We start from the raw sequence: 56,632 nt of genomic DNA on the forward strand, positions 1-56,632 counted from the left end.
GTGCCCACACAGATTGTCTGATAAATTGTTAAAGAGCAGTTGCAACGCGGCTTTCGCTCACCGTTGCGAGGTGGCGTATATTACGCTTTCCTCTTTCAGAGTCAACCCGTTATTTCAGGATTTTTTCTCTTCAACCGACCGGGTTGTTTGTGAAGTGATTCACATCTGCCGTGTCGATGGAGGCGCATTATAGGGAGTTCCCGAACGACCGCAACCGAAAAGTTGCAAAAAAATGACTGACTGCTGCATTCCCCAGCAAAACCCCGCCTTATACCCTTTTATACACAAAGTTATCCACAATCATGAGCGGATCGCGATGCGATCCTACGAATTGCGCGGGAAGATCAACTATACTAGCGGCAAATACTCTCCTCTGTGCAGGCCCATCCTCATGACCACACAACGCCTCGCCCGTGACTGGCGTCTCCCTACAGCAGGAGTGATGCTGCTGGCAATCCTCTTTGCCGGTTTTACCCTGCATGCGCACTGGAACGCTTTTATCCAGTGGTGTCTCGCCACACAAATTACGCTGCACCGTTATCTGGTGATGTATCTGCTGCAGCTTAATAACCACCAGTACAGCGGCGGATTATGGCTGTTAACGGGAGCTTTCCTTTATGGTGTCCTTCACGCCATCGGACCCGGGCATGGAAAATTCATTGTGACGACCTATCTGACCACCAATAAGGAAAGCGAGCTGGCCGCCCGGGTCGTCCCCTTCCTGGGTAGCCTGATGCAGGGCGTCAGCGCCATTCTTTTTGTCTTTATTCTGGCTATAGGGTTTAACCTCGCCTCAGGGGATATCAGTACCAGCCGCTGGTACGTGGAAAAGATAAGTGCAGTGCTTATTGGCACATTTGGCGCGTTTGTTATTTACCAGGCGCTGAAGAGCCTGCGTCCACACAGGTTAACGATCTCAGCCATCAAACCGCTTCATCAGCACGATGAGCACTGTGGCTGCGGTCATCATGGCGTGGGGGCAAACCTGACACAAAGCGACTGGAAAACACGCCTGGGTGTCATTCTGGCAATTGGCGCACGCCCGTGCAGCGGGGCGATCATGATTCTGATGTTTTCGAACGCGCTGGGCATTGTCACCTGGGGGGTGGCCGCAGTCATGACCATGTCTTTGGGAACCGCGCTTTCTATCGTGGGGCTTTCACTGGCAGTACGCTACGCCCGCGAGCGCACGGTGAGCTGGTTCGGAGAAAGCACCTCATTAAGATGGCTCGTACCGGCAGTCAAAATAGCCGGAGGGATAGTCCTGATCCTGTTCGCGACGGTGCTGTTCCTGACGGTGATCCCCATCAGTGCCAATGGCGACTACATCGCCGCCGGATGCTAATAAAAGAAAACCCGCCGTTGGCGGGTTTTTTTATTACTCGTTGATGCGTGGATGCTGGTCCACCAGTCGGGAGCGTTTTTTCTGCAGCTCTTCAATCTCTGCGTCAATATCCTCAATCTTCTGCTCTACGTTATCGTAGTGCTCCCGCAGGATCTCTTTCGCTTCCTGAATATCCGATGCCGCAGGCGTGGCGCCTTTCAGAGGACGATTCGCCGTCTCCTTCATGGTAATACCGGTAATCAAACCAATCACCGCGATCACCATCAGGTAATAAGCCGGCATCATCAGGTTCTGCGTGCTCTCCACCAGCGAGGCGGCAAGCGTTGGGGTCAGACCGGCAATCAGCACCGAGATGTTAAAGGCCGCGGCCAGCGCGCTGTAGCGAATGTGGGTCGGGAACATCGCGGGCAGCGTTGAGGCCATCACCCCGATAAAGCAGTTAAGGATCACCGCCAGCATCAGCAGACCGGCAAAAATTAGCCCCAGCACATCGCTGTTAATCAGAATAAATGCCGGGATTGCCAGCGCAAACAGCGCAACGCTTCCCAGAATAATGAACGGTCGACGGCCAAAACGGTCACTCAACAGGCCCATAATCGGCTGCACAAACAGCATACCGACCATGATGGCGATAATAATCAAGACACCGTGATCTTCCGAGTAGTGCAGGTTATGCGACAGATAGCTCGGCATGTAGGTCAGCAGCATGTAGTAGGTCACGTTGGTCGAAATCACCAGACCAATACAGGTCAGCAGGCTGCGCCAGTGCTTAGTGGCAATCTCTTTGAACGACACCTTCGGACCATCCTGCAGCCCTTCGCGGTCACCCTGTTCCAGCTTATCGACGTGCTGCTGGAACGCGGGCGTTTCTTCAAGCGCATGACGCAGGTAGAGACCAATGATCCCCAGCGGCAATGCCAGGAAGAACGGGATACGCCAGCCCCAGTCGAGGAAGTTCGCTTCCCCCACTACGGTTGAAATCAGCACCACCACGCCCGCGCCCAGAACAAACCCGGCAATCGAGCCGAAGTCCAGCCAGCTTCCCATAAACCCGCGCTTACGGTCCGGAGAGTACTCGGCAACAAAGATCGAGGCGCCGGTGTATTCCCCCCCCACGGAGAAGCCCTGTGCCATCTTACAGATCAGCAGCAGAATCGGTGCCCAAATGCCGATGGTGGCGTAAGACGGGATAAGGCCGATACAGAATGTACTGATCGACATAATGACGATGGTGATGGCAAGAATTTTCTGACGGCCATATTTATCGCCGAGCATACCGAAGAACAGTCCACCCAGCGGGCGAATCAGGAAGGGAACGGAGAACGTACCCAGTGCGGCAATCATCTGAAGGCTGGGATCGGCCCCGGGGAAAAACACTTTACCTAACGCATAGGCCACAAAGCCGTAGACACCAAAATCGAACCATTCCATCGCATTACCGAGCGAGGCTGCGGTAATGGCTTTACGCAGCTTTGCGTCATCAATAATGGTGACGTCGCGAAGTGTGATGGGTTTAATCTTTTTCCTTCTTAGCATAGCTATCCTCGTTGACTCGGCCCTGTCTGTTTCACAGTCCAGTTTACGTTCTGTGAACCATGGGATCCGCTCCATGCGAATCGCCTTATTCAAGCGTAGCAGGTTTACTTACATTGACGTTTTACGCCGATACAACCGAACCTGTTGACGCCTGCCTGGGCAGTTAATGACCTTTTTACCCTACCAGCGTTTATATTTGTGATCAACTTCACACATATTTTCGCGTCCGGTCAACCTAGTCAAATTTTTGTCAAGGAGTGCCAATAAGCACTTCCTTAACCTACCTAAAGAGCATCCTCACGCACGTCATTATTTCTTTCGTAACAGAAAAACAAACCTCGTTAATTCACATCAAATTTACATAAATTTCCATCCACAGGAACCGGACTCAGGTTTTACATTGAATATGTGACAAAGATAACTAAAACGATGTTTTATTTTCATTGAATCGATATTCCAATGATCGCATGATAAATCCGAATTCAGCGTTTTATGTTTTACAGAATGAGGTTAATCGAGAGCACACATTTAATTATGCGTGCAGGATTATCGAAAAAACACCGCAAACGACAAGAGCAATTAATTGAATTTATTGACTAATTTTTAACACCTGTCACCCGTCCTGCGGGATCCGATGTGAGGTTTGTCCATGAAGATTAAAGCCACGATAGAACGCATACCCGGCGGTATGATGCTGGTTCCGCTGGTACTGGGCGCCATCCTGAATACCCTTGCCCCTGATACCGGGGCTTATTTTGGCGGTTTCACAAAAGGCATGATAACGGGCACGGTTCCGATTCTTGCCGTCTGGTTTTTTTGTATCGGCGCATCCATTAATTTGCGGGCAACAGGTACTGTAATACGGAAATCCGGCACGCTGGTGATAACCAAAATAGCCGTAGCCTGGGCGGTAGCAATGATATGCGCGATGTTCATCCCGGAGACTGGAATTCAGACCGGGTTCTTCGCGGGATTATCGGTCCTGGCGATTGTCTCGGCGATGGATATGACTAACGGCGGATTGTACGCCAGCCTGATGAACCAGTATGGGACGAAAGAAGAGTCCGGCGCATTTGTGTTGATGTCTCTGGAATCTGGTCCGCTGATGACGATGCTGATCCTGGGGTCTGCTGGCCTGGCCTCTTTTGAACCCCACCACTTTGTCGGCGCGATCCTGCCCTTCCTGATCGGCTTTGCCCTTGGCAATCTCGATCACGATCTGCGTGATTTCTTCAGCAAAGCCACGCCGGTGCTGATCCCGTTCTTCGGCTTCGCACTGGGGAACACCATTAATCTGAAGGTTATCCTCGATACCGGCCTGCTGGGTATTGTGCTGGGGGTCGCCGTGATCGTCATTACCGGTATTCCGCTGATCATTGCCGACCGCGTGATCGGAGGAGGAAACGGCACGGCCGGCGTCGCCGCCTCTTCAGCCGCAGGGGCTGCCGTCGCAAACCCGGTGATTATTGCCCAGATTAACCCGGCCTTCGAACCGGTGGCCGCTTCAGCGACAGCGCTGGTTGCCGCCAGCGTCATTGTCACCGCGATTCTGGTGCCGATCATCACGGCGCTGTACGCGAAACGCTACGGGAATATGCAAGAGGCCCAGCCTGAACCGAAACCAATAGAAATGAATCATTAACACACCGCACCAAACCATCCCCTCTCCCCTGCGGGGAGAGGGTTAGGGTGAGGGGGAAGAGATCACCCAAAAATCTCTTCCACCATCCCGTCAACCAGCCGTTTTGCCGAACAGAGCCTCGGCATACCCAGCGCGACGGTCTGCCAGTTTTGCGTGACTGACCAGCTCACCGGATGTTGATCCGCCTGACACCAGTCCCCCAGCCACCCCAGCATGTCTTTATGATCGATTAAACCCGGAGAGGCCGGCGTTGTCAGCCACTGGTGATAGAAATGGCGGGTCGTGGGTGACGCATTAATGCCCTGCGCCAGATAGTTAGCCGCCATGCTGCGCAGGTTATCCTTAAGCATTGCCGCTACATCTTCATTCGCGAGGCGGCATGCATCACCAAATGCCCCCCAGCGCAGCTCTTCCAGGACAATAAAACAGCGCCCGGCCAGGGACCAGCCATCATAGTGCCCGGCCCGCCAGCGGGTGAAAATCTGCTCGCTGTGCTCGCCCGCCTGCACCGTGAGCCCGCGCTGGGTCAGCGCCTTCTCTTTATAGGCTGCGCGTTGGGTAAAATGAGAAGCGAGTTCACCGTATTGCTGCATCAGCCCAGGGGATTGCGGGGCGCGCGGGTGAGTCTGCTGGCGCAAAGCAATCAGCTTCTCAGCCATCAGCGTCAGCGCGAGATGACCCGGATCAAGCATGCCGGCCAGTTTTTCCGCCAGCCCCAGGCGCAGCCCCGCATTTTCATTGAGCATCCCCGCCATCGCCCAGGGGCGGAGCCGGGTATGCGTCATGATTTCCTGCGTCAAACGCTCACGAAACTGAAGCTGCTGTGGTCCCAGGTGAGGATGACGCGCCGCGTCTCCCCCCTGCACCAGATCGACCATAAATTTTGGATTAATACACTCCAGCGTTCGCCCGGGACCGTCCAGTAGTGGTGTTGTCATGGTTGCTCTGCCGCGAATAGAGTTTGAATATCATCGCGTAACAGTCGGGTATCTTCCTGTATCCACGTCGCAGTAGTGATACTTTGCTTCAACAACTGGCAGAGCGCTCGGGTTGAATGCTCATTCTGTTGACGCACTGCGAGGCTATCACGCAAGCTTTCCTGTAACCCGGTCAGGCACAACGAAAATTCTGCAAAGAACGTTGCCATTCCTGCCGTAACAGAGACATCGACCTGCGCGGACAAAGCTTTACGTATTTGTTCACAAAACTGCTCAATATGTTGCTTAAATTTGTCATGTAGCTGCGCAATGTCGATAACATAGCGCGTGCGCGTTTCCACATACTCATCCCAGCCCCAGCCCGGATTATTGAGCCAGCGAGAGACCGTTTCCCGCATGCTGCTCCCGCCTGATGGCGGGTCTGCCTGACTGTCATCCTGCGCAATCGCATCGTTAAACAGCGCCCGCGTATTGAAGTTAAGCTGGCTCGCCTGAAACGCTGGGAAACTGATTCGCGCCCGAAAACCCGCATGGCTCAGATGCTCTTTAATACGTGCTTCGATAGGGCGCATGGCTTCGTTCAGGGAGCGTGCCAGCGTAGACTCAAGCTGGTCGAAGCGTAACGCCAGCTCCCGGCAAATCTTCGTCTGCGCATCCAGCATCACCAGCTCGCAGGAGGAGCGGATTTTACTCAGCGCGATCTGCGCCTGCCCTTCATCGTCCAGAACCAGCTGCTTCAGCTCGTGCGGCTCGCCACCGTGAGGGTTCTGCCGAGCGATGCCTGCCAAATCAAGAATATGCCGAGCGCTGAACACCTCGCCAATCGCCTGGTTAAGCGCGGTTTTTTGGGCCCCCATAAAGTCCGCAGTGGCGTTCAGCGCCTCCTCAACTTCATGTTTCACCTCATCGCTCACGACGCACTGGCGCGTCTGAAGAAGCGCCGTGTCCTCTTCCAGACGTGCAATATTCAATTCCAGCGCCTCAAAGGCAACCGTCAGACCCTGATAGCGGAAGTCGAGGTACTCCCGGGCATTTTGTGCGTAATTAAGGAGCTTATGCGAAGCCGAACGCAGCGCGTATAGCGAGGCATTGGCATAGGCGGCGTAAATCAATTTGCGTATGGGTTGTTCAAACAGCGAATCTTCCCAGAGCAAATCGGCAGAATGACGAATATGATCGATATCGTCCAGGTCCGCCGTGCGCCAGCGACGTCCAAGCGCAGCCTCGGCAAAATCCTGCACCCAGGGCTGCTCCTGATGATCCGGCAGCTGTCCGTGGGTACTCATCTCGTAGCGCGCGCGGTTCGCCAGATATGCCCACATGGATGAAACGGGGTAGATCTGACCAGGCGAAATATTGCCCTTCATTAAGGTACCGGAGATCATCGCCCGGACCTGCTCTTCATCGTCGCTATTGCGATCTTTCTGATCGAATTTATTGACCAGCGCATACAACGGCACTGATTTTCCCGCCGCGGAAATGGCCTGGCGAACTTCTTCATCAGAGATGGATTTAAGCTGGGTATAATCCATCACGGCCAGCACCGCCGACGCACGGGACAATTGCTCGTTGAGCATTTTTTGCAGATGTGGCTGTCCGGCCTCATTCGGCCCGGGCGTATCGAGCAGCGTCAGCTGTCCGAGATGAGCATCCAGACCCGCAAGATGCACGAACTCCACTTCAATGACCGGAATATGTTCGATAGCCGCATATTCAGAGAACGGAAACGCCACACCTAACGCCTGGGAAAGTCTCACCAGGTCGTTGAGGCTTTTCAGACAATGAAATATCGGCTGCGCGCCAAGGTGATGCTTCTCAAAAGCTTCTCCTTTTTCAATGCGCTCCAGCAGCGTATTCATGTCTTTATCAATTTCAAGATGCTGGGCCAGCTTCCCCCGATCGTAATCGCATAGCTTTTTCTGGAGCAGTTGAATCAATTCATCAATCGGCGAGGCATGTGAAAAATGCAGCACCGGGTCCTTCTGACCCGGCGTGTGCCGAATCAGGGTGGGAAGCGCCGTCATCGGACGATTGCGGTTCGGCAACACTTCGGTCCCTACAATCGCATTAATGGTGGTCGATTTCCCCGCTTTCATGGTGCCAACAATAGCCAGGACCATTTCCAGCCGGGTTATTTTCCGTAATTCATTATTCAGCATCGCCTGCTGTGCATCGACGCCGCGCGCGCTAAAATGCAAAGGTAAAACGTTGTTCTTTTCACCCGTAATGGCAGCCGCTGTGCTCTCCAGCATCGCAGCCGGCATTGATTTCAACGTATCAAGATTTTGCAGGGCGAGCTGTAACAAACGCTCGGCTTCCTGGCTTAATTCAAAAATGGTCTGTGTGTGCATGATAAAAGACTTTCCTTAACGCAAATTTATTACTTTTATTAAGCCACTGGTATTAATTATGTTGTTCAGGCTTATATGATCACGTGTGGAAAACATGTTCGCCGAAATATAACTGATTGATGATAATCAGAAATAATTCGCTATCCTTGCATGGCGTGTGAAGCTCTGCTCCTGGCCTGACAGCCAAAAGAAAAAAGCGTAGCCCAATTTTAAGAAACTTCAGGATATATCATCATTATTTACCCATCTAAAAAGAGAGGTAATACGCCCCTGCCAAAAGATATGTATGGCAGCGAGGTCAGGAGATAAATAACGATGTGTTGCTTCACCTTATCCGAAATGGAGGGGCGTAGCAATTTGCTGCAATAAAATATTCGATATATTTAGCATCAATTTTTTCCCACCGTGCTAATGACGTAAGCATCGCTTAACTGACTGACAGGAAGTGTCACTCCCGATACGCTTTTTGCATCTTTTTTAATTCACAATATCACCGACAACCATGTGGATTTGCGCTATACTTGCCGCCTTTTTCGGCACACTGCCGTCATTTAGCTGGCACTTCCAGCGCGTTTACACTTTTTGAGGATACCGATATGTCACTCCCACACTGCCCGAAATGCAATTCTGAATACACCTATGAAGATAATGGCATGTTCATCTGCCCGGAATGCGCTCACGAATGGAATGATGCCGAACCATCACACGATGCTGATGCACTTGTCGTAAAAGATGCGAACGGCAATCTGCTGGCGGACGGCGACAGCGTAACCGTGATTAAAGACCTGAAAGTGAAAGGCAGTTCTTCCATGCTGAAGATTGGCACCAAAGTGAAGAATATCCGTCTGGTGGAAGGCGATCATAATATCGACTGCAAAATTGACGGCTTCGGTCCGATGAAACTGAAATCAGAGTTCGTGAAAAAGAACTGATTTACCCGCCCGGTGGCGCTTCGCTTACCGGGCTTTCGGGAACTACACTTAATGGGCTTTTCTTACGTGAGGTAAAGATTATGCCGTTAAGTCCCTACATCTCTTTCGCCGGCAACTGCGCAGAGGCCACCGCCTTCTACCAGCAAGCCGTCGGCGCAGAGCCTCTCTATAAAATCACCTTCGGCGAAATGCCAAAAAGCGATAACAGCGAGGAAGGCTGTCCGTCCGGTATGAAATTTCCGGATTCCGCTATCGCTCACTCCAACGTCCGCATTGCAGGCAGCGATATCATGATGAGCGATGGGATGCCGCCGGGCAGCAACGCACAGTACGCGGGCTTTACGCTGGTGCTCGACACCCAGGATGTCGATGAAGGCAAACGCTGGTTCGACAACCTTGCCGATGGCGGGAATATCGAAATGGCCTGGCAGGAAACCTTCTGGGCGCACGGTTTCGGTAAAGTCACCGACAAATACGGCGTGCCGTGGATGATTAACGTCGTCAAGCAACAAACGTCGTAGGCAGGACACGCGCAGCGCATCCGCCCACAGCGCCGGTGGCGCTGCGCTGACCGGGCCTACGATGATTGTCATCAAACTCCGCTCAACTCTTCAAACTCCCGCAACCTGCACTTAACCCAAATGTCACATTGATGCGCCAGCATGAGGCCACATTTATCGTGAGGCCCAGCACATGCAAACTGTCATCCGCGTCGAGAAACTGAGCAAGACCTTCAATCACAACAAGGCTCTGCATGCCGTTGATCTGACCGTCCGGCAGGGCGATATGGTGGCGCTTCTCGGGCCTTCCGGCTCGGGTAAATCCACCCTTCTGCGCCATTTGAGCGGGCTTATCACCGGCGATAAAACGCCGGAAAGCCACGTAGAGCTGCTGGGTAATACCGTGCAGCGCGCGGGGCGTCTGGCGAGCGATATCCGCAAGAGCCGTGCCCAGACGGGCTACATCTTCCAGCAGTTCAACCTGGTAAACCGCCTGACGGTGCTGGAGAACGTGCTGATTGGCGCGCTCGGCAGCACCCCGTTCTGGCGTACCTGCCTGCGCTGGTTCTCCCCTTCCCAAAAGCAGGAAGCCTTACAGGCGCTGACCCGCGTCGGCATGGCGCATTTCGCCCACCAGCGCGTTTCCACCCTGTCCGGTGGACAGCAGCAGCGCGTCGCCATTGCCCGCGCCCTGATGCAGAAAGCGCAAATCATTCTTGCTGACGAACCCATTGCCTCGCTGGACCCGGAGTCCGCCCGCATCGTGATGGAGACCCTGCGCGACATTAACCAGAACGACGGCATTACCGTGGTGGTCACGCTGCATCAGGTGGATTACGCCCTACGCTACTGCGAACGCATTGTCGCCCTGCGTCAGGGGCACGTGTTCTTTGATGGCGCGAGCCATCAGTTTGATAACGAACGTTTTGACCATCTCTACCGCAGCATTAACCGCGTCGAAGAGAACGCGCAGGCTGCTTAATTAAACCCGATCCGAGGAAAGTACATGAGCTACAAAGCCGTTGCCGCGCTGGCCTTTACCAGCATGTTCAGCCTCAGCACCCTCCTAAGCCCGGCGTATGCACAAGAGCAGGAAAAAGCGCTGAACTTCGGCATTATTTCGACGGAATCACAGCAGAACCTGAAACCCCAGTGGGAACCGTTCCTGAAAGATATGGAAACCAAGCTGGGGATCAAAGTGAACGCCTTCTTCGCCCCGGACTACGCGGGCATCATCCAGGGGATGCGCTTTAACAAAGTGGACATCGCCTGGTACGGCAACCTCTCCGCCATGGAAGCGGTGGACCGCGCGAACGGCCAGGTCTTTGCCCAGACCGTCGCGGCAGATGGCTCCCCGGGGTACTGGAGCGTGCTGATCGTCAACAAAGACAGCCCGATCAACAACCTCAACGACATGCTCGCCAAACGCAAAGAGCTGACCTTCGGCAACGGCGATCCGAACTCCATCTCGGGTTACCTTGTCCCTGGCTACTACGTCTTCGCCAAAAACAACGCCTCCGCCAGCGACTTCAAGCGCACCGTCAACGCCAGCCACGAAACCAACGCTCTGGCCGTCGCCAACAAGCAGGTGGACGTTGCCACCAACAACACCGAAAACCTCGACAAGCTGAAGACCTCCGCACCGGACAAGCTGAAAGAGATCAAGGTTATCTGGAAATCCCCGCTGATCCCCGGCGACCCGATTGTGTGGCGTAAAAACCTGTCCGAAAGCACCAAGGACAAGGTGTACGACTTCTTTATGACCTATGGCAAAACGCCGGAAGAGAAAGCGGTCCTGGAACGTCTGGGCTGGGCACCGTTCCGCCCGTCAAGCGACCTGCAGCTGGTCCCGATTCGCCAGCTGGCGCTGTTTAAAGAGATGCAGGGCGTGAAAGACAACAAAGGGCTGAAGGACGAGGAGAAGACCAGCAAAGTGGCCGCGATTCAGGCCCAGCTTGAAGACCTCGACCGCCTGACCGCCGCGCTCGGCGCGATGACCAGCGTGAATAAAGCGGTGCAGTAACTCAAGTCCCCTCTCCCACAGGGAGAGGGAGAACGGATTAAGGAGTCAAACATGCAAACCATCACCCTCCCACCGCCAAAGCGCAGCTGGTTCTCGCTCATTAGCTGGGCCATCCTGCTGGCGGTGCTGGTTATCTCCTGGAAGGGCGCGGAAATGGATCCGCTGCTGCTCTTCAAAGACGCGGGCAACATGGCGACCTTCGCCGCCGACTTCTTCCCGCCGGACTTCAGCCAGTGGCAGGACTATCTCAGCGAAATGGCGGTCACTCTGCAAATCGCCGTCTGGGGCACCGCCCTTGCCGTCGTTCTCTCTATTCCATTTGGCCTGATGAGCGCCGAAAACATCGTGCCGTGGTGGGTATACCAGCCCATGCGCCGCCTGATGGACGCCTGCCGCGCCATCAACGAAATGGTCTTTGCGATGCTGTTCGTGGTCGCTGTCGGCCTGGGTCCGTTCGCCGGCGTAATGGCGCTGTTCATCCACACGACCGGCGTGCTTTCCAAGCTGCTCTCCGAGGCGGTCGAAGCCATCGAGCCCGGCCCGGTGGAAGGCATCCGCGCAACGGGTGCCAACAAAATCGAAGAGATCCTCTACGGCGTTCTGCCGCAGGTGATGCCGCTGCTGATCTCCTACTCCCTGTACCGCTTTGAATCCAACGTCCGCTCCGCCACCGTGGTCGGCATGGTGGGCGCAGGCGGGATTGGCGTCACCCTGTGGGAAGCGATTCGCGGTTTCCAGTTCCAGCAAACCTGCGCCCTGATGGTACTCATCATCGTCACCGTCAGCCTGCTGGATTTCCTCTCTCAACGTTTGCGTAAGCACTTCATCTGAGAAGCGAGGCTTTGTTTTCTATGCACTTATCCAGACATCCGACCAGTTACCCCACCCGCTGGCAAGAGATTGCGGCAAAGCTCGAAGTGGAGTTGCGCACGCACTACCGCTGTGGAGACTACCTCCCCGCCGAGCAGCAGCTTGCCGACCGCTATGAGGTGAACCGACACACCCTGCGCCGCGCCATTGACCAGCTGGTCGAGCGCGGCTGGGTCCAGCGCCGTCAGGGCGTGGGCGTGCTGGTGCTGATGCGCCCGTTCGACTACCCGCTTAACGCCCAGGCGCGCTTTAGCCAGAACCTGCTTGATCAGGGCAGCCACCCGACCAGCGAAAAGCTGCTCTCGGTATTGCGTCCGGCCTCCAGCCACGTGGCGGACGCGCTGGGGATTCAGGAGGGCGATAACGTCATCCACCTGCGCACCCTGCGTCGCGTTAACGGCGTGGCGGTATGCCAGATAGACCACTACTTCGCGGACCTCGCCCTCTGGCCCGTGCTGCAGAATTTCTCCAGCGGGTCGCTGCATGATTTTCTTCAGGATGCGACAGGCATTGCACTCAAGCGCACCCAGACGCGCATCAGCGCCCGTCGCGCGCAGGCGAAAGAGAGCAAGGTGCTCGAAATTCCCAATATGGCCCCGCTGCTCTGCGTACGCACCCTCAACCACCGTGACGGCGAGATCGACGCGACGGAATACTCCGTCAGCCTGACCCGCGCCGACATGATCGAATTCACCATGGAGCACTGAATGCACTTCGACACCGCCACCCGACAGCGCTGGATGCGCGTGCTGGCCCACAGCCAGCCTGCCGCGCTCTCTGCCCGCATGAGCGCCCTTAGTCTGGCACCCGATTACGACACCCTCCGCGCCCCGGAGATCGGCCTCGTTCAGATCCAGGCGCGCATGGGCGGCACCGGCGAGCGCTTCTTCGCCGGAGACGCCACCCTCACCCGCGCGGCGATCCGTCTGAACAGCGGCACGCTGGGCTACAGCTACGTGCTCGGGCGCGACAAAGCGCACGCCGAGCGCTGCGCGGTGATCGACGCGCTTTTACAGGAACAGTCCTATTTCCAGACGTTAATGGAAACCCTTATTGCCCCACTGGAAGCCGACCGCGCCGCGCGCATTGCCGCACGTCAGGCCGAAGTAAACACCAGCCGGGTCGACTTCTTTACGCTCGTTCGCGGAGACAACGCATGACGCTTCAACCTGCTTTTACCCTGGCCGTCCAGGATGCCCAACACAGTTTTCGTCGCCTGCTGAAAGCGATGAGCGAGCCGGGCGTGATTGTTTCGCTGCACCAGCTCTCCCAGGGCTGGCTGCCGCTGAATCTGGCCACCACCAGCGTGCTGCTGACGCTTGCCGATAACGACACCCCGGTATGGCTTTCGGGCGCGCTGTCGAACGACATCGCCAGCCAGAACCTGCGCTTTCACACCGGCGCCCCGCTGGTCGATCAGCCCCGGCAGGCGGTCTTTGCCGTGGCCGACGAGCACATCAGCCACGAGCAGCTCAACGACCTGAGCGAAGGCAGCGCCGTCGCCCCGGAGACCAGCGCCACGCTGATTTTGCAGGTCTCCAGCCTCAGCGGCGGCCGCATGCTGCGCCTCACGGGGGCAGGCATCGCCGACGAGCGCATGGTCGCGCCACAGCTGCCGGAGTGCATCATTCACGAGCTGACCGAGCGCCCGCACCCGTTCCCGCTGGGCATTGACCTGATCCTGACCTGCGGCGAGCGCCTGCTGGCGATCCCGCGGACCACCCACGTGGAGGTGTGCTGATGTACGTTGCCGTCAAAGGGGGCGAGAAGGCCATCGCCGCCGCCCATGCGCTGCAGGCGCACAGACGACGGGGCGATGAACGGCTGCCCGAGCTGCGCGTCGCCCAGATTGAACAGCAGCTTAACCTCGCCGTCGACCGGGTGATGACCGAAGGTGGCATCGCCGACCGCGAGCTGGCGGCGCTGGCCCTGAAGCAGGCCAGCGGCGATAACGTGGAAGCTATATTCCTGCTGCGCGCCTACCGCACCACGCTTGCCAAACTGGCGGTCAGCGAGCCGGTGAACACGGCGGAGATGCGCCTGGAGCGCCGCATTTCTGCCGTTTATAAAGACATTCCCGGCGGCCAGCTGCTTGGCCCTACCTGTGACTACACCCACCGCCTGCTGGATTTTACCCTGCTGGCGAACGGCGAAACCCCGCCGCTCAGTACCTCTGACGCCGAACAAGAACCGTCTCCGCACGTTTTCAGCCTGCTGGCGAAACAGGGTCTGGCGAAGGCGGAAGAGGATTCAGACGCGCAGCCGGATGACATCACCCGCACGCCGCCGGTTTACCCGTGCTCGCGCTCGTCCCGCCTGCAGCAGCTGATGCGCGGCGACGAAGGCTATCTGCTGGCGCTGGCCTACTCCACCCAGCGCGGCTACGGGCGCAACCACCCGTTTGCGGCCGAGATCCGCAGCGGCTATATCGACGTCGAAATCGTGCCGGAAGAGCTGGGATTTGCCGTCAACGTCGGCGAACTGCTGATGACCGAATGCGAAATGGTGAACGGTTTTGTCGCGCCCGAAAATGAAGACCCGCACTTTACCCGCGGCTACGGGCTGGTGTTTGGCCTCGGCGAGCGCAAGGCCATGGCGATGGCGCTGGTTGACCGTGCGCTGCAGGCACCGGACTACGGCGAGCACGTTGCAGGCCCGGCGCAGGACGAAGAGTTCGTGCTGGCCCACGCGGATAACGTTGAGGCCGCGGGCTTTGTCTCGCACCTCAAGCTGCCGCACTACGTCGATTTCCAGGCCGAACTGGAACTGCTGAAACGCCTGCAACGGGAGCGCAAACATGGCTAACTTAAGCGGCTACAACTTTGCCTATCTGGATGAGCAAACCAAACGCATGATCCGCCGCGCCATCTTAAAAGCGGTGGCCATTCCGGGCTATCAGGTGCCGTTCGGCGGCCGCGAAATGCCGATGCCCTACGGCTGGGGCACGGGCGGTATTCAGATCACCGCCAGCGTGATCGGCGAGGCGGACGTGCTGAAGGTCATCGACCAGGGCGCGGACGACACCACCAACGCCGTGTCGATCCGCAGCTTCTTTCAGCGGGTAACGGGCGTCGCGACCACGGAAAAAACCGAAGACGCGACGCTGATCCAGACCCGCCACCGCATTCCGGAAACCCCGCTCGCTGAAGATCAGATTTTGATTTTCCAGGTGCCAATTCCGGAGCCGCTGCGCTTTATCGAGCCGCGCGAAACCGAAACCCGCACCATGCACGCCCTGGAAGAGTACGGCGTCATGCAGGTGAAGCTGTATGAGGATATCGCCCGCTTCGGCCATATCGCCACCACCTACGCCTACCCGGTGAAGGTGAATGGGCGCTACGTCATGGATCCGTCGCCGATCCCGAAATTCGATAACCCGAAGATGGACATGATGCCCGCCCTGCAGCTGTTCGGCGCCGGGCGCGAAAAGCGCATCTACGCCGTCCCGCCTTACACGCGTGTCGAAAGCCTGGATTTCGACGATCACCCGTTTACGGTGCAGGAGTGGGATGAGCCGTGCGCCATCTGCGGATCCAAACACAGCTATCTGGATGAAGTGGTGCTGGATGACACGGGCAAACGGATGTTTGTCTGCTCCGACACCGATTTCTGCCGCCAACAGAGCGAGGCGAACGGCCAATGAAACCGCTGCTTTCGGTTAACAACCTGACCCACCTGTACGCGCCGGGCAAAGGCTTCAGCGACGTGTCGTTCGAGCTGTGGCCGGGCGAAGTGCTGGGGATCGTCGGCGAGTCCGGCTCCGGCAAAACCACCCTGCTGAAGTCCATCTCCGCGCGCCTCGCGCCGCAACACGGCGAGATACTCTATCAGGGACACTCCCTCTACGGCATGAGCGAGGGCGAGCGCCGCCGCCTGCTGCGCACCGAGTGGGGCGTGGTGCATCAACACCCGATGGACGGCCTGCGCCGTCAGGTCTCTGCCGGGGGCAACATCGGCGAACGCCTGATGGCCACCGGCGCGCGCCACTACGGCAATATCCGCGCTACGGCGCAGCACTGGCTGGAAGAAGTTGAAATCCCCGCCTCGCGCATCGACGACCTGCCCACCACCTTCTCCGGCGGTATGCAGCAGCGCCTGCAGATTGCCCGCAACCTGGTGACCCATCCGAAGCTGGTGTTTATGGATGAACCCACCGGCGGGCTGGACGTCTCCGTGCAGGCGCGCCTGCTCGACCTGCTGCGCGGCCTGGTGGTAGATCTGAACCTTGCGGTGGTCATTGTCACCCACGATCTGGGCGTTGCGCGCCTGCTGGCGGACCGTCTGCTGGTGATGAAGCAGGGTCAGGTGGTGGAAAGTGGGTTAACCGACCGTGTGCTCGACGATCCGCACCATCCGTACACCCAGCTGCTGGTGTCGTCCGTGTTGCAGAACTGAGGTTACTGCCGCCACCCGGCAAAACGAATCGCGAGGCCAACATGATCCACGTACAAAACGTAAGTAAGACCTTTGTGCTCCACCAGCAAAACGGCGTGCGTCTGCCGGTGCTGCAAAACGCCTCTCTGGAGGTGAATCGCGGCGAATGCGTGGTGCTGCACGGCCACTCCGGCAGCGGAAAATCGACCCTGCTGCGCTCCCTGTATGCCAACTATCTGCCCGACGAAGGTCATATTCACATTCGCCACGGCGATGAATGGATCGACCTGGTAAAGGCCCCCGCGCGTAAAGTGCTGGACGTGCGCCGCACGACGATCGGCTGGGTCAGCCAGTTTCTGCGGGTGATCCCGCGGATCTCCGCCCTCGACGTGGTGATGCAGCCCCTGCTGGATCTCGGCGTGCCGCGCGAAACCTGCGCCGCCAAAGCCGCCAGCCTGCTGACGCGCCTCAACGTGCCCGAGCGCCTGTGGCACCTTGCCCCGTCGACCTTTTCCGGCGGCGAGCAGCAGCGCGTCAATATCGCCCGCGGCTTTATCGTCGACTACCCGATTCTGCTGCTGGATGAACCCACCGCCTCGCTCGACGATAAAAACAGCGCGGCCGTAGTGGCGCTGATCGAACAGGCCAAAGCGCGCGGGGCGGCGATCGTCGGGATCTTCCACGACGAGACCGTTCGCACCCGCGTCGCAGACAGACTGCACCCAATGGGGACTCCCGCATGATTATCAATAACGTCAAGATGGTGCTGGAAAATGAAGTCGTTGATGGCTCGGTTGAAGTTCATGAAGGCGTTATTCGCGCCTTTGCCGAAACCCAAAGCCGTACCCCTGAAGCGATGGACGGCGACGGCGGCTGGCTGCTGCCGGGGCTGATTGAACTGCATACCGACAATCTGGACAAATTCTTCACCCCGCGCCCAAAGGTGGACTGGCCCGCGCATTCAGCGATGAGCAGCCACGACGCGCTGATGGTCGCCAGCGGCATCACTACCGTACTGGACGCGGTGGCCATTGGCGACGTGCGCGACGGCGGCGATCGCCTGGAGAACCTGGAGAAGATGATCAACGCCGTGGAGGAGACGCAAAAACGCGGCCTCAACCGCGCCGAGCACCGTCTGCACCTGCGCTGCGAGCTGCCGCACCACACCACCCTGCCGTTGTTTGAAAAACTGGTCGGGCGCGAGCCGGTCTCGCTGGTCTCTCTGATGGATCACTCGCCGGGACAGCGTCAGTTCGCCAACATTGAAAAGTATCGCGAATACTATCAGGGCAAATACTCGCTCAGCGATGCGGAGATGGCCCGTTACGAAGAAGAGCAGCTGGCGCTTGCGGCACAATGGTCGCAGCCGAACCGCCTCAAAATTGCCGCGATGTGTCGTGACCGCAATATCGCGCTGGCCAGCCATGACGACGCCACGCACGATCACGTGCTTGAATCCCACCAGCTTGGCAGCGTGATCGCCGAATTTCCCACCACGTTTGAAGCGGCTGAAGCCTCCCGAAAGCACGGCATGAACGTGCTGATGGGCGCGCCAAATATCGTGCGCGGCGGCTCGCACTCCGGCAACGTTGCGGCAAGCAAGCTCGCTTCCCTCGGCCTGCTGGATATCCTCTCGTCCGACTACTACCCCGCCAGCCTGCTGGATGCGGCGTTCCTAGTGGCCGACGACGAGGGCAACCGCTTTACGCTGCCGCAGGCGATTCGCCTGGTGACGAAAAACCCAGCCTCGGCGCTTAACCTTCACGATCGCGGAGAAATTGCCGAAGGGAAACGTGCGGACCTGGTACTCGCCCACCGTAAGGGCGAGCACGTTCATATCGACCACGTCTGGCGTCAGGGAAAAAGGGTGTTCTGATGGGGAGATTAATCTGGCTAATGGGGCCTTCAGGTTCCGGTAAGGACAGCCTGCTGTCCGCCTTACGGCAGCGGGAACATCCGCAGCTGCTGGTGGCGCACCGCTATATTACCCGCGCGGCTAATGCAGGGAGTGAAAACCATATCGCCCTGAGCGAGCAGGAGTTTTTCATCCGTGCCGGGCAAAACCTGCTGGCGCTGAGCTGGCATGCCAACGGCTATTACTACGGGATCGGCATTGAGACCGATCTGTGGCTGCATGCGGGGTTCGATGTGCTGGTTAACGGCTCGCGGGCGCATCTTCCGCAGGCGCGCGCCCGCTATGGAGCAGCCCTGCTACCGGTCTGTCTGCAGGTTTCGCCGGACGTTCTGCGTAGCCGGTTGCAGAGCCGGGGGCGTGAATCAGCCCGTGAGATCGATCAGCGGCTAGAGCGTGCGGCCCGCTATGCCCCGTCCGACTGCCACATCCTCAATAACGACGGAAGTTTGCTACAGTCAGTCGATACCTTTTTATCGCTTATCCGTCAGAAGGAGAAACAGCATGCCTGACTGCCAGCTTCGCCCCGCTACTGCCGACGATGCGCAGATTGTCTATGCCCTGATCTGCGAACTGAAACAGGCAGAGTTCGACCATCAGGCGTTCCACGCCGGATTTCTTGCCAACCTCAAGGATCACAATATGCGCTACCAGCTTGCCGAGCTGGGCGGACATGTTGTCGGCATGATCGGCCTCCACATGCAGTTTCACCTGCACCATGCGCGCTGGATCGGCGAGATCCAGGAGCTGGTGGTGATGCCGCAGGCGCGTGGGTTAAAGGTGGGCAGCCAGCTGCTGGCTTGGGCGGAAGAGGTGGCACGGCAGGCCGGCGCGGAGCTGACCGAACTTTCCACCAGCGTGAAGCGCACAGACGCGCACCGCTTTTACGTTCGTGAAGGATACACGCAGAGCCATTTCCGATTCACCAAACCGCTGTAGAGGTGCGTTATGAGTCTGACAATCACGTTGACGGGAACGGGCGGCGCCCAGCTGGTGCCGGTCTTTGGCTGCGACTGCGCGGCGTGTCGCCGGGCGCGCCTGCAGGAGACCTATCGCCGTCGCCCCTGTAGCGCGGTGGTAAAATTCAACGATACGGTGACGCTGCTGGACGCGGGCATTCCGCACCTGATGGACGACTGGCCCGCAGGCAGCTTTCAGCAGTTTTTGCTCACCCATTACCATATGGATCACGTTCAGGGTCTCTTCCCCCTGCGCTGGGGCGTTGGCGCGACGATTCCGGTTTACGGTCCGCCGGACGAAGCGGGCTGCGACGACCTGTTTAAACACCCGGGGATTCTGGATTTCAGCCACACGGTCGAACCGTTTGTGATGTTTGAACTTCAGGGGATGCGGGTTACGCCGCTGCCGCTCAACCATTCAAAACTGACCTTCGGGTATTTACTTGAATCGGCCCACAGCCGCGTGGCCTGGCTTTCCGACACCGCCGGGCTGCCGGAAAAAACAGTGAAGTTCCTGCTCAACAATCAGCCGCAGGCGATGATTATCGACTGCAGCCATGCACCGCGCGACGAGACGCCGCGAAACCATTGCGACTTAAATACCGTGATTGCGCTAAACGAGGCGATTGGCTGCCCGCAGGTGATCCTGACCCACATCAGCCATCAGTTTGACGTGTGGATGATGGATAATCCGCTGCCCGACGGCATTGAAGCGGGGTATGACGGGATGGTGCTGGTGCTGGATTAGGTTTTCTCCCTCTCCCGTGGGAGAGGGTTGGGGTGAGGGCAACAGGCCGCACTTAGCCTCGATCGTAATCGTCCTCTAACCTGCGCTCATCCTCTTCTAACCGACGCCTGTCGTCATCCAGCTGTCGCTGGCGCTCGTCTAAACGGCGTCGTCTGTCCTCAAGCTGTCGACGACGATCGTCGTACTGTCTGCTGTCGATTTGACGGCTGCGGTCATAACGATCGTCATCGCTGCTGCTGCGACTGCTGCTGGGATTATAGGCATCGTTGATAGCCTGCTGAATGTTGCCAATAGCATCATCAACAATATCGGCATGAGCCAGTTGGCTGGTGAGTGACAGCAGACCGAATAACAGAGCGGTTGAGTAACGTTTCATAAGGCCAGACTCGCAGGTGAACTGACCTTACGATAATGAACGGCAGGGAACGGGGGTAGCGGAGGAATCTCAAATTCAGTTGTGCCCAGGGTCTTCCATCAGCTGATTCGCACGCTGTTTATTTTCTGCGACCAGGACGATGCCATAGCATTTTTGATCCGGCGAATGGCTCCAGATACGATCTTCGGGGATACACCCTCCGTCATAGATAACCTTGCTACCATCATACGGCCAAAATGCTCCCTGCTCGGTATCGAGAACAAATACGGCGATTTGGTCAGACTCGCGGGCAATTTTCTGCCAGAGCATCTTCCCACCCTCATATTGTTCAAAGTCGCTGACAAGCGTCACGCCACACTGTAATACCAGGGCTTCATACAGACGAGTTGCCAGTCCCTTGTCACGCTCGGCGGGATCAACGCAGATACCTTCTACCTGAATAACGCTGGCATCTTCCCAACAGCGCTCGACAGCAATGATATCTTCACCTAAATGCGTTTTACGTTGTAAATCCAGGGCAGCAACAACCCGATGCCGGGGCACCCCATCGAAGGTTTCGATATCCGCTTCAATAATCGCAGCTCTTGGCGTCTGGCTATCAAAAATAACATGTAGCACTCGCCCGGAAAGCTCAAACTCATCAACGAGCTTGAATGACCTTGCTACGGTTTTTGGGCTGTAAGTTGTAGGCATCACAATCATTTGTGAGTCCCCTTTTGTAAGTACCGGCATAGTTCCCTTTATATCCCAATCTGCCAAATTTTGCGCAGGTTAGCATCACCCGGTTTACTCACGCTCTTGATGAATTCCTAAATATCACTTCTTATAAACAGACCTTCCGCAGCGCCTGCGCCAGCTGCACCCGCGTAAACGGCTTACGCAGTAACGGAACGTCCGGCAGCTGAGGGTTATGCGTGGGTCGTAAATCCTGGCCGCTGATCAGCAGTACCGGAAGCTGCGGATAATGACTACGCACATGGTTTATCACCTCGGCTCCGCTGAGGCTGCCGGGCAACATCAGGTCGCTGATAAACATGCCAATATCCGGTGACGCCGCCAGCATGTTCAGCGCCTGCTCGCCGTTGTCCGCTTCAAGCGTCAGGTAGCCAAGCTGATGCAGCTGCTCGCACAGGGTCTGACGGACATCCGCTTCATCCTCCAGCACCAGAACCAGGCGCTCGCTCTCGACGGAGGCGGTGGCTGACAGCGCTTCATCATCTGCAGCGGCGGGCAGCACAGATCGCGGGAGATGAAGCCGGACAGTCGTCCCCTGTCCCGGCGCGCTTTCAATCTCCACGCGCCCACCGGACTGGCGCACAAAGCCATAGACCATCGACAGGCCTAACCCGCTCCCGCTTCCGGTCTGCTTGGTGGTGAAGAACGGTTCAAAGACCCGGGATTTCACCTCCTGCGACATGCCGCTGCCGCGGTCAATGACCTCCAGCGCCACCATATCCTGCCTGCGACCGTCGCTGCGGGTGACGCGCTGATTCCAGGTGCGAATTTTAATCACCCCGCTTTGCCCTTCCATCGCATCGCGGGCGTTCATCACCAGGTTGATGATGGCGTTTTCCAACTGGCTGACGTCTATCCACGCGGGCCAGGCCGGCGATTGCGCTTCAATCTCCAGGGTCAGGGTGGCGGGCAAGGAGTGGCGCATCAGTTCCCGAAGGTTCTCCAGCAGCGGCAGCATCTCTACCGCATGTGGCGTCAGGGATTGCTTGCGGGAAAACGCCAGCAGGCGCTGGGTCAGTAAGGCGCCACGCTCGGCCGCCTTCAGCGCCCGGGTAATGCGCGGCGCATCTTTTGATTCGGGGTCGGTGAGCTCAAGGCTGCCGATGATCACCGCCAGCAGGTTATTAAAATCATGCGCCAGCCCGCCGGTCAGCTGTCCGACCGCCTTCATCTTCTGGCTATGCAGCAGCGCCTCTTCCAGCCCCTGACGCTCGACGCGGTCGATCTCCATCTGCGTGGTTTTTTCTTTCAGCAGACGCGTGGTGTGCTCAAGCGAGGCGGTATTGCGGGCAAAAACGTTAAACGCGCGCGCCAGTTCACCCAGCTCATCGCGCCGCTGGAGGGCGGGAACGGAAACATCCTGTTCGCCGTGAGCAAGGCGCGACATCGCCCGGGAAATGGCCGTCAGGTTAGAGGCCAGATTGCGGTAGATATACCAGCAGGCGCACCCGGTGATGATCAGCGCCAGCACGGCGAAGATACTGATAAACACGCTGATGGATTGCAGCTCGTGATGACTCTGGTCAGTACGAAGCCGGGAGGCCTGCGCCACCTGCCCGACGTACTGATTGATGTCGCTATTGAGGATCGCCACCAGCGCCTTGATGTGGAACATATACCAGCTTATCGCCAGATCGCTCTCCTCCAGCTGCTTCGACAGCGGGGCGAGCTTGCCTAGCTCGGCATTAAAATCAGGCAGAACCTCCTTCACGACCGGCTGTACGGCATTTCGGGGCAGCGTTGCGGCCACTGCGTCCAGTTGATGAACAGTCGCGCGCGGCGAAGGGGTGTCGATGGCAGCAGCGATCAGCCGATCCATCTCCATCAGCTTCTGCGCATCCGGTACGTTGCTGTCGTAACGGCGGTTGATGTCCTGCAGATGACGCAGGTAGCTCTGGCTTTGATATAGCGAGCTGAGCAGCGCGTTACGCTCCAGATGGCGTCGCTGCCCGCGCTCAAGCATCTCCGTCACGCTCTGCTGCAACTCATTGCTTCGCTGAATAATGCGCGCCACCAGCGCCGGCTCCTGCTGCGCCAGCGGCGCATCGGCAAGCTGTTCCAGCGAGCGGCGCAGCGCCATTTGCATCTGCTTCAGGCGCTCGGCTTCGCCTTTGTACTCCAGCGCCCCGACGACCTGCGAGAGCCGCACCGCCGCCGTCGCCACGTTGGCGGTATCACGGGCCAGGTTCATGCTGCCGGTCATGTCATCCAGCGTTTGCTGCTGAACCTGCTCCTGGATTTGACTGGCGTGACGAAAGCCTAGCACCGCCACGCCGCTCACCATCAGCGTCACGGCGACCACCAGCAGATTAAATATCAGCAGGCGACCGCGGGCGCTGGCGAAAAACGGGGGGCGTGAAGACATGTTGACTCCGTAACTGTGATCCACATTAGCTATTCATAACTATGACAAATATGAACAGCTTCTGACATTTTGCATTTACGCACCTGTGATGAAGTGCAGAAATCGGCATTCACAGGAGATCCGCCATGAGCAGAACCCCGGTATTAGAGATGCGCAGCATTGCCAAAACGTTTGGCAGTTTCCACGCGCTCAAGGGTGTGGATTTGACGGTTTTCCCCGGTGAGATCCACGCGCTGATGGGGGAAAACGGCGCGGGAAAAAGTACGCTGATGAAAATCCTCGCCGGAGCCTATACCGCCACCAGCGGCGAGATCCTGATCGACGGTCAGCCGTTTCACATTAAAGGGCCGAAAGATGCGCTGGCCGCAGGCATCACCCTGATTTATCAGGAGATGCAGCTCGCGCCCAATCTGACCGTTGCCGAAAATATCTTCCTCGGCAGCGAGCTGTCGCGCGGCGGGATGGTGCAGCGCAAAGAGATGGCCGCCCAGGCGCAGGCGGTGATTGACCGTCTCGGCGCGCAGTTCAGCGCCACCGACCTGGTGATGAAGCTGACCATCGCCGAGCAGCAGCAGGTGGAGATCGCCCGCGCGCTGCACCGCAACAGCCGCATTCTGGTGATGGATGAACCCACCGCCGCCCTCTCCTCGCGGGAAACGCATCGTCTGTTCGAACTGATTTTGCGCCTGCGCGATGAAGGGATGGCGATCATCTATATCAGCCACCGCATGGCCGAAGTGTATGAACTCTCTGACCGCGTCAGCGTTCTGCGCGACGGGCAATACGTCGGCAGCCTGACGCGCGACAAGCTGAATGCCTCTGAGCTGGTGCGCATGATGGTGGGCCGCCCGCTAAGCGACCTGTTCAACAAGGAGCGTGACATTCCCCTCGGCAGCCCGCGCCTCAACGTGCACCACCTCACCGACGGTAAAAAAGTACAGCCCTGCAGCCTGCAGGTGCGTTCCGGCGAAATCGTCGGGCTGGCGGGGTTGGTCGGGGCCGGACGCTCCGAGCTGGCGCAGCTTATCTTCGGCGTACGTAAAGCCACCGGCGGCATGATTGAGGTCGACGGAGAGCCGGTGGTGATCCACTCCCCGCGCGCGGCCATCGAAAACGGCATCGGTTTTCTCACCGAAAACCGCAAGGAGCAGGGGTTGTTTCTGGAGCTGGCGGCGCAGGAGAACATCACCATGGCGACGCTGGAACGCGACGCCACCTTCGGCATGCTAAACCGTAAAAAAGCCCAGTCGATTTCCGATGATGCCATTGCCCTGCTCAACATCCGCGTGCCGCATTCGCAGGTGCGCGCGGGCGGGCTCTCGGGCGGCAACCAGCAAAAGCTGCTGATCTCCCGCTGGGTGGCCATCGGTCCGCGCATTCTGATTCTGGACGAACCCACCCGCGGCGTGGACGTCGGCGCGAAAAGCGAGATCTACCGCATCATGAACCAGATGGCGCGCAAAGGGGTGGCGATTTTGATGATCTCCAGCGAGCTGCCGGAAGTGGTGGGGATGAGCGACAGGGTGTACGTGATGCGTGAAGGCAGCATTGCGGGCGAGCTCCACGGGCGCGACATCTCTCAGGAAAACATCATGACGCTGGCAACCGGCGTGAACGACACTCATCATCAGGCGGTGTAACCATGACACATTCAACCAGTCCGCAGCAGGTGGCGAAATCCGCCTCCGCAAAAAAAATGCTGATGAGCGATCTGATGCAAACGGTCGGTATTTTGCCGATTCTGATCCTGATTGTGGCGGTATTTGGCTTTATTGCCCCGAACTTCTTTACCGAGAGCAACCTGCTCAACATTACCCGTCAGGCGTCGATCAACATCGTGCTGGCGGCGGGAATGACCTTCATCATTTTAACCGGCGGGATTGACCTCTCCGTGGGCTCGATTCTGGGCACTACGGCGGTAGCGGCGATGGTGGTCTCGCTTATCCCTGAATTTGCCATGCTCTCCATTCCGGCCGCGCTGATGCTCGGCATGGTGCTGGGCCTGTTCAACGGCGCGCTGGTGGCCTTCGCCGGACTGCCGCCCTTCATCGTGACGCTCGGCACCTATACGGCACTGCGCGGTGCGGCGTATCTGCTGGCCGACGGCACGACGGTCATTAACTCCAACATCAGCTTTGAGTGGATCGGCAATAACTATCTCGGCCCGATTCCGTGGCTGGTGGTGATCGCCCTCGCGGTCATCGCTATCTGCTGGTTCATCCTGCGCCGCACCACGCTCGGCGTACACATCTACGCGGTGGGCGGCAACATGCAGGCGGCGCGACTGACCGGCATTAAGGTCTGGCTGGTGCTGCTGTTTGTCTACGGCATGAGCGGCCTGCTCTCCGGCCTCGGCGGCGTCATGAGCGCCTCACGCCTGTACAGCGCTAACGGCAACCTCGGCACGGGTTACGAGCTGGATGCGATTGCGGCGGTGATCCTTGGCGGCACCAGCTTCGTCGGCGGGATCGGCACGATCACCGGCACGCTGGTCGGCGCGCTGATCATCGCCACCCTTAACAACGGCATGACGCTGATGGGCGTCTCCTACTTCTGGCAGCTGGTGATCAAAGGGGCGGTGATCATCATAGCGGTGCTGATCGACAAATACCGTACCCGACACCATCAAAGTGCATAACAACAACACCCTACAGCTTCGAGGAAAACCATATGCGTTTGAAACCGTTAGTGACCGCGCTCTGTGCTGGCGCGCTGCTTGCCGCAACGCCGTTTGCGCAGGCAAAAGATCTGAAGTCCATTGGCGTGACGGTGGGCGACCTGGCCAACCCGTTCTTCGTGCAGATCACCAAAGGTGCCGAGCTGGAAGCGCGCAAGCTGGCGGGGGATAACGTCAAGGTGACGCTGGTCTCCAGCGGGTACGATCTGGGCCAGCAGGTGGCGCAGATCGACAACTTTATTGCCGCGAAGGTAGACATGATCATCCTCAACGCCGCGGACTCCAAAGGAATCGGCCCAGCGGTGAAGCGTGCGAAGGACGCCGGGATCGTGGTCGTGGCGGTTGACGTGGCGGCGGAAGGGGCTGATGCCACCATCACCTCCGATAACACCCAGGCGGGCGAAATGGCCTGTAAGTACATTACCGACCGCCTGAAAGGCAAAGGCAACGTGGTGATCATCAACGGACCACCGGTCTCTGCGGTGCAAAACCGCGTGGAAGGTTGTCAGACGGAGTTCAAAAAACACCCGGATATCAAGGTGCTCTCGGATAACCAGAACGCCAAAGGCAGTCGTGAAGGCGGTCTGGAAGTCATGACCTCCCTGCTGGCGGCCAATCCGAAGATCGACGGCGTGTTTGCGATTAACGATCCGACGGCGATCGGCGCCGATCTGGCCGCGAAGCAGGCGCAGCGCAATGAGTTCTTTATCGTCGGCGTGGATGGTTCCCCGGACGGTGAGGAAGCGCTGAAGCGTGAAAACTCGCTGTTTGTGGCAACCCCGGCGCAGGATCCGCAGGTGATGGCGGCAAAAGCGGTGGAGATCGGCTATGACATTCTCCAGGGCAAACCTGCGCCGAAAGCGCCCGTGCTGATCCCGGTGACGATGATCGATAAAAAGAACGTCGGCACGTATAAGGGGTGGACGGTTAAATGATCCTTTTTCCCTCTCCCGCAGGGAGAGGGAACCGTTTTCAAGGAGTCCCCATGAAACGCTCCGACATCAATGAAATTCTCGGCCACACGCGGCAGTTCTTTTCCATGCACGACGTCCATCTCCCGCCGTTTGCCAGCTTTCCGCCAACAAAATGGCAGCAGCTTGACCAGGCCGCGTGGCGGGAAGTGTTCGACCTCAAGCTCGGCTGGGACGTGACGGCGTTCGGCGGCAATAACTTTGCCGCACAGGGCCTGACGCTGTTCACCCTGCGCAACGGCTCGCCCAACGGGGTGCCATATGAAAAAGGCTATGCCGAAAAAATCATGCACGTGCGCGACGGCCAGGTGACGCCGATGCATTTTCACTGGCGTAAGCGAGAAGACATCATCAACCGGGGTGGCGGGAACCTGATTGTAGAATTGTGGAATGCCGGTGCACATGAAGAGACGGAAAACACCGACGTGACGGTCACCGTCGACGGCTGCCGTCAGACCCACGCCCCCGGCAGCCAGCTGCGCCTCACGCCAGGGGAAAGCATCTGCCTGACGCCCGGTCTTTATCACAGCTTCTGGGGCGAACGCGGCTTCGGCGACGTGCTGGTCGGGGAAGTGTCCTCGGTCAATGACGACGATCACGACAACCACTTTTTGCAGCCCGTTGCCCGCTATAACAACATCGAAGAAGACGAGCCGGCGCTGCTGGTGCTGTGCAACGAGTACAACCTGTTTCGGATATAAGGGGTGAATGATGCCATTGATTTCTCTTGCCGACGGTCTGGAGCATGCCCGGAAACATCGCTACGCGCTGGGCGCGTTTAACGTGCTCGACTCCCACTTCCTGCGTGCGCTGTTCGCCGCCGCAAAGCAGGAGCGCTCGCCGTTTATCATCAATATCGCCGAAGTGCACTTTAAGTACGTGTCGCTGGATTCGCTTGTCGAAGCGGTGAAGTTCGAGGCCGCCCGTCACGACATTCCCGTGGTGCTCAATCTCGACCACGGCCTGCATTTCGAGGCGGTGGTGCGCGCCCTGCGCTTAGGGTTCAGCTCGGTGATGTTCGACGGCTCTACGCTGAGCTACGAGGAAAACATTCGCCAGACGCGGGAAGTGGTGAAGATGTGCCACGCGGTGGGCGTCTCGGTGGAGGCGGAGCTGGGCGCGGTCGGGGGCGATGAAGGCGGCGCGCTGTACGGGCATGCGGATGAAGCTTTCTTTACCGACCCGCAGCTGGCGCGCGAATTTGTCGATTCAACCGGCATTGACGCGCTGGCGGTTGCTATCGGCAACGCGCACGGCAAATACAAGGGCGAGCCGAAGCTCGATTTCCCCCGTCTGGACGCCATTCGCCAGCAGACGGGGCTGCCGCTGGTTTTACACGGCGGCTCCGGGATTAGCGATGCCGACTTCCGCCGCGCCATCGAGCTGGGCATTCATAAAATCAATTTCTATACCGGGATGTCGCAGGCCGCGCTCGCCGCCGTGGAGCAGCGTATGGCAAAACGCCAGCCGCTCTACGACGAGTTTGCCGAGCTGCTGCTGGGCATAGAAGAGGCAATTACGGATACGGTCGCCGAACAGATGCGCATCTTTGGCAGCGCGGGGCAGGCATAATGGAACGCAAAGGCATCATCGCCGCAGGCAATATGCTGGTGGACCACGTTCACCAGATCGTGCAGTGGCCGGAGCGCGGCTGGCTGGCGGAAATCACCCACAGCGAACGCTCAACCGGCGGCGCGCCGCTCAACGTCCTGCTGACGCTGGCGAAAATGCACGTTGGCCTGCCGCTGCAGGCGGTGGGGCTGATTGGCGAAGACAGCGACGGAGACTACATTCTGGCGATGCTCGACCAGTACCACGTCAACCGCCAGCGCGTACAGCGCACCACCTTTGCGCCAACCTCCATGTCGCAGGTAATGACCGATCCCAGCGGACAACGCACCTTTTTCCACTCGCCGGGCGCCAACCGCCTGCTGGATCTTCCCGCCTTCGATCGCTTAGACGGATCGATGAAGATCTTCCATCTCGGCTACCTGCTGCTGCTCGACAGCCTGGATATGCCCGATGACGAATTTGGCACCCGCAGCGCGCGGCTGCTGGCGCAGATGCACGACCAGGGGTATGAAACCTCGCTCGATCTGGTGTCCCGCAAGGGCGACCCGCGCTACCAGCCGCTGGTGCTCCCTGCCCTGCGCCATCTGGATTATCTGGTGATTAACGAGCTGGAAGCCGGGGAGTTTAGCGGGCTGGAGATGCGAGACGGCAGCGATGCGCTGAACACAGCCCATATTGCTGAAGCCGCCGCACAGCTGCTGGCAGCAGGCGTTCGTCAGCGGGTTGTGATCCACTGTCCGGAAGGGGCATGGGGGGAAGCGCCGGGTGAGCAAGGTCGCTGGATCCCGTCATGGTTACTGGAGCAGAAAGAGATTATCGGTAGCGTCGGCGCGGGCGATGCGTTTTGCGCGGGGTTTTTATACGGTTGCCATGAATCGCTGCCGCTGACAGAGAGTATTTATCTGGCGCACGCCTGCGCGCGGGCAAGCCTGCTGGCAGCCAATGCGATTGACGGTGCAAAAACGCTTGCCGAGCTGCAGGCGTTTATTCGCGAGAGCGTTTAATTTAACAATAATTGCGATATTTCATTACAGTTCTATGAATTTTACATCCCCGAACTACACTCTCTCCATCTGGCATATTCGGCGTGGGCAGTACACTGTCCGCACGCTTTTCCGAAATGAGATAGAAAGAGGACAAGGGAAAAATGTTCGCAGTCATCATCATCGGTATTTTCATTATCAGCGTTATTTATGCGCATTCACGCGGCAAAGAAAAACAGACGCTTTCTCGTCAGCTCTTCGACCATTCGACGTTCATGGCGCCCATCAATATGTTTATGACGGCGTTTTCTTCCCTGCCCGCCAGGCAGCCTTTCTTTGAAACTGAACGCTTCCCGGAATTAAATAAGCTGACGGAAAACTGGCTGATTATTCGCGAAGAGGCGCTGCGTTTGCAGCATCATATTAAGGCGGCGGAAAATAATAACGACGCTGGCTTTAACACCTTTTTTAAACGCGGCTGGAAACGTTTTTATCTGAAGTGGTATGCCGATGCCCATCCCTCCGCACAGTCTTTATGCCCGGTGACGACCCGGCTGGTAAGTGAAATCCCCTCGGTGAAGGCGGCCATGTTTGCCGAGCTGCCGGCGGGGGCGAAGCTTGGCAAGCACCGGGACCCGTACGCGGGCTCGGTTCGTTACCATCTGGGCTTATTCACACCGAATGACGATCGCTGCTTTATTGAAATCGACAGGCAGCGCCACAGCTGGCGGGACGGTGAAGCCGTTATTTTTGATGAGACCTACGTCCACTGGGCAGAGAATAAAACGGATCAAACGCGCATTATTCTCTTCTGCGATATTGAGCGTCCGATGAAATGGCGCTGGGCGCAGGCGGTTAACCATTGGGTGGGAACCACGCTAATGTCTGCAGCCAGCTCACCGAATGACGAGAATGACAGCACTGGCGGCATTAACCGCATCTTTAAATACGTTCATGCGGGTCGCGAGCGGGGGCAGCGTCTGAAAAAAAGAAACCGTAAGGCCTATTACGCCCTCAAGTATCTGTGCATCATTGCGATTTTTGCCGCCATCATTGTTCCGGCGATAACGTAAGCCTTATGCCGCCTGTTCGGGCCGGCTCACATCGGTGGCAAACACGTAACCCAGCCCGCGTATCGTTTTGATGAGCGCAGGCTGATGCGGGTTAGCCTCGATTTTCCGTCGCAGGCGCATGATCAACACGTCAATCGTGCGGTCGAACACGTCGGCGCTTTCGCTGTGGGTCAGCTCAAGCAACCGGTCACGGCTCAGCACCCGACGGGCATTTTGCGTGAGCGCCAGCAGCAGGCCGTACTCGCCCTGGGTTAACGGGACGGGATTACGCTGCGGATCGCTCAGCTCACAGCGGGTGGTATCGAGCGTCCATCCGTTAAACGCAATGCCCGCGACGGGCGCTGCGGGGGATTCCGCAGCAAGCACGCCGGTACGGCGCAATACCGCTTTCACGCGGGCGACCACTACGCGCGGGTTGAACGGTTTGCCAATATAATCATCGGCCCCCATCTCCAGCCCCACCACCACGTCTGACTCACTGCCCAGCCCGGTTAACATCACAACCGGTAGCGCCGGTCGCTGCTTTTGCAGCTGCAGCAGAACCTGCAGGCCGTTGATATCCGGCAGCATCATGTCCAGCAGCACAAGCGCGATATTCGGCTCCTGCTGCACCTGCCGCAGTGCATCCTGGCCGTTATGGCAGACAAGCACGCTGAAGACGTGCTCGCTCAGCACGTCCTGAAGCAGTTCGCAGACTGCCGTATCGTCATCAACCACCAGAATCGCCGGTTTCATCGTATGCTTCCGTCAGGGGATTATGTTAAGTCTGAACCATTCTGCCGTCGGCTCCAGTCAAATGGTTTTTTCAGTGACGGAAATTCAACCCATGTCACATCCGCTGCCTTGTCGACACGTCAATTTTGACGATTGGCTGTTTTTTGTCAGGGTTTTCACCGCGAAGGGGCCGTAAAGTCAGGGTATACCCATACGAAAAACATGGCATAGAAGCTGCATAGTGGGTGCGAATGATTCGATTAACTGGAGCTGACTGATGAAAAAAGTCGTCACGGTTTGCCCTTATTGTGCCTCAGGTTGCAAGATCCACCTGGTGGTCGATAACGGCAAAATCGTCCGGGCAGAGGCCGCACAGGGGAAAACCAACCAGGGCACGCTATGCCTGAAAGGTTACTACGGCTGGGATTTTATAAACGATACCCAAATCCTCACCCCGCGCCTGAAAAACCCTATGATCCGCCGCGAGCGCGGCGGCAAGCTGGAAGCCGTCTCCTGGAACGAGGCGCTGGATTACGTCGCCACGCGCCTGAGCGCCATCAAGGCCAAATATGGCCCGGATGCGATTCAGACCACCGGCTCTTCCCGCGGGACGGGAAATGAAACCAACTATGTGATGCAAAAATTCGCGCGCGCCGTTATTGGAACCAATAACGTCGACTGCTGCGCTCGCGTCTGACACGGCCCATCGGTTGCAGGTCTGCACCAGTCGGTCGGTAACGGCGCAATGAGCAATGCCATCAACGAGATAGATAATACCGATCTCGTCTTCATCTTTGGTTATAACCCGGCGGATTCTCACCCTATCGTCGCGAACCACGTTATTCGCGCTAAGCAGAATGGGGCGAAAATCATCGTCTGCGATCCGCGCAAAATTGAAACCGCGCGCATTGCGGATATGCACATCGCGTTGAAAAACGGCTCGAACATCGCGCTGCTGAACGCAATGGGGCACGTCATCATTGAGGAGAGCCTGTACGACCAGGCGTTTGTCGCGACCCGTACGGAAGGCTTTGAAGAGTACAAGAAAATAGTCGAAGGCTATACGCCGGAGTCGGTTGAAGCGATCACCGGCGTCAGAGCGCAGGCGATCCGCCAGGCGGCACGGATGTATGCCGGGGCGAAAACCGCCGCCATCCTCTGGGGTATGGGCGTGACCCAGTTCTACCAGGGCGTGGAGACCGTGCGCTCGCTGACCAGCCTCGCGATGCTGACCGGTAATCTGGGTAAAGCCCACGTTGGCGTGAACCCGGTCCGTGGTCAGAATAACGTGCAGGGCGCCTGCGATATGGGCGCGCTGCCGGATACTTATCCTGGCTACCAGTACGTGAAGTTCCCGGAGAATCGCGCCAAATTCGCGAAGGCCTGGGGCGTGGAAAGCCTGCCGGAACACACCGGGTACCGCATCAGCGAGCTGCCGCACCGCGCGGCGCATGGCGAAGTGCGTGCGGCCTACATCATGGGTGAAGATCCTCTCCAGACCGACGCCGAGCTCTCGGCGGTGCGCAAAGGGTTTGAGGATCTGGAGCTGGTGATTGTCCAGGATATCTTCATGACCAAAACCGCGGCGGCGGCGGATGTGATTTTACCGTCGACCTCCTGGGGCGAGCATGAAGGCGTCTACACTGCGGCAGACCGCGGCTTCCAGCGCTTCTTTAAGGCGGTCGAGCCGAAGTGGGACCTGAAAACCGACTGGCAGATCATCAGCGAAATCGCCACCCGCATGGGCTACCCGATGCACTACAACAACACTCAGGAGATCTGGGACGAGTTGCGCAGTCTTTGTCCGGACTTCTACGGGGCAACCTATGAAAAAATGGGTGAGCTGGGGTATATCCAGTGGCCGTGCCGCGATGAGTCCGAAACCGACCAGGGGACGTCGTACCTCTTTAAAGAGAAGTTCGACACCCCGAACGGGCTGGCGCAATTCTTCACCTGCGACTGGGTCGCGCCGATCGATAAGCTCACCGATGAGTATCCGATGGTGCTCTCCACCGTACGTGAGGTGGGGCACTACTCCTGTCGTTCGATGACCGGCAACTGCGCCGCGCTGGCGGCGCTGGCGGACGAACCGGGCTACGCGCAAATCAATACTGCCGACGCGAAGCGCCTCGGCATTGAGGATGAAGCGCTGGTGTGGGTGAACTCGCGCAAAGGGCGGATCATCACCCGAGCGCAGGTCAGCGACCGTCCAAACAAAGGGGCGGTCTATATGACCTATCAGTGGTGGATTGGTGCCTGTAACGAGCTGGTAACGGAGAACTTAAGCCCGATAACCAAAACGCCGGAGTATAAATACTGCGCCGTCAACGTTGAGCCGATTGCAGATCAGCACGCCGCGGAACAGTATGTGATCGACGAATATAACAAGCTGAAAGCCCGGCTGCGCGAAAGCGCAATGGGTTGAAGCCGTTAATTCATCGATGAATAAAGGGAGTGAAATATTCACTCCCTTTTTATTTCCGGTTGGCTTATCAATAATATCAATTATTATTCTGGAAAGCGGCTCGCAGAAATAATGTAATTCTCGCGAAAAAGAATTACATCTTTGCATTTTAATTCAGAGGGATAAGATGTGCGACGGGTGCTTAAGACTTTCTGTCTTGAGCATTGTTGAGGGACAGAAAGTAGAAAGCCCCGGGAAATTTTCATTTACCCGAGGCTACTCCCTCAACTCCCAACAGGTTGAGAGTAGCCTCTTATTCTTTTTTTGACAAGGAGTAAAAGGCATGACGCCATTAAAAACTGCGTTAGGCATCGTCTTTATTATCTGCCTGACGATAGTGATATTTACCTTTATTACTCGCGGGAAGCTCTGCGAGCTCACAATAAAGAGTGAACATCAGGAGGTGGCGGCGAAATTAGCCTGCGTCGCAGGCTAACCTCTGCGGGCGGAACAACGGTTCCGCCCGGCTTGTAGGATGCTGGGGTCTTAATGCACCCATTTTTTTCTTTTGCGCCCGCGATTATACTGCGCGGCGTGTACCCAGATGATAAGAATCCATGAAATCCATTTTTCTGTTGTTAGTGTTTTTAACGTCCTTCGCCCGCGCGGATGAGATAGGCAGCCAGTATCAGAAGCAGGCGGAAGCCGGCGATGCACGTGCCCAGTATTATCTTGCTGATACGTACTTCAGCTCCGGCGACAGCAAGCAGGCCGCGCTGTGGGCCGAGAAAGCCGCAAAAGGCGGCGATGTTGACGCCATGGCTCTGTTGTCGCAAATCCTTTTTACGCAGGGCGATTACGCACAGGCCAAAGCCCTGGCGCAACAGGCAAACATTGCTGGCAGCAAACGCGGCGCGATCATGCTGGCGCGCATTCTGGTGAATACTCAGGCGGGGAAAACTGACTACCCCCAGGCCATCAGACTGCTGCAAACGGCAACCGAAGATATCGACAGCGACTCTGCGGTCGATGCGCAACTGCTGCTGGGGCTGATTTATGCCAACGGCGTCGAGGTAGCGCAGGATGACGTGCAGGCCGCCTCGTGGTTCAAACGGAGTTCAGCCCTTTCGCGTACCGGCTACGCCGAGTACTGGGCGGGGATGTTGTTCAGGCAGGGTGAGAAAGGCTTTATCACGCCAAATAAGCAGAAAGCACTGTACTGGTTGAATCTGAGCTGCACTGAAGGGTTTGATACGGGATGCGAAGAGTTTGATGCGTTGAGCGGAGAATAAAGTGCCGGGTGGCGGCTTCGCCTTACCCGGCCTACAAAACCCGTAGGCCCGGTAAGCGCAGCGCCACCGGGCTTAGGATGTTACTGGTCAGCCGTCTTATCAAAACGACCCAGCACCTCGCGTTCATATGCCAGCGCTTTTTTGCGGTCGAATTTGTGCTCCCACTTGGCGATAACCAGCACCGCCAGGGCATTGCCCACCACGTTCAGCGCCGTACGCGCCATGTCGAGGATACGGTCCACACCCGCGATAAAGGCCAGACCTTCCAGCGGAATACCGACGCTGCCAAGCGTTGCCAGCAGCACCACGAACGAAACGCCCGGAACGCCAGCAATACCTTTGGACGTCACCATCAGCGTCAGTACCAGTACGATCTCCTGCCACAGCGACAGGTCAATGCCGTACAGCTGCGCAATAAAGATAGCGGCGATACTCTGGTACAGCGTCGAACCATCCAGGTTAAAGGAGTAACCGGTCGGCACCACGAAGCTGGTGATCGACGCTGGCGCGCCGTAGGCTTCCATCTTCTCAATAATACGCGGCAGCACGCTCTCAGAGCTTGCCGTGGAGTAGGCCAGAATCAGCTCATCTTTCAGGATACGAATCAGGATCCAGATGCTCAGCCCGCACAGACGTGCCACGATCCCCAGCACCACCAGCGCGAAGAACAGGATGGCGAAGTGCACCAGGATCACCAGCTTCGCCAGCGGCCACAGGGAGGCAAAACCGAAGTTCGCCACGGTGACGGCGATAAGCGCAAACACCCCTACCGGCGCGTAGCGCATCACCATATGGGTCACTTTAAACATGGTTTCGGAGATAGAGCGGAACACGGTGACCAGCGGCTCACGGTGCGTCGCCGGCAGAGAAGAGAGCCCCAGACCAAACAGCACCGAGAAGAAGATAATCGGCAGCATCTCGCCCTTCGCCATCGACGCCACGATGTTGGTCGGCACCAGCGACAGGATAGTGCCCATCAGGCCGTGCGCGTGGCTCTGCACGTCGGCGGTCGTACTTTGGTATTTCGAAATATCCACCGTAGCCAGCTGCGACATATCAATCCCGGAACCCGGCTGGAACACGTTCGCCAGGGTGATACCGAGAATGATCGCCACCGTAGTGATCACTTCGAAATAGATAATGGTTTTCGCACCAATACGACCTAACTGCTTCGCATCGCCGACGCCCGCAATACCGACCACCAGCGTCGAGATCACAATCGGTACCACAATCATCTTGATCAGATGAATAAAGATATCCCCTGCCGGAGAGAGCAGGTTCGCAATCAGCCATTCGCGGCTGTCGCTGTGATAGTGAAGGTAACTGCCCAACAAGATGCCCAGCACAAGGGCGATTAAGATCTGCCAGGCAAGGCTGACTTTAACGTTTTTCATAGAAACTGACTTCCTCAATGAGCGCCTTATTCACGCAAACTGCATGAATATGGAGACATACTGAAAGGGTATGAATTGTGTTGCGTTGGTTTATGGGATTTTTTAACGCGGCGTATGAGTATCATTTGCGCGACCTGTTGCGCAAGCCTTAAAGAACGACGCGTTTCACTCACAAAAGCGACGATGACGGGAGTTTGTTCTACTTCTTATAAATAACCTTTTGTTATAAAAACGCTTTCTTAAACATAAATGTGAATAATCGTCAGCATAAATTATTTTCCTTCAAAGTTTCATTCGCTCATTTTTCATACTCTTCAAACAATGCGTGATCTGTAGCCCAAATACTAAACAAAGCTTGTAAAGCCCCTACAATTAACGTTTTTGCGACATATTATTAACATCTTACAAGGAGAAAAAAAGCCATGAGCCAAATCCACAAACATGACATTCCCGCAAATATTGCGGACCGTTGCCTGATCACCCCGGAGCAGTACCACGAGAAATATCAGCAATCTATCACCGCCCCGGACACCTTCTGGGGTGAGCAGGGCCATATCCTTGACTGGATCAAACCTTATCAGAAGGTGAAGAACACCTCCTTTGCGCCCGGCAATGTCTCCATTAAATGGTATGAAGATGGCACCCTGAACCTGGCGGCGAACTGCCTTGATCGTCACCTTGCCGAGCGCGGGAATGAGACGGCGATTATCTGGGAAGGCGATGATGCCTCGCAGAGCAAAAATATTACCTATAAAGAGCTGCACCGTGACGTGTGCCGCTTCGCCAACGTCCTGCTGGAAAAAGGCATTAAAAAAGGCGACGTGGTCGCTATCTATATGCCGATGGTGCCGGAAGCGGCGGTGGCCATGCTGGCCTGCGCGCGTATCGGCGCGATTCACTCGGTGATTTTTGGCGGGTTCTCGCCAGAGGCGGTTGCGGGTCGTATTGTCGATTCAAGTTCAAAACTGGTGATCACCGCCGATGAAGGCGTGCGCGCCGGACGCGGTATCCCTCTGAAGAAAAACGTCGACGAAGCGTTGAAAAACCCGAACGTCAAAACGGTCAGCAACGTCATCGTCCTTAAGCGTACCGGCGGTAAGATCGACTGGAACGAAGGTCGCGACCTGTGGTGGAGCGACCTGATTGAAAAAGCGAGCGACCAGCATCAGCCGGAAGAGATGAACGCAGAAGATCCGCTGTTCATTCTTTATACCTCCGGCTCCACCGGTAAGCCAAAAGGCGTACTGCACACCACCGGCGGCTATCTGGTCTATGCGGCCACCACCTTCAAATACGTCTTCGACTACCATCCGGGCGACATCTACTGGTGTACCGCCGACGTTGGCTGGGTCACCGGGCACAGCTATCTGCTGTACGGCCCGCTGGCCTGTGGCGCAACAACGCTGATGTTTGAAGGCGTACCGAACTGGCCGACCCCGGCGCGTATGTGCCAGGTGGTCGATAAGCACCAGGTCAATATTCTCTACACCGCGCCAACGGCGATCCGCGCATTAATGGCGGAAGGCGACAAAGCCATCGAAGGCACCGACCGCTCTTCATTGCGCATCCTCGGTTCCGTGGGCGAGCCCATTAACCCGGAAGCCTGGGAGTGGTACTGGAAGAAAATCGGCAACGAGAAATGCCCGGTGATGGACACCTGGTGGCAGACCGAAACCGGCGGCTTTATGATCACCCCGATGCCGGGCGCCACGCAACTGAAGGCCGGTTCCGCGACCCGTCCGTTCTTCGGCGTGCAGCCTGCGCTGGTGGATAATGAAGGCAACCCGCTGGAAGGCGCCACCGAAGGCAACCTGGTGATCGCAGACTCCTGGCCGGGTCAGGCGCGTACCCTGTTCGGCGATCACGATCGCTTCGAGCAGACTTACTTCTCGACCTTTAAAAACATGTACTTCAGCGGCGACGGCGCGCGTCGTGACGAAGATGGCTATTACTGGATAACCGGGCGCGTGGACGACGTGCTTAACGTCTCTGGCCACCGTCTGGGCACCGCGGAGATTGAATCAGCGCTGGTGTCGCATCCGAAGATTGCCGAAGCCGCCGTTGTCGGTATTCCGCACAACATCAAAGGCCAGGCAATTTACGCCTATGTCACCCTGAACCACGGGGAAGAGCCGTCGCCAGAGCTCTACGCTGAGGTGCGCAACTGGGTGCGTAAAGAGATTGGCCCGCTGGCGACGCCGGACGTGCTGCACTGGACCGACTCGCTGCCGAAAACCCGCTCCGGCAAAATTATGCGTCGTATCTTGCGCAAAATCGCGGCAGGGGACACCAGCAACCTCGGTGATACCTCAACGCTCGCGGATCCTGGCGTGGTGGAAAAACTGCTCGAAGAGAAGCAGGCCATCGCAATGCCCTCGTAATCTTTTCTCCCTCTCCCCGTGGGAGAGGGCCGGGGTGAGGGCATCAGACCGCACCTTCCTACCCTAACCCTCTCCCCATAGGGGAGAGGGGATAAAACAAACCTTACTTCTGGAGAACTCTGTGATGAATAACGATATTTGTCAGCAGATAGAGAATAGTGCGCACTACAGGGAGCTCGTCGATAAGCGGCAACGGTTTGCCTTCATCCTTTCCATCATCATGCTGATTATCTATGTCGGCTTTATTTTGCTGATCGCCTTTGCCCCACACTGGCTGGGCACCCCGTTGCACGAGGGGACCAGCGTGACGCGCGGTATTCCGATTGGCATTGGCGTGATTGTGATTTCATTCTTGCTGACCGGCGTCTACGTCTGGCGCGCGAACGGTGAATTCGATCGTCTTAATAAAGCGGTACTGCAAGAGGTAAAAGCATCATGAAGCGAGTTCTGACGGCGCTCGCCGCCACACTTCCCTTTGCCGCCCACGCGGCGGATGCCATTACCGGCGAGGTACAGCGCCAGCCGACCAACTGGCAGGCGATTGTGATGTTCCTGATTTTCGTGGTGCTGACGCTTTATATCACTTACTGGGCGTCGAAACGCGTGCGCTCCCGTAACGATTACTACACCGCAGGCGGCAACATTACCGGCTTCCAGAACGGGCTGGCGATTGCGGGTGACTTTATGTCCGCCGCCTCCTTCCTTGGCATCTCCGCGCTGGTCTACACCTCCGGCTATGACGGCCTGATTTACTCCCTCGGCTTCCTCGTCGGCTGGCCGATCATTCTGTTCCTGATTGCCGAGCGCCTGCGCAACCTGGGCCGCTATACCTTCGCCGACGTGGCCTCGTATCGCCTGAAACAGGGGCCGATTCGCACCCTCTCCGCCTGCGGCTCGCTGGTGGTAGTGGCGCTGTACCTGATTGCGCAGATGGTGGGCGCGGGTAAATTGATCCAACTGCTGTTCGGCCTGAACTACCATATCGCGGTGGTGCTGGTTGGCGTACTGATGGTGATGTACGTGCTGTTCGGCGGCATGCTGGCGACGACCTGGGTGCAGATCATCAAAGCCGTGCTGCTGCTGTTCGGCGCCAGCTTTATGGCCTTTATGGTGATGAAGCACGTCGGGTTCAGCTTCAATAACCTGTTTACCGAAGCCATGGCGGTCCACCCGAAAGGGGAAGCAATCATGAGCCCGGGCGGGCTGGTGAAAGACCCGATATCGGCGCTTTCACTGGGTCTCGGACTGATGTTCGGTACCGCGGGTCTGCCGCATATTCTGATGCGCTTCTTCACCGTGAGCGACGCGCGTGAAGCGCGCAAGAGCGTCTTCTACGCCACCGGCTTCATGGGTTACTTCTACATTCTGACCTTTATCATCGGCTTTGGCGCGATCATGCTGGTGGGGGCGAACCCGTCATTTAAAGATGCCGCAGGCGCGCTGATTGGCGGTAACAACATGGCGGCGGTGCACCTGGCGGACGCGGTGGGCGGTAACCTGTTCCTCGGCTTTATCTCTGCCGTGGCTTTCGCCACCATTCTTGCGGTGGTTGCGGGTCTGACGCTGGCCGGGGCGTCGGCGGTCTCGCATGACCTCTACGCCAACGTCTTCCGCAAAGGCGCGAGCGAGCGCGATGAGCTGAAGGTCTCCAAAATCACCGTGCTGGTGCTGGGCGTGGTGGCGATTCTGTTAGGCATTCTGTTCGAGAAGCAAAACATCGCCTTTATGGTGGGGCTGGCCTTCTCCATTGCGGCAAGCTGTAACTTCCCGATCATCCTGCTCTCCATGTACTGGTCGAAACTGACTACCCGTGGCGCGATGATTGGCGGCTGGCTGGGGCTGCTGACGGCGGTGATCCTGATGATTCTGGGCCCGACGATCTGGGTGCAGATCCTCGGTCACGCAAGCGCCATCTTCCCGTATGAATACCCGGCGCTGTTCTCCATTGCCGTGGCGTTTATCGGCATCTGGTTCTTCTCGGCCACCGACAATTCGCCGGAGGGTAACCTGGAGCGCGAAAAATTCCGCGCCCAGTTTATTCGTTCACAAACCGGTCTCGGCGTCGAGCAGGGCCGCGCGCACTAAGCCTTTCTCCCCGGCCATTCTGGCCGGGGAGCTTAAAACATCACCCACGCCACCAGCGGTGCAACCAGCACCATCACCACGCCCGACAGCATCATCACCAGGCTCGCGACAACGCCCTCCTGCTGCCCCAGCTCATAGGACCGTGCCGTGCCCGCGCCGTGCGACGCCGCGCCGAACCCTGCCCCTTTCGCCATGCCTTCGCGAATGGAAAGCCGCAGGAACAGCATATCGCCCACCGCCATCCCAAAGACGCCCGTCACCACCACAAACAGCGCCACCAGGTCCGGCTGCCCGCTGAGCGGTTTTGCCGCCGCCAGCGCAAACGGCGTGGTCACCGAGCGCACGGCCAGGCTGCGCTGAATTTCATCGGGCAGCGTAAACAGTCTCGCCAGCCAGACGGAGCTACAGACCGCGACCACCGTGGCGGTGACAACGCCCGCGCTGAGCGACATCCAGTGGCGTTTGATAATCGCCAGGTTGTCGTAAACGGGCACGGCAAAGGCGATGGTCGCCGGGCCGAGCAGCCACAGCAGCCAGTGGGATTCGCCAATGTAGTTCTGCCAGGAAATGTGGCCAAAGACCAGCATCAGCACCAGCAGGATCGGCGTGAAGACCAGCGGCATCAGCGGCAGGGCGTGAAAACGGCGATACAGCCGCTTATTGGCAAAGTAGATACCGAGCGTCGCAATCAGGCACAAGACGCTGATCTGAAAGTTAGTCATGTTTGTGCCTGCTGATTTCAAAGCGATACACTTTATCCACCACCCAGGCGGTCGCCCCCAGCACCATCAGCGTACTCAGCGCGATCACCGCAAAGATTCGCCAGCCGTCCACCATCAGCAGCTGCGCATAGTTCACCACCGCCACCACGGCGGGGACAAAGAAAAGCAGCATCTCCGCAAGCAGCCAGCGCGCCCCGGCGCGCACCCAGTTAAGGGGGATCACGCGACACAGAATAAGCGTCAGCATCAGCAGCATCCCCACCAGGTTGGCAGGCAGCGGCAGGTGGAGCCAACCGACAAGATATTCGGCAAAAACAAACAGCCCCGCGTAGAGCAGTACCTGAACCGGGACCTGGAGTCGTTGAACAACGGCAGGCGTAACACGGCTTAACGCCACGGCCATGGGGGTTTTCCTCAAAAATGAGACGAGGCGCCAGTATAGTGAGCGCACGGTGTGGACTGAAATGAATTAAAATCATCAAAGGTATAGTTTCGAGGAATAATCATGGACATAAGAACGCTGCGCTATTTTGTCGAAGTGGTTCGTCAGCAAAGTTTTACCCGCGCAGCGGAGAAGTTGTTTGTCACCCAACCCACCATCAGCAAGATGCTGAAAAACCTCGAAGATGAACTGAACTGTACCCTGCTGATCCGCGACGGGCGCAAGCTGCTGCTGACCGACACCGGACGCGTGGTGTTCGAACGCGGGCTGGCGATTCTGGCGGAGTTCCGCCAGTTGGAAGCGGAGCTGGACGATATAAACCATTTGACGAAAGGGGTGCTTCGCCTCGGCATTCCCCCGATGGTCGGCATGATGATGGCCGGGCCGATTAGCCTGTTTCGCCAGCGTTATCCCGGCGTAGAGCTGAAGATTTCGGAGTTTGGTGGGTTAACCGTCCAGCAGGCCGTCACCAACGGCGAGCTCGACGTAGCAATGACCGCCCTCCCCGTTGAGGAAGAGAGCGGCCTGGCGACGCTTCCGCTCTTTAGCCACCCGCTGTGCGTGCTGGTGCCCCGCTCCGGCGACTGGCTGAAGAGGGAGTCGGTGAAGCCTGAACTGCTCGGCGAGCACCCTCTGCTGATTTACAACGAAGACTTCGCCCTCAGCCGCCAGCTGATGACGCTGTTTAACCAGCATAACGTGAAGCCACGCATTGCGGTACGCAGCGGGCAGTGGGATTTCCTGGCGGCGATGGTGCAGGCCGGCGTGGGGATTGCCATTCTGCCGCAGCCGATTTGCGAGCGTCTGGATAAAAACACGCTGCGCTGGATCCCGCTGGAGAGCGATCTACACTGGCAGTTGGGGATGATCTGGCGTGAAGGAGTGTATTTGTCGCAGAGCGCGCAGGCGTGGCTGCAGTGTTGTGAGGGGTTTTGGGTGCGGTCTGAATAGTGCCCGGTGGCGCTGCGCTTACCGGGCCTACGTTCGAACCGTAGGCCCGGTAAGGCGAAGCCGCCACCCGGCAAAACAGCGCTACTGATTCTCTATCAACAGCGCTTCCAGCAGATCCAGATCGTGCAGCAGCTTTTGCAGCGTCTCGTTGCTGATCTGGCGCGTGGCGCGCAGGTGATACAGCTCGGCACGCTCGGAGCGCAGCGCCGCCAGACGGAACCGACGCTCAAGGTTCTCCTCCTGCAGCGAGCTTTCCACGTCGTTACGCCCGTCCGCGCGACGGCGCAAGTTACCAATCACGCGGGAACTCACTTCCGTCAGCAGCTGATTGTCGATGTTCTCTTCCGCATCCGCGGCCAGACGTTCTTCCATTTTCTGGATAGCGACAATCGCCACTTCGGCGGTAGCCGCCCGCGCAATACGCTCCTCTTTATGCTGCTGGGTCGAATCACCGGCATCAATATGCTGGAGTAAAATCGGCAGCATAATCACGCCGACAAACAGTGAGAACAGAATCACGCCCGCTGCCAGGAAGACCAGCTCGTAGCGCGCCGGGAAGACGTCGCCCGTCGGCAGCAGCAGCGGAATGGAGAGGACACCGGCAAGGGTGATCGCCCCGCGTACGCCCGCAAAAGAGGCAATCAGCAGTTCACGCGTTGTCCACGAGCCGAACTCCATCGGCTTTTTCTTCAGGAAACGGACGCTGAAGTTTTTCATCGTCCACAGCCAGCCGAAACGCACCAGCATCAGCGCCAGGTAGATCAGCACGATGTCGGTAAACAGCATCCAGACCTCAACGTTCGGGTCGGCTTCGGCCGCCACCAGCGAGGATTCCATAATGCCCGGCAGCTGCAGGCCCAACAGCAGGAACACCATGCCGTTAAAGACAAACTCCAGCATGGCCCAGGTGCTGTTTGCACGCAGACGCATGGCCAGCGGCGCGCGGCGCATCACGCCGGAGCGGGTAATGGTCATCCCTGCCGCGACCGCGGCCAGAATGCCCGACACGCCGATATGTTCGGCAATCAGATAAGAGGCAAACGGCAGCAGGAACAGCAGTACGATCTGCGTAGCGGGTTCATCGCCGCCCCAGCGGCTGAGGAAACGCAATGAGCGGCCGTACAGCCAGCTCACCACGAAGCCCGCGAGAATACCGCCAATCGCCACCTTGAAGAACTCCAGCGTCGCGCCGCCGACGGTAAAGACCATCGTGCCCATCGCAACGGCCACGGCAAACTTCAGGGCAACCAGGCCGGAGGCGTCGTTCATCAGCGCTTCCCCCTGTAAAATCCCCATGATTTTCTTCGGAATACGGCCTTCACCCACAATGCCGGACAGCGCCACGGCATCGGTTGGCGACAGCACGGCGGCCAGCGCAAAAGCCGGTATTAACGGAATGCCCGGTACCGCCCAGTAGATCAGAAAACCAATCCCGACGACGGTGACCACCACCAGCGCCAGCGCCAGGCCGAAGATCTCGCGCCCGTGCTCAAGGAATTCGCGCGTGGGCGTTTTCCAGCCATCGGCAAACAGCAGTGGCGGGATAAACAGCACGAGGAACAGTTCGGGGTCAAATTCCACGTGCAGGCCAAACGTCGGCCACGCCAGCAGCGCGCCGATGGCAATTTGCATTAATGGCAGGGGGACCTGAAAGGGCAGTACGCGTGTAACCACCCCGGATAGCGAGACCACAAGGGTCATGATGAGTATTGTGAAGAAGATTTCCATGCGTTCCCTGTTTGCTGTGTTGCTTATGTACTCCGGAAGGCGTCGTGCCTTTTATTCTATCTTCCCCAGAGTAACGCAAAAGGCAACAGGATGAGTCCTGAAAATAAAAACGGGCGGCCTGAGCCACCCGTTTTCGCATCAATGGACAACTTAGATTGCCCAGCCGCCCGCGTAGAACGCCACCAGCGCAACGGCGATAATCACGGTGCCGATATTCAGCTTGCGCCACTCACCGGAGACCAGACGACCAATCACCAGCGAAGCGAAGCCGATCATAATGCCGGTCACGATGTTACAGGTCAGCACGATAAAGACTGCGGTGATCAGGCCGGACATCGCGTCCACGAAGTCTGCAAAGTCGATTTTCGCCACGTTGCTCAGCATCAGCAGGCCAACGTACATCAGCGCTGGCGCGGTCGCATACGCCGGAACCAGATAGGAGAGCGGAGAGAGGAACAGGATCAGCATGAACAGCACGCCGACGGTGATCGCCGTCAGGCCGGTTTTACCGCCTGCCGCCGTACCCGCTGCGGATTCGATGTACACCGCCGCAGGTGCCGCACCCACCAGGCCAGAGAAGACGCTGCTCAGGGAGTCAGTGGTCAGCGCTTTGCCGCCATCAATAATCTGACCGTCTTTATCCAGCAGGTTCGCCTGACCGGCCACCGCGCGGATGGTACCGGTCGCGTCAAACACTGCGGTCATCACCAGCGCCAGCACGCTTGGCAGGATCACCGGGTTCAGCGCGCCGACAATATCCAGGCTGCCAATCAGGGAGTTGCCTTTGTCATCGCTCAGCGACGGCATGGCGAAAATGCCGGAGAAATGGACGTTCGGATCGAAAATCAGGCCAACAATGGAAACGCCGATAATGGTCAGCAGAATGCCGCCCGGGACTTTCAGTTTTTCCAGACCGATAATCACCGCCAGGCCGATCAGCGACATAATCACCGGGAAGCTGGCGAAGTGGCCCAGCGCCACCGGCAGACCGTCCAGCGGGTTCTTGATGACCAGACCGACGCCGTTGGCGGCGATCAGCAGCAGGAACAGGCCGATGCCGATACCGGTACCGTGCGCCACGCCCTGCGGCAGGTTGCGCAAAATCCAGCTACGGATGCCGGTCGCTGAAATCACGGTAAACAGCACACCCATCAGGAACACGGCACCCAGCGCAACCGGTACGCTGATGTGCTGACCCAGCACCAGGCTGAACGCGGTAAACGCGGTGAGAGAGATGGCGCAACCAATCGCCAGCGGCAGGTTCGCCCACAGGCCCATCACGATGGAGCCTACGCCGGCCACAAGGCAGGTTGCCACAAAGACAGCCGCTGGCGGGAAGCCCGCTTTGCCCAGCATGCCCGGCACAACGATGACGGAGTAAACCATCGCCAGAAACGTTGTCAAACCGGCAACGATCTCCTGGCGCACGGTGCTGCCGCGGGCCGAAATTTTAAACATGGCGTCAAGTGAACCGCCAGTACGCGCAGATGGCGTAGACATAGAAAACATCCCCTGAGAGTTTTTTAGGAAGTCCGTAAGCGAGGTGGAGACGCCGCTGCCAGCTAAACGTCAAATCCTTGTGTTGCGTTTGCGACGAAAGGGCGTCACAAAAAAAGCAAACGTTTAGCTCCGCGCTTACAAACGGGTGGTCAAATTAAGGCAAACGATTATCTAGCGTAATCCCCGCCCTTTTCAACTGAACTTTATCGTTTTTCGCTAAAATTCACTTATGATGCTGAAGAAATAAACAGAGGATGCGCAAACGTTATCGTCTATGCGCAATTTGTTTACATTTCAGTCCTCGCCCGGGATAGATAACGGCCCCCCTTGCTCCAGCGTTCTTTGCCAGCCAGGGCTGCTCTCAACTTTTGTCTTCCAGGCCTGAATATGCGGCAGATTAGCGATACCGCCGCGCGCCAGCAGGGCAAAGATCGGAAAGCTCATCTGAATATCGGCCATGCTGAGCGCATCCCCGGCAAACCAGCTGTTTTTGGCAAGGTGCGACTCAATAAAGCGCGCATGGGTTTCCAGCTGACGGTTGAGGTACGCTTTCTGCACCCCCTGCCCCAGCGCTTTGCCCAAAGTTCTGATACCAAACGGCACCGGCGGCTTGCCGAGGCTGTTGAAGACCAGCTTCATTAACAGCAGCGGCATCAGGGATCCTTCCGCGTAGTGCAGCCAGAAGCGGTACTGCACCTTATGCGCCGGATCTAAAGGCTTAAGCCGCGACTCGGCATCGTACGTTTCCTGCAGATACTCCAGAATGGCGCCTGACTCTGCGAGAATCAGTCCGTTATCTTCGATGACCGGTGATTTGCCCAACGGATGCACTTTTTTGAGAGCCTCAGGTGCCAGCATGTTCTTTTCACGCTGATAGTGAACGATCTCATAAGGCAGGCCGAGTTCTTCCAGCGCCCAGATAACGCGATGCGAGCGCGACTGGTTTAGGTGATGTACCGTGAGCATGGTTTTCTCCTGGTTATTCATACTTTTTAACTATAGAAAATTGAACAACACCGCGAAAAAAATTCGGCTAAAAACCGGTCAGCGAGGCTGGCGAAAAAACGGGTCTTGCATAGAATTAAAGTGTCAGCACAATCCGGAACCTCCCCAACCAGCTCGACACGAGGGGCGCTGACGTCGGGGGAAACCCTCCCGTGAACCAGCGGGATAGAGTGAAAGACAAAGACCGGGAAAAACTAAAGCGCCCTTATGTGGCGCTTTAGTTCTTTATGTGCTTTTTGCGGGTGGCGCTTCGCTTACCCGGCCTACGTTCTCGGTTTGGTAGGCCGGGTAAGGCGCAGCCGCCACCCGGCAAACCGGCCGCACAATCTCAATCCTCTTCCAGCAACCGTGCCCCCGTCCCCTGCTCGCCCAGCTTGTCCCCGGGGTTACGCAACGGACAATCGCTCCGCGACAGGCAGCCGCAGCCAATGCAGCCATCCAGTTCGTCACGCAGCGCGACCAGCGTATGGATACGCCTGTCCAGCTCTTCGCGCCACTGGGATGACAGCTCTTTCCACTCTTTCGGGCTCAGCGTGTGCCCTTCCGGCAGCACCCCAAAGGCCTCGCCGATCGTGGCCAGGGGAATTCCGATTCGTTGCGCAATTTTGATAATCGCCACGTAGCGAAGCACATCGCGGGTATAGCGGCGCTGGTTTCCTCCGTTACGGATACTCTTGATTAACCCTTTGCTTTCATAGAAGTGGAGCGCCGACACGGCAACGCCGCTTCGCTTTGCCACTTCGCCGGGGGTTAAAAGCGCTTTAATTCGCGGCAATCTCTTTTCCATAAAACCCCTTTACCTCAAGTTAACTTGAGGAATTATACTCCCCCGCAGAGAAAACGACGAATTAACCGAGATAGTTGTATCTACAGAGGGGCAACCTTATGTCGCATCAGCAGATTATTCAGACGCTTATTGAATGGATTGATGACCATATCGACCAACCGTTGAACATCGATGTGGTCGCTAAAAAGTCGGGCTATTCGAAATGGTATTTACAGAGAATGTTCCGCACGGTCATGCATCAGACCCTGGGTGAGTACATTCGCCAGCGCAGACTGCTGCTGGCGGCGCAGGCGCTACGCTCAACGCAGCGGCCAATTTTTGATATCGCGATGGATCTTGGCTATGTGTCGCAACAAACCTTTTCCCGCGTGTTTCGCCGCGAGTTTGACCGCACGCCGAGCGACTATCGCCACCAGTTGAATTAATGAATATCAGTGCAAAGGTTGCTGCTGCCAGGTCATAAATTCCTGGGGCGGCATCGCTTTCGCGAAGTGCCATCCCTGACAAAACTGGACGCCGCGCTTCAACAGCCAGCTCACCTGCTCTGCCGTCTCTACCCCTTCCGCAATGGTTTTCAGCCGCAGGCTTTGCGCCATCTCGATAATATGCTCGGCGATCAGGTGGCTGGTGCTGTTGGTCGTTAAGGTATCGATAAACGATTTATCGATTTTCAGGATATCCACGTTCAGCGAGTAGAGGTTGTGCAGGTTCGAGTAACCGGTACCAAAATCATCAATCGCGACTTCATAACCCGCCTGACGGAAAGCCTGTATCACCGGCGTGGTTTTTGGCACATCGATAAAACCGCGTTCCGTCACTTCTATTTTGATTTGCTGCGCACGGACGGCGTAATGGCGAGCCTTCTCGGAAATCATGGCGATCAGCCGCGAGGAGTGGAAATCCGTGGCCGACAGGTTAATCGAAATATAGAGATGGGGATGCTCGGCCAGGAAATGACCCAGATCGCTGAACACCTCTTCAACGACATAGTCTGTGATCCGCTCGCTCATCCCCTCATTTTCCGCCAGCGGAATAAACTCCGCCGGACTCATCACCTGCCCGTTAAAACCAGGCCAGCGTAACAACGCCTCCGCGCCCACGCACCGGTTGTTCTTGATATCAATAATCGGCTGATAGTGCACGCAAAGCTGTCGTTTGGTCAGTGCCCGGTGCAGTAAGCGCCCCGGCGAATTGAGCTCACGATGTGTACGGGACCATACCAGCAAAATAATAATGCTGCAGATCATGCCCAGCGGCAGCGTCAACGTCGCCTGGTGATAAAGCGTTTCATAAAAGCGTTTATTCGATGTCGATACAATGGCCGCAATCGGTCTTTTGGGGGAACTAACGATCGTATAAAAGCGGTTATCTTTTTGAAATACCGATTCCTTATCCCGAATCATCGAATTTAATAAAGAAACATTGGCTTTCTGGCTGACGGAAAAGAAAGCATTGGTTACCGTGTCGTACACTCCCCATGAGAGAGAATGATCCGCGGACATGACTTCGCTGTATGAAAGTGGATTGACGACGACCACATAATTTCCGCGCTGCATATATGTCATTTTATAACCAGTATAAAATGGGGTATCGCGATAATAATAGATAGCGACGTCAGGTTTACGCGTGTAATTAGCGACAGGAATAGCGTAGGGGCGATCCGGTGTAAAAACGGTCGAACAAAGAAAATTCTGACCTTGAGCGTAAATTAAATCGGCGACAAACAGGCGGCCACGAACAACGTTCAGCATATATTGACGATGTCCCGGCGTGCAAAGCTCACCCTGATATTTTTCAGCCTCGTCCCGGGCCAGATCAACCTGTTGAATAACCAGTTCTGTTTTGTCTAAAGCCAGTTCAGCAAATGTCCGTAGCTGGGCGCTTGTTTCAGATACGGCTCGTAGCTGGGCAAACCATAGCGCAAGCATCACAGGCAGCATAACTACCATGATGATCCCTACCACCCTGAGCATTTTGCGCCGCGCGCTACGATTCATTTCCCGCCCTATATCCCTGCATGTTGTACGCCTGTAGTAATGAAGGCCGGATGCTTTGTTAAACAGGTGATTACGTTGCATGAATCATGCGAAGTTAGCAACTGACTTTTCGTATTAAAAATCTTAAATTTCGTTATGACGATAATATTTTCCCGTAAGCTAAACTGTAAGTATTCGTTCCGTTTCAATTAAGGAAAATAATTATCCAGCCCGCAAGGGCGGTGGGAAGATAACACAACAGACGATTGTTGATTAAGCCAAACTTGTAACAGCGCGAAAAATCATAACCTCGACATGGCATTTTATGCTATTTGTTCGGGCGTATTTTGTTCGTTGATTTATAAATAATCAGCTGCCACCACCGTTTTTCCTCGCCCCGAATGCTTGGCCTCATATAATGCTTTATCGGCACGCCTCAGCAGGACTGAAGTATCCCGCTGTCCTCCGCTTACTTCCACAACCCCGGCACTAAATGACAGCGATACTTTCCTCTCCCCCACGGCCAGCGGGTTGGTTTGCAGAAAGGTGCGCAACCTGGCGGATAATTGCGCAGCGCCATTGCCGTTCGTTTGCGCCAGCAAGAGCAAAAACTCTTCTCCTCCCACGCGCCCTAATGCCGAATCTGAAGGTGATAACTCACGGATCGCGTTACAAAAGTGAAGGAGCGCCGCATCACCCACCGGGTGCCCCCACTCATCGTTGATCTGTTTGAAGAAATCCAGGTCAAACATCAGGACGCAAAAATGGCTGTTAACCTCCTGCCGGGCACTGGCCGCCAGCGCAAGCTCCAGCTGCTGCAAAATCGCCGAACGGTTAAAGCAGCCGGTGAGATCGTCAGTAGTGGCTTTTACCTGCAGCTGCTGTTCGGCTTTTTTCCGCTCCGTGATATCCAGCCCAATATTGAGGATAGAGTTGTCCGGCAACAGAATGTTGGACCACAGCACCGTCAGCGGGGTGCCGTCTTTGCGTAGCGGATGCCACTCATACATATCCTTCAGCGGCGAGACATTGACCGACTCTCTTACCCGCCGCCGCTCTTCAGGGTCGGGATAAAACAGCGAAAGCGGATCGGTATGTTCCGCGATCTCCGCCATCGTCCAGCCGAATACTTTTTCACATTCGGCATTCCACAGCACGCAGCGGTTAAATTTGTCGAAAGAGTTCATTAAAACCGGGGCGCGTTCAAAGAGCGTCTTATATTGCGTCACGACACGCTGCATTTCCTGGGCAGTTTTCTCCCGGGCAATAATTTCCGCGAAATAGTCTTTTAATTTTTCGACCAGCACTACGACGATATTTTTCAGAATTGGCAGAGAAGAGAGCCGTTCATCAAACGCTAAAAAGAAATAACCACTGCAGTGCCAGTTATGGGTTGAAAGTTTGCACAGGACACCGCTATGCAACTGCGCATAGCCCGGGTGCTGAGGAGGAAATAACGCACGGCCAATATTCTCTTTCCAGTAGACCACCCGCCATGAACGATGATGCCGCTGGAGCAGGGTGTCCGCCAGGAAATCGGCCACTTCGAAGGGATGGCAGGTCATCTCCCCGGCGCATACCACGCGCTGTAGCCCGTCATCACCATTAACGCTTACCCAGGCGAGACTTGCGCCCAGCGCGCGACTGATGGTCGTCAGCATGTCGGTCAGAGAACATTGAGCATGAAGCTGAGGCATCAGCTTAGCCAGCGCATGCAACGCTTGCATGCTGTCATTAACAATCTCACGTCGGTTTTCTTTCATTTTTTTCGCTGATTATCAGGCGATAAACCGGACGCAACTTTCTTCAGATTCGAAAAATCGACAAACCAACGCACAGGCTGAATCTCAGCGTAGCGAATTAAAAAACAACGTTGTGTGTAATTAAAAACGTACAAAGAAATAGAAAAATAATTAAATTCAAGAACCTGAAAGGTTAGCTGCGAGTAAAATTAATTGTCCACTCAAGCATAAGCCATAGGGTTATTGCTGTAAACATTGTACAGTGAGCATCCTTTTGCATCAGTTTTGCTATCTTAATGAATTCATTATAAAGAGTGCGGGAACTGGAGAACTTAGCCAGCAAAGATATATTTTCACTCAGGCGCCCATTGATTCTCGGCAACTATGAATCACCCGTTTTTCATCACCCCGGGACTGGCGAATAAAACAGCAAATGTGATATAGTTCACACATATAGTGTAACGAAAAAATCTGTTTCATTCAGTTCGTCTGTTTTGTTGAGGATGGGTTTTATGGCAACCATTACTACCAGCATGGTTCTCCTGCGCTGGCCTTTGTTGAGTGCGGTGCTGATGTTTTTAGCCAGCACGCTGAACATTCAGTTTCGTAAATCTGACTATGCGGGTCTCGCTGTCATCAGCACCCTGCTGGGGCTGGGTGCAGCCTGCTGGTTTGCAACGGGTCTGCTTGGCATTACCCTGCTGGATATCGCCGCCGTCTGGGAAAACATTAAAGTGGTGATGGTGGAAGCAATGAGCCACACGCCGCCAGACTGGCCGATGGTCATTACCTGATCCCTTCATCAATAAAAAAACCCAGACGATGTCTGGGTTTTTTGTTTTCTCATCCGTTGATCAGAACGGAATGTCGTCGTCGAAATCCATTGGCGGTTCGTTAGACGGTGCCGGAGCAGACTGCTGCTGCGGGCGAGACTGCGCGCCACCGCTGAACTGGTTGCCGCCCTGCGGCTGCTGAGGCTGACCCCAACCGCCCTGCTGCTGGCTCTGACCACCACCTGCCGGTGCACCACCGCCCTGACGGCCACCCAGCATCTGCATGGTACCGCCCACGTTAACCACGACTTCAGTGGTGTACTTCTCAGCACCAGACTGATCGGTCCATTTGCGGGTGCGCAGCTGGCCTTCGATATAGACCTGAGAACCTTTACGCAGATACTCACCGGCCACTTCGGCCAGTTTGCCAAACAGCACAACGCGGTGCCATTCGGTCTGCTCTTTCATCTCTCCGGTCGCTTTATCACGCCAGGATTCGGAAGTAGCCAGCGTAATGTTGGCAACTGCGCCACCACTCGGCATGTAGCGTACTTCCGGGTCCTGGCCCAGATTACCGACGAGAATCACCTTGTTTACGCCTCTGCTGGCCATGTTCGTGTCTCCTGAATACGTTTCTTAATAGTGTAAACGCGCGAGTGTACCATTTCCATGCTGCACTTTGATAGTTGCGTAGCACGTTCCAGAGTTCTCCCGCAACTCGACATTGTTACACAGCGAATCAGAAAATGCATTCCAATACTGTATATTCAAACAGGTTAAATTGTGTCATAATTAGCCGTTTCTGACAGCCGTTTGTCCTTCAAACAAATCAGGCAATCCGTGTTCCAACCGGGAAAGGTGAATGGATAAGATCGAAGTTCGGGGCGCCCGCACCCACAATCTCAAGAATATCAACCTCATAATCCCTCGCGACAAACTCATTGTCGTGACCGGGCTTTCGGGGTCTGGCAAATCCTCACTGGCTTTCGACACCCTATATGCCGAAGGACAGCGTCGTTACGTTGAATCACTCTCTGCGTACGCGCGTCAGTTCCTGTCGCTGATGGAAAAACCGGATGTTGACCATATTGAAGGGTTGTCCCCTGCTATCTCTATTGAGCAGAAGTCCACCTCGCATAACCCGCGTTCAACGGTCGGTACCATTACCGAAATTCATGACTACCTGCGTCTGCTGTATGCCCGCGTGGGTGAGCCGCGCTGCCCGGACCACGACGTCCCGCTGGCGGCCCAGACCGTCAGCCAGATGGTGGATAACGTGCTGTCGCAGCCGGAAGGCAAACGCCTGATGCTGCTGGCGCCAATCATCAAAGAGCGTAAGGGCGAACACACCAAGACGCTGGAAAACCTGGCAAGCCAGGGCTATATCCGCGCCCGTATCGACGGTGAAGTGTGCGACCTGTCCGATCCGCCCAAGCTGGAGCTGCAGAAGAAGCACACCATCGAAGTGGTGATTGACCGCTTCAAGGTGCGTGACGATCTCGCCACGCGTCTGGCGGAATCCTTTGAAACCGCGCTGGAACTCTCTGGCGGCACGGCCGTGGTCTCCGACATGGACGACCCGAAAGCGGAAGAGCTGCTCTTCTCCGCCAACTTTGCCTGCCCGATTTGCGGTTACAGCATGCGCGAGCTGGAACCGCGCCTGTTCTCCTTTAACAACCCGGCGGGCGCGTGCCCGACGTGTGACGGCCTGGGCGTCCAGCAATATTTCGACCCGGACCGCGTGATCCAGAACCCGGAGCTGTCGCTGGCGGGCGGGGCCATTCGCGGCTGGGACAAGCGTAACTTCTACTACTTCCAGATGCTGAAATCGCTGGCAGAGCACTACAAGTTCGACGTCGAAGCGCCGTGGGCCAGCCTGAGCCCGAACGTGCACAAAGTGATTCTGTTCGGTTCCGGCAAAGAGAACATTGAGTTCAAGTACATGAACGATCGCGGCGATACCTCCGTGCGTCGTCACCCGTTCGAAGGGGTGCTGCACAATATGGAGCGACGCTACAAAGAGACCGAATCCAGCGCGGTGCGCGAAGAGCTGGCGAAGTTCATCAGCAACCGCTCCTGCGCCACCTGCGAGGGCACGCGCCTGCGTCGTGAAGCGCGCCACGTGTTTGTGGAAAACACGGCGCTGCCGACCATCTCAGACATGAGCATCGGCCACGCGATGGACTTCTTCAATAACCTGAAGCTCTCCGGCCAGCGTGCGAAAATCGCCGAAAAAGTGCTGAAAGAGATCGGCGATCGCCTGAAGTTCCTGGTGAACGTCGGCCTGAACTACCTGACGCTTTCCCGCTCGGCGGAAACGCTCTCCGGCGGTGAGGCTCAGCGTATCCGTCTGGCCAGCCAGATTGGCGCGGGCTTAGTCGGCGTGATGTACGTACTGGACGAGCCGTCCATCGGCCTGCACCAGCGCGACAACGAGCGCCTGCTCGGCACCCTGATCCACCTGCGCAATCTCGGCAACACGGTGATCGTGGTGGAGCACGACGAAGATGCCATCCGCGCCGCAGACCACGTGATCGATATTGGTCCGGGCGCAGGCGTGCACGGCGGTCAGGTCGTTGCAGAAGGGACGCTGAAGGACATTATGGCGGTACCCGAGTCGCTGACCGGTCAGTACATGAGCGGCAAGCGCAAGATTGAAGTGCCAAAACAGCGCGTAGCGGCAGATCCGGAAAAAGTGCTGAAGCTGACCGGCGCGCGCGGCAACAACCTGAAAGACGTCACCCTGACGCTGCCGGTTGGCCTGTTTACCTGTATCACCGGCGTGTCCGGTTCCGGTAAATCGACGCTGATCAACGATACGCTGTTCCCGATTGCGCAGACGGCGCTGAACGGCGCGACGCTGGCCGAGCCTGCACCGTACCGCGACATCCAGGGGCTGGAGCATTTCGATAAGGTTATCGATATCGACCAGAGCCCGATTGGCCGTACCCCGCGCTCTAACCCGGCGACCTATACCGGCGTCTTCACGCCCGTACGTGAACTGTTTGCCGGTGTGCCTGAAGCACGCTCCCGCGGCTATACGCCAGGACGTTTCAGCTTTAACGTGCGCGGCGGCCGCTGCGAAGCGTGCCAGGGCGATGGCGTGATCAAGGTTGAGATGCACTTCCTGCCGGATATCTACGTGCCGTGCGACCAGTGCAAAGGCAAACGCTATAACCGCGAAACGCTGGAGATTAAGTACAAGGGCAAGACCATCCACGAAGTGCTGGATATGACCATCGAAGAGGCGCGCGAATTCTTTGACGCCGTCCCTGCGCTGGCGCGTAAGCTGCAGACGCTGATGGACGTCGGCCTGACCTACATTCGTCTGGGACAGTCCGCCACTACGCTGTCCGGCGGTGAAGCGCAGCGCGTGAAGCTGGCGCGCGAGCTGTCAAAACGCGGTACCGGTCAGACGCTCTACATTCTGGATGAGCCAACCACCGGCCTGCACTTTGCTGACATCCAGCAGCTGCTCGAGGTTCTGCATCAGCTGCGCGATCAGGGCAACACCATCGTGGTCATCGAACATAACCTGGACGTGATTAAAACCGCGGACTGGATTGTCGATCTCGGCCCGGAAGGCGGCAGCGGCGGCGGTGAAATTCTTGTCTCCGGTACGCCAGAGACCGTTGCAGAGTGCGAAGCCTCGCACACCGCGCGCTTCCTTAAACCGTTGCTGTAGTTGTCACACGGAGAGTTGCTGTCGGGTGGTTTCCGGCAGCAGCTCAACCGCCTGCTGATAGGACGCATCCACCAGGTAGTAAATCTGTGATCCTGGAATCGATCCATCCAGATAGACGGTGCTCCAGTGCGCCTTATTGAGGTGCTTGCTCGGCCTCACGTCATCATGC

At 57.0% G+C, this 56,632-nt stretch carries 53 protein-coding genes (1 of these 53 cut by a window edge); 35 read left to right on the forward strand and 18 right to left on the reverse strand.

What is annotated here, in order from left to right:
• The first annotated feature begins 391 nt into the window (after positions 1–391).
• Complete coding sequence (locus tag AC0TN7_RS01340) at positions 392–1,345, forward strand: nickel/cobalt transporter (RefSeq protein ID WP_090420699.1); 954 nt, start codon at positions 392–394, stop codon at positions 1,343–1,345.
• Between the two features lie 33 nt (positions 1,346–1,378).
• Here AC0TN7_RS01340 and proP read toward each other — a convergent pair whose 3' ends face one another.
• Positions 1,379–2,881, reverse strand: a complete 1,503-nt coding sequence (gene proP, locus AC0TN7_RS01345; protein ID WP_024906762.1) for a glycine betaine/L-proline transporter ProP — start codon at positions 2,879–2,881, stop codon at positions 1,379–1,381.
• Positions 2,882–3,530: 649 nt separating this feature from the next.
• Between proP and kdgT the strand changes: the two genes are divergently transcribed.
• A complete protein-coding gene (gene kdgT / locus AC0TN7_RS01350) occupies positions 3,531–4,523 on the forward strand; it encodes a 2-keto-3-deoxygluconate transporter (protein ID WP_024906761.1) in 993 nt (330 codons plus the stop codon).
• 62 nt (positions 4,524–4,585) lie between these two features.
• Here the strand turns inward: kdgT and AC0TN7_RS01355 are convergent, their stop codons facing one another.
• Both AC0TN7_RS01355 and crfC read right to left on the reverse strand, forming a co-directional pair.
• Positions 4,586–5,461 (reverse strand): diguanylate cyclase regulator RdcB family protein, encoded by an 876-nt coding sequence (locus tag AC0TN7_RS01355; protein WP_024906760.1) that lies wholly within the window; start codon positions 5,459–5,461, stop codon positions 4,586–4,588.
• Positions 5,458–7,812 (reverse strand): clamp-binding protein CrfC, encoded by a 2,355-nt coding sequence (gene crfC / locus AC0TN7_RS01360; RefSeq protein WP_267215762.1) that lies wholly within the window; start codon positions 7,810–7,812, stop codon positions 5,458–5,460. Before crfC ends, AC0TN7_RS01355 begins: the two co-directional genes overlap by 4 nt.
• 596 nt (positions 7,813–8,408) lie before the next feature.
• Between crfC and AC0TN7_RS01365 the strand changes: the two genes are divergently transcribed.
• The 16 genes from AC0TN7_RS01365 to phnP all read left to right on the forward strand — a co-directional run bounded on the left by AC0TN7_RS01365 (position 8,409) and on the right by phnP (position 20,130).
• On the forward strand, positions 8,409–8,744 hold the full coding sequence (locus AC0TN7_RS01365; RefSeq protein ID WP_023310096.1) for a zinc ribbon domain-containing protein YjdM: 336 nt from the start codon (positions 8,409–8,411) through the stop codon (positions 8,742–8,744).
• Between the two features lie 80 nt (positions 8,745–8,824).
• Positions 8,825–9,265, forward strand: coding sequence for a VOC family metalloprotein YjdN (yjdN, locus tag AC0TN7_RS01370; RefSeq protein ID WP_267215761.1), 441 nt, complete (start codon positions 8,825–8,827; stop codon positions 9,263–9,265).
• A gap of 172 nt (positions 9,266–9,437) precedes the next feature.
• Positions 9,438–10,226 carry a phosphonate ABC transporter ATP-binding protein gene (phnC, locus tag AC0TN7_RS01375; protein ID WP_136196026.1) on the forward strand — a complete coding sequence of 263 codons (789 nt, stop codon included), beginning with the start codon at positions 9,438–9,440 and terminating at the stop codon, positions 10,224–10,226.
• Positions 10,227–10,250: 24 nt separating this feature from the next.
• Positions 10,251–11,267, forward strand: a complete 1,017-nt coding sequence (gene phnD / locus AC0TN7_RS01380; RefSeq protein WP_473701778.1) for a phosphonate ABC transporter substrate-binding protein — start codon at positions 10,251–10,253, stop codon at positions 11,265–11,267.
• Positions 11,268–11,318: 51 nt separating this feature from the next.
• On the forward strand, positions 11,319–12,098 hold the full coding sequence (gene phnE, locus AC0TN7_RS01385; protein WP_023334213.1) for a phosphonate ABC transporter, permease protein PhnE: 780 nt from the start codon (positions 11,319–11,321) through the stop codon (positions 12,096–12,098).
• A 20-nt stretch (positions 12,099–12,118) separates the two neighbouring features.
• Complete coding sequence (phnF, locus tag AC0TN7_RS01390) at positions 12,119–12,844, forward strand: phosphonate metabolism transcriptional regulator PhnF (RefSeq protein ID WP_020882813.1); 726 nt, start codon at positions 12,119–12,121, stop codon at positions 12,842–12,844.
• On the forward strand, positions 12,845–13,297 hold the full coding sequence (gene phnG, locus AC0TN7_RS01395) for a phosphonate C-P lyase system protein PhnG (RefSeq protein ID WP_148768856.1): 453 nt from the start codon (positions 12,845–12,847) through the stop codon (positions 13,295–13,297).
• Positions 13,294–13,878, forward strand: a complete 585-nt coding sequence (gene phnH / locus AC0TN7_RS01400) for a phosphonate C-P lyase system protein PhnH (RefSeq protein WP_048990324.1) — start codon at positions 13,294–13,296, stop codon at positions 13,876–13,878. The genes phnG and phnH overlap by 4 nt, the downstream gene beginning before the upstream one ends.
• Positions 13,878–14,942, forward strand: a complete 1,065-nt coding sequence (locus AC0TN7_RS01405; RefSeq protein ID WP_370884577.1) for a carbon-phosphorus lyase complex subunit — start codon at positions 13,878–13,880, stop codon at positions 14,940–14,942. Before phnH ends, AC0TN7_RS01405 begins: the two co-directional genes overlap by 1 nt.
• On the forward strand, positions 14,935–15,780 hold the full coding sequence (locus AC0TN7_RS01410) for an alpha-D-ribose 1-methylphosphonate 5-phosphate C-P-lyase PhnJ (protein WP_048990321.1): 846 nt from the start codon (positions 14,935–14,937) through the stop codon (positions 15,778–15,780). Before AC0TN7_RS01405 ends, AC0TN7_RS01410 begins: the two co-directional genes overlap by 8 nt.
• Positions 15,777–16,532, forward strand: coding sequence for a phosphonate C-P lyase system protein PhnK (gene phnK, locus AC0TN7_RS01415; protein WP_473701779.1), 756 nt, complete (start codon positions 15,777–15,779; stop codon positions 16,530–16,532). The genes AC0TN7_RS01410 and phnK overlap by 4 nt, the downstream gene beginning before the upstream one ends.
• A gap of 41 nt (positions 16,533–16,573) precedes the next feature.
• The gene (gene phnL, locus AC0TN7_RS01420; RefSeq protein ID WP_473701780.1) at positions 16,574–17,254 is read left to right on the forward strand and encodes a phosphonate C-P lyase system protein PhnL; all 681 of its coding nucleotides are present in this window, start codon (positions 16,574–16,576) and stop codon (positions 17,252–17,254) included.
• A complete protein-coding gene (gene phnM, locus AC0TN7_RS01425) occupies positions 17,251–18,387 on the forward strand; it encodes an alpha-D-ribose 1-methylphosphonate 5-triphosphate diphosphatase (protein WP_473701781.1) in 1,137 nt (378 codons plus the stop codon). The genes phnL and phnM overlap by 4 nt, the downstream gene beginning before the upstream one ends.
• Positions 18,384–18,935, forward strand: coding sequence for a ribose 1,5-bisphosphokinase (gene phnN / locus AC0TN7_RS01430; RefSeq protein WP_090420717.1), 552 nt, complete (start codon positions 18,384–18,386; stop codon positions 18,933–18,935). The genes phnM and phnN overlap by 4 nt, the downstream gene beginning before the upstream one ends.
• Positions 18,928–19,362 carry an aminoalkylphosphonate N-acetyltransferase gene (gene phnO, locus AC0TN7_RS01435; protein WP_248166338.1) on the forward strand — a complete coding sequence of 145 codons (435 nt, stop codon included), beginning with the start codon at positions 18,928–18,930 and terminating at the stop codon, positions 19,360–19,362. Before phnN ends, phnO begins: the two co-directional genes overlap by 8 nt.
• 9 nt (positions 19,363–19,371) lie before the next feature.
• Positions 19,372–20,130 carry a phosphonate metabolism protein PhnP gene (gene phnP, locus AC0TN7_RS01440; protein ID WP_473701782.1) on the forward strand — a complete coding sequence of 253 codons (759 nt, stop codon included), beginning with the start codon at positions 19,372–19,374 and terminating at the stop codon, positions 20,128–20,130.
• A 52-nt stretch (positions 20,131–20,182) separates the two neighbouring features.
• On the opposite strand, the gene yjdP is transcribed toward phnP, so the two are convergent.
• The 3 genes from yjdP to AC0TN7_RS01455 form a co-directional block, all read right to left on the reverse strand.
• Complete coding sequence (yjdP, locus tag AC0TN7_RS01445) at positions 20,183–20,506, reverse strand: DDRRRQL repeat protein YjdP (RefSeq protein ID WP_032650638.1); 324 nt, start codon at positions 20,504–20,506, stop codon at positions 20,183–20,185.
• 75 nt (positions 20,507–20,581) lie between these two features.
• Positions 20,582–21,208: a GNAT family N-acetyltransferase gene (locus AC0TN7_RS01450; RefSeq protein WP_032650635.1), complete on the reverse strand. Its 627-nt coding sequence runs from the start codon at positions 21,206–21,208 to the stop codon at positions 20,582–20,584.
• Positions 21,209–21,329: 121 nt separating this feature from the next.
• Positions 21,330–23,606, reverse strand: coding sequence for an ATP-binding protein (locus tag AC0TN7_RS01455; protein ID WP_473701783.1), 2,277 nt, complete (start codon positions 23,604–23,606; stop codon positions 21,330–21,332).
• A 125-nt stretch (positions 23,607–23,731) separates the two neighbouring features.
• Between AC0TN7_RS01455 and AC0TN7_RS01460 the strand changes: the two genes are divergently transcribed.
• The 7 genes from AC0TN7_RS01460 (at position 23,732) to lpxO (ending at position 30,882) form a co-directional block, all read left to right on the forward strand.
• Complete coding sequence (locus tag AC0TN7_RS01460) at positions 23,732–25,246, forward strand: sugar ABC transporter ATP-binding protein (RefSeq protein WP_023334199.1); 1,515 nt, start codon at positions 23,732–23,734, stop codon at positions 25,244–25,246.
• Between the two features lie 2 nt (positions 25,247–25,248).
• Positions 25,249–26,244: an ABC transporter permease subunit gene (locus AC0TN7_RS01465; RefSeq protein WP_023334198.1), complete on the forward strand. Its 996-nt coding sequence runs from the start codon at positions 25,249–25,251 to the stop codon at positions 26,242–26,244.
• 32 nt (positions 26,245–26,276) lie between these two features.
• Complete coding sequence (locus AC0TN7_RS01470; protein ID WP_021242935.1) at positions 26,277–27,218, forward strand: ABC transporter substrate-binding protein; 942 nt, start codon at positions 26,277–26,279, stop codon at positions 27,216–27,218.
• 50 nt (positions 27,219–27,268) lie between these two features.
• The gene (locus AC0TN7_RS01475; RefSeq protein ID WP_267215752.1) at positions 27,269–27,955 is read left to right on the forward strand and encodes a D-lyxose/D-mannose isomerase; all 687 of its coding nucleotides are present in this window, start codon (positions 27,269–27,271) and stop codon (positions 27,953–27,955) included.
• 10 nt (positions 27,956–27,965) lie between these two features.
• The gene (locus tag AC0TN7_RS01480; RefSeq protein ID WP_267215763.1) at positions 27,966–28,826 is read left to right on the forward strand and encodes a ketose 1,6-bisphosphate aldolase; all 861 of its coding nucleotides are present in this window, start codon (positions 27,966–27,968) and stop codon (positions 28,824–28,826) included.
• Positions 28,826–29,830 (forward strand): carbohydrate kinase family protein, encoded by a 1,005-nt coding sequence (locus tag AC0TN7_RS01485; protein WP_267215751.1) that lies wholly within the window; start codon positions 28,826–28,828, stop codon positions 29,828–29,830. Before AC0TN7_RS01480 ends, AC0TN7_RS01485 begins: the two co-directional genes overlap by 1 nt.
• A gap of 143 nt (positions 29,831–29,973) precedes the next feature.
• A complete protein-coding gene (lpxO, locus tag AC0TN7_RS01490; RefSeq protein ID WP_024906739.1) occupies positions 29,974–30,882 on the forward strand; it encodes a lipid A hydroxylase LpxO in 909 nt (302 codons plus the stop codon).
• Positions 30,883–30,885: 3 nt separating this feature from the next.
• On the opposite strand, the gene AC0TN7_RS01495 is transcribed toward lpxO, so the two are convergent.
• Positions 30,886–31,617: a response regulator gene (locus tag AC0TN7_RS01495; RefSeq protein ID WP_024906738.1), complete on the reverse strand. Its 732-nt coding sequence runs from the start codon at positions 31,615–31,617 to the stop codon at positions 30,886–30,888.
• Positions 31,618–31,873: 256 nt separating this feature from the next.
• Between AC0TN7_RS01495 and fdhF the strand changes: the two genes are divergently transcribed.
• The 3 genes from fdhF to AC0TN7_RS01510 all read left to right on the forward strand — a co-directional run bounded on the left by fdhF (position 31,874) and on the right by AC0TN7_RS01510 (position 35,292).
• Positions 31,874–34,021, forward strand: a complete 2,148-nt coding sequence (gene fdhF, locus AC0TN7_RS01500; RefSeq protein ID WP_267215750.1) for a formate dehydrogenase subunit alpha — start codon at positions 31,874–31,876, stop codon at positions 34,019–34,021.
• A gap of 322 nt (positions 34,022–34,343) precedes the next feature.
• Positions 34,344–34,496, forward strand: a complete 153-nt coding sequence (locus tag AC0TN7_RS01505; protein ID WP_013095084.1) for a Hok/Gef family protein — start codon at positions 34,344–34,346, stop codon at positions 34,494–34,496.
• Between the two features lie 121 nt (positions 34,497–34,617).
• On the forward strand, positions 34,618–35,292 hold the full coding sequence (locus AC0TN7_RS01510) for a tetratricopeptide repeat protein (RefSeq protein ID WP_024906736.1): 675 nt from the start codon (positions 34,618–34,620) through the stop codon (positions 35,290–35,292).
• 80 nt (positions 35,293–35,372) lie between these two features.
• On the opposite strand, the gene gltP is transcribed toward AC0TN7_RS01510, so the two are convergent.
• Entirely contained in the window at positions 35,373–36,686 is a 1,314-nt protein-coding gene (gltP, locus tag AC0TN7_RS01515; protein WP_024906735.1) for a glutamate/aspartate:proton symporter GltP, read from the reverse strand.
• A 422-nt stretch (positions 36,687–37,108) separates the two neighbouring features.
• Here gltP and acs point away from each other — a divergent pair, with 422 nt between their 5' ends.
• The 3 genes from acs (at position 37,109) to actP (ending at position 41,152) form a co-directional block, all read left to right on the forward strand.
• Complete coding sequence (gene acs / locus AC0TN7_RS01520) at positions 37,109–39,067, forward strand: acetate--CoA ligase (protein WP_473701784.1); 1,959 nt, start codon at positions 37,109–37,111, stop codon at positions 39,065–39,067.
• Between the two features lie 124 nt (positions 39,068–39,191).
• Positions 39,192–39,506 carry a DUF485 domain-containing protein gene (locus tag AC0TN7_RS01525; RefSeq protein WP_024906733.1) on the forward strand — a complete coding sequence of 105 codons (315 nt, stop codon included), beginning with the start codon at positions 39,192–39,194 and terminating at the stop codon, positions 39,504–39,506.
• Positions 39,503–41,152 (forward strand): cation/acetate symporter ActP, encoded by a 1,650-nt coding sequence (gene actP / locus AC0TN7_RS01530; protein WP_473701785.1) that lies wholly within the window; start codon positions 39,503–39,505, stop codon positions 41,150–41,152. The genes AC0TN7_RS01525 and actP overlap by 4 nt, the downstream gene beginning before the upstream one ends.
• 32 nt (positions 41,153–41,184) lie before the next feature.
• Here actP and AC0TN7_RS01535 read toward each other — a convergent pair whose 3' ends face one another.
• Both AC0TN7_RS01535 and AC0TN7_RS01540 read right to left on the reverse strand, forming a co-directional pair.
• On the reverse strand, positions 41,185–41,874 hold the full coding sequence (locus AC0TN7_RS01535; RefSeq protein WP_473701786.1) for an LrgB family protein: 690 nt from the start codon (positions 41,872–41,874) through the stop codon (positions 41,185–41,187).
• Positions 41,867–42,277 (reverse strand): CidA/LrgA family protein, encoded by a 411-nt coding sequence (locus AC0TN7_RS01540; protein WP_021242769.1) that lies wholly within the window; start codon positions 42,275–42,277, stop codon positions 41,867–41,869. Before AC0TN7_RS01540 ends, AC0TN7_RS01535 begins: the two co-directional genes overlap by 8 nt.
• 102 nt (positions 42,278–42,379) lie before the next feature.
• Here AC0TN7_RS01540 and AC0TN7_RS01545 point away from each other — a divergent pair, with 102 nt between their 5' ends.
• A complete protein-coding gene (locus tag AC0TN7_RS01545; protein ID WP_024906729.1) occupies positions 42,380–43,267 on the forward strand; it encodes a LysR family transcriptional regulator in 888 nt (295 codons plus the stop codon).
• A gap of 81 nt (positions 43,268–43,348) precedes the next feature.
• Here AC0TN7_RS01545 and AC0TN7_RS01550 read toward each other — a convergent pair whose 3' ends face one another.
• The 4 genes from AC0TN7_RS01550 to soxR all read right to left on the reverse strand — a co-directional run bounded on the left by AC0TN7_RS01550 (position 43,349) and on the right by soxR (position 48,287).
• On the reverse strand, positions 43,349–44,995 hold the full coding sequence (locus AC0TN7_RS01550; RefSeq protein ID WP_024906728.1) for a Na+/H+ antiporter: 1,647 nt from the start codon (positions 44,993–44,995) through the stop codon (positions 43,349–43,351).
• Between the two features lie 150 nt (positions 44,996–45,145).
• Positions 45,146–46,495, reverse strand: coding sequence for a guanine/hypoxanthine transporter GhxP (ghxP, locus tag AC0TN7_RS01555; RefSeq protein WP_032650612.1), 1,350 nt, complete (start codon positions 46,493–46,495; stop codon positions 45,146–45,148).
• A gap of 294 nt (positions 46,496–46,789) precedes the next feature.
• Entirely contained in the window at positions 46,790–47,461 is a 672-nt protein-coding gene (locus AC0TN7_RS01560; protein ID WP_024906726.1) for a glutathione S-transferase family protein, read from the reverse strand.
• Positions 47,462–47,828: 367 nt separating this feature from the next.
• Positions 47,829–48,287: a redox-sensitive transcriptional activator SoxR gene (gene soxR, locus AC0TN7_RS01565; RefSeq protein WP_008503388.1), complete on the reverse strand. Its 459-nt coding sequence runs from the start codon at positions 48,285–48,287 to the stop codon at positions 47,829–47,831.
• Between the two features lie 98 nt (positions 48,288–48,385).
• On the opposite strand from soxR, the gene soxS reads away from it, so the two are divergent.
• On the forward strand, positions 48,386–48,712 hold the full coding sequence (soxS, locus tag AC0TN7_RS01570) for a superoxide response transcriptional regulator SoxS (protein WP_008503387.1): 327 nt from the start codon (positions 48,386–48,388) through the stop codon (positions 48,710–48,712).
• 6 nt (positions 48,713–48,718) lie between these two features.
• Here the strand turns inward: soxS and AC0TN7_RS01575 are convergent, their stop codons facing one another.
• Together AC0TN7_RS01575 and AC0TN7_RS01580 are read right to left on the reverse strand one after the other, a co-directional pair.
• Positions 48,719–50,284: an EAL domain-containing protein gene (locus AC0TN7_RS01575; RefSeq protein WP_048989829.1), complete on the reverse strand. Its 1,566-nt coding sequence runs from the start codon at positions 50,282–50,284 to the stop codon at positions 48,719–48,721.
• A gap of 338 nt (positions 50,285–50,622) precedes the next feature.
• A complete protein-coding gene (locus tag AC0TN7_RS01580) occupies positions 50,623–52,026 on the reverse strand; it encodes a diguanylate cyclase (protein ID WP_473701787.1) in 1,404 nt (467 codons plus the stop codon).
• 491 nt (positions 52,027–52,517) lie between these two features.
• Between AC0TN7_RS01580 and AC0TN7_RS01585 the strand changes: the two genes are divergently transcribed.
• Positions 52,518–52,799, forward strand: a complete 282-nt coding sequence (locus AC0TN7_RS01585; protein WP_008503385.1) for a YjcB family protein — start codon at positions 52,518–52,520, stop codon at positions 52,797–52,799.
• A gap of 60 nt (positions 52,800–52,859) precedes the next feature.
• On the opposite strand, the gene ssb1 is transcribed toward AC0TN7_RS01585, so the two are convergent.
• On the reverse strand, positions 52,860–53,390 hold the full coding sequence (gene ssb1 / locus AC0TN7_RS01590) for a single-stranded DNA-binding protein SSB1 (protein WP_023310055.1): 531 nt from the start codon (positions 53,388–53,390) through the stop codon (positions 52,860–52,862).
• A gap of 250 nt (positions 53,391–53,640) precedes the next feature.
• On the opposite strand from ssb1, the gene uvrA reads away from it, so the two are divergent.
• Entirely contained in the window at positions 53,641–56,463 is a 2,823-nt protein-coding gene (gene uvrA / locus AC0TN7_RS01595) for an excinuclease ABC subunit UvrA (RefSeq protein WP_024906722.1), read from the forward strand.
• A 3-nt stretch (positions 56,464–56,466) separates the two neighbouring features.
• Here the strand turns inward: uvrA and AC0TN7_RS01600 are convergent, their stop codons facing one another.
• Positions 56,467–56,632, reverse strand: the 3' portion of a protein-coding gene (locus AC0TN7_RS01600) for an MmcQ/YjbR family DNA-binding protein (RefSeq protein WP_023310053.1). The gene runs 188 nt beyond the window's last position; the window shows 166 of its 354 coding nt (coding positions 189–354); its start codon lies beyond the right edge, outside the window — the gene reads right to left on this strand; the stop codon is at positions 56,467–56,469.

It is taken from the genome of Enterobacter sp. PL_is511, assembly GCF_055816065.1.

Bases quoted from the DNA above. Each gene is read 5' to 3' on its own strand.
- AC0TN7_RS01340 (WP_090420699.1), top strand. From the start codon at position 392: ATGACCACACAACGCCTCGCCCGTGACTGGCGTCTCCCTACAGCAGGA.
- proP (WP_024906762.1), bottom strand. From the start codon at position 2,881: ATGCTAAGAAGGAAAAAGATTAAACCCATCACACTTCGCGACGTCACC.
- kdgT (WP_024906761.1), top strand. From the start codon at position 3,531: ATGAAGATTAAAGCCACGATAGAACGCATACCCGGCGGTATGATGCTG.
- AC0TN7_RS01355 (WP_024906760.1), bottom strand. From the start codon at position 5,461: ATGACAACACCACTACTGGACGGTCCCGGGCGAACGCTGGAGTGTATT.
- crfC (WP_267215762.1), bottom strand. From the start codon at position 7,812: ATGCACACACAGACCATTTTTGAATTAAGCCAGGAAGCCGAGCGTTTG.
- AC0TN7_RS01365 (WP_023310096.1), top strand. From the start codon at position 8,409: ATGTCACTCCCACACTGCCCGAAATGCAATTCTGAATACACCTATGAA.
- yjdN (WP_267215761.1), top strand. From the start codon at position 8,825: ATGCCGTTAAGTCCCTACATCTCTTTCGCCGGCAACTGCGCAGAGGCC.
- phnC (WP_136196026.1), top strand. From the start codon at position 9,438: ATGCAAACTGTCATCCGCGTCGAGAAACTGAGCAAGACCTTCAATCAC.
- phnD (WP_473701778.1), top strand. From the start codon at position 10,251: ATGAGCTACAAAGCCGTTGCCGCGCTGGCCTTTACCAGCATGTTCAGC.
- phnE (WP_023334213.1), top strand. From the start codon at position 11,319: ATGCAAACCATCACCCTCCCACCGCCAAAGCGCAGCTGGTTCTCGCTC.
- phnF (WP_020882813.1), top strand. From the start codon at position 12,119: ATGCACTTATCCAGACATCCGACCAGTTACCCCACCCGCTGGCAAGAG.
- phnG (WP_148768856.1), top strand. From the start codon at position 12,845: ATGCACTTCGACACCGCCACCCGACAGCGCTGGATGCGCGTGCTGGCC.
- phnH (WP_048990324.1), top strand. From the start codon at position 13,294: ATGACGCTTCAACCTGCTTTTACCCTGGCCGTCCAGGATGCCCAACAC.
- AC0TN7_RS01405 (WP_370884577.1), top strand. From the start codon at position 13,878: ATGTACGTTGCCGTCAAAGGGGGCGAGAAGGCCATCGCCGCCGCCCAT.
- AC0TN7_RS01410 (WP_048990321.1), top strand. From the start codon at position 14,935: ATGGCTAACTTAAGCGGCTACAACTTTGCCTATCTGGATGAGCAAACC.
- phnK (WP_473701779.1), top strand. From the start codon at position 15,777: ATGAAACCGCTGCTTTCGGTTAACAACCTGACCCACCTGTACGCGCCG.
- phnL (WP_473701780.1), top strand. From the start codon at position 16,574: ATGATCCACGTACAAAACGTAAGTAAGACCTTTGTGCTCCACCAGCAA.
- phnM (WP_473701781.1), top strand. From the start codon at position 17,251: ATGATTATCAATAACGTCAAGATGGTGCTGGAAAATGAAGTCGTTGAT.
- phnO (WP_248166338.1), top strand. From the start codon at position 18,928: ATGCCTGACTGCCAGCTTCGCCCCGCTACTGCCGACGATGCGCAGATT.
- phnP (WP_473701782.1), top strand. From the start codon at position 19,372: ATGAGTCTGACAATCACGTTGACGGGAACGGGCGGCGCCCAGCTGGTG.
- yjdP (WP_032650638.1), bottom strand. From the start codon at position 20,506: ATGAAACGTTACTCAACCGCTCTGTTATTCGGTCTGCTGTCACTCACC.
- AC0TN7_RS01450 (WP_032650635.1), bottom strand. From the start codon at position 21,208: ATGATTGTGATGCCTACAACTTACAGCCCAAAAACCGTAGCAAGGTCA.
- AC0TN7_RS01455 (WP_473701783.1), bottom strand. From the start codon at position 23,606: ATGTCTTCACGCCCCCCGTTTTTCGCCAGCGCCCGCGGTCGCCTGCTG.
- AC0TN7_RS01460 (WP_023334199.1), top strand. From the start codon at position 23,732: ATGAGCAGAACCCCGGTATTAGAGATGCGCAGCATTGCCAAAACGTTT.
- AC0TN7_RS01465 (WP_023334198.1), top strand. From the start codon at position 25,249: ATGACACATTCAACCAGTCCGCAGCAGGTGGCGAAATCCGCCTCCGCA.
- AC0TN7_RS01470 (WP_021242935.1), top strand. From the start codon at position 26,277: ATGCGTTTGAAACCGTTAGTGACCGCGCTCTGTGCTGGCGCGCTGCTT.
- AC0TN7_RS01475 (WP_267215752.1), top strand. From the start codon at position 27,269: ATGAAACGCTCCGACATCAATGAAATTCTCGGCCACACGCGGCAGTTC.
- AC0TN7_RS01480 (WP_267215763.1), top strand. From the start codon at position 27,966: ATGCCATTGATTTCTCTTGCCGACGGTCTGGAGCATGCCCGGAAACAT.
- AC0TN7_RS01485 (WP_267215751.1), top strand. From the start codon at position 28,826: ATGGAACGCAAAGGCATCATCGCCGCAGGCAATATGCTGGTGGACCAC.
- lpxO (WP_024906739.1), top strand. From the start codon at position 29,974: ATGTTCGCAGTCATCATCATCGGTATTTTCATTATCAGCGTTATTTAT.
- AC0TN7_RS01495 (WP_024906738.1), bottom strand. From the start codon at position 31,617: ATGAAACCGGCGATTCTGGTGGTTGATGACGATACGGCAGTCTGCGAA.
- AC0TN7_RS01505 (WP_013095084.1), top strand. From the start codon at position 34,344: ATGACGCCATTAAAAACTGCGTTAGGCATCGTCTTTATTATCTGCCTG.
- AC0TN7_RS01510 (WP_024906736.1), top strand. From the start codon at position 34,618: ATGAAATCCATTTTTCTGTTGTTAGTGTTTTTAACGTCCTTCGCCCGC.
- gltP (WP_024906735.1), bottom strand. From the start codon at position 36,686: ATGAAAAACGTTAAAGTCAGCCTTGCCTGGCAGATCTTAATCGCCCTT.
- acs (WP_473701784.1), top strand. From the start codon at position 37,109: ATGAGCCAAATCCACAAACATGACATTCCCGCAAATATTGCGGACCGT.
- AC0TN7_RS01525 (WP_024906733.1), top strand. From the start codon at position 39,192: ATGAATAACGATATTTGTCAGCAGATAGAGAATAGTGCGCACTACAGG.
- actP (WP_473701785.1), top strand. From the start codon at position 39,503: ATGAAGCGAGTTCTGACGGCGCTCGCCGCCACACTTCCCTTTGCCGCC.
- AC0TN7_RS01535 (WP_473701786.1), bottom strand. From the start codon at position 41,874: ATGACTAACTTTCAGATCAGCGTCTTGTGCCTGATTGCGACGCTCGGT.
- AC0TN7_RS01540 (WP_021242769.1), bottom strand. From the start codon at position 42,277: ATGGCCGTGGCGTTAAGCCGTGTTACGCCTGCCGTTGTTCAACGACTC.
- AC0TN7_RS01545 (WP_024906729.1), top strand. From the start codon at position 42,380: ATGGACATAAGAACGCTGCGCTATTTTGTCGAAGTGGTTCGTCAGCAA.
- AC0TN7_RS01550 (WP_024906728.1), bottom strand. From the start codon at position 44,995: ATGGAAATCTTCTTCACAATACTCATCATGACCCTTGTGGTCTCGCTA.
- ghxP (WP_032650612.1), bottom strand. From the start codon at position 46,495: ATGTCTACGCCATCTGCGCGTACTGGCGGTTCACTTGACGCCATGTTT.
- AC0TN7_RS01560 (WP_024906726.1), bottom strand. From the start codon at position 47,461: ATGCTCACGGTACATCACCTAAACCAGTCGCGCTCGCATCGCGTTATC.
- soxR (WP_008503388.1), bottom strand. From the start codon at position 48,287: ATGGAAAAGAGATTGCCGCGAATTAAAGCGCTTTTAACCCCCGGCGAA.
- soxS (WP_008503387.1), top strand. From the start codon at position 48,386: ATGTCGCATCAGCAGATTATTCAGACGCTTATTGAATGGATTGATGAC.
- AC0TN7_RS01575 (WP_048989829.1), bottom strand. From the start codon at position 50,284: ATGAATCGTAGCGCGCGGCGCAAAATGCTCAGGGTGGTAGGGATCATC.
- AC0TN7_RS01580 (WP_473701787.1), bottom strand. From the start codon at position 52,026: ATGAAAGAAAACCGACGTGAGATTGTTAATGACAGCATGCAAGCGTTG.
- AC0TN7_RS01585 (WP_008503385.1), top strand. From the start codon at position 52,518: ATGGCAACCATTACTACCAGCATGGTTCTCCTGCGCTGGCCTTTGTTG.
- ssb1 (WP_023310055.1), bottom strand. From the start codon at position 53,390: ATGGCCAGCAGAGGCGTAAACAAGGTGATTCTCGTCGGTAATCTGGGC.
- uvrA (WP_024906722.1), top strand. From the start codon at position 53,641: ATGGATAAGATCGAAGTTCGGGGCGCCCGCACCCACAATCTCAAGAAT.